Below are 43,843 nucleotides of genomic sequence, written 5' to 3'. Positions count from 1 at the left end.
ATAAATATAAAAAGCCTTTTTTAGTAAAGAAGTTTAATCTTAATTAATTTTTAAATAAAATATAATAAATTAATATGAAAATATTCAGAGCAATTGCTCTGAATATTTTAAATACAAAATTATTTTTTGTTTAATGCAAGTTGGGTTAATGTTTTAACCATAACACCAGTAGGACGTCCGCCTTGTTCGGCAGTACCAGCAACATCTAAGTGAATATATTCAACACCTTCTGTAAATTCTTTTAAGAACATAGCCGCTGAAGAGCTTCCTCCACCTGCTCCACTTAAATCAGTATTTTTAAGGTCTGCAACTGGAGTATTTTTAATTTCCTTAGCAAAGGCTTCGTCAAGAGGCATTCTTCAAACTAGTTCTTTTTGTGTATCAGCCGCCTCTTTTAGTTCATTTCATGCTTTATCACTAGTTGCTCAAACTCCGGTATATGTGCTTCCAAGCGCGACTAGAATAGCACCAGTTAAAGTAGCCACATCCACAATTTGAGTAGCTTTTAAATTTCTAACAGCATAAGTAATACCATCAGCCATTACTAAACGACCTTCAGCATCAGTATTATTAATTTCAACTGTTTTGCCATTCATACTTGTTCAAACTGTATCTGGCAATGATGCATCCCCGTTAACTCTGTTGTCTGTAATACACATAATTGCTGCAACATTTGTTTTTGGTTTTAGTTGAGCAATTGCCTTCATTGCACTAGCAACAAATACTGAACCTGACATATCAAATTTCATACCAATCATTGAACGACCAGGTTTTAATGAATACCCACCAGAGTCAAATGTAATACCCTTTCCTACATAAACTGTTTTGTCGGTTGAATCAGGATTTCCATTATACTCAATAACTACAACACGTGGTTCATACATACTTCCTTTGTTAACTGAAAGTAATAATCCCATTTTTAAATCTTCAATTTGTTGTTTATTTAAAACTCTAATGCTTAAATTATCATACTGTTTAAGATCTTCATAAACAACTTCGGCTAATTTTTCAGAATTTAAAATATTTGGTGGTGTGATTTGTAAATTACGTGCAAAATTTACAGATTCAGATAAAATAACTGCTTTATTTAATGCTTCTTTATATAAAGATTTATCTTCTTTTGAATAAAAACTCATTGGGAATACTTCTGGTTTTTTTCCTGTTTTAGCATCATAAATATCAGCATGCACATAGTTATATGCTTGAACAAATGCTGAAACTACTTCTGACAAGGTAACATTTCCTTTAACAAATGAATCTAGGCAAATTTGGTAGGCTCTTGCTTGGGTTGTAAAAAATCCTTTTGCAAAGCTTTGAACTGAATTATAGGTGTAATCTTTTAATTCTCCTAAATATGCAAAAGATTCATTATTTGAAAAGTAGTCAGTAACTACATTTGCTTTTTTAATTAAATTTTTGGGTAATTCATTATCTTTAAAAATAGCTTTTAATAATAAATCACCATTTTTTGTATTATCAATTTTCTTAATAAACATAATTCCTTTCTAACATAATTTATACTCATTATATTTTACATTAATCCTAATCTGTTAAAATATAAATATGAAAAAAAATAAGTTTATTATATTACCAATTTTATTAAGTTCAATTGTGTCAGGTAGTTTAGGTTTTATTGCTTGCACACAAGCACCAAACCCCCAACCTGAACCTACTCCTAAACCTGATTATCAATTGACTTCATTTAACAATACGAATAAAACCCAAACATCTTTAGAATTTTCAATTCAAATTTCTAATCTAATCCAAAATGATCAACTAAAAATTACACTTAATAATAATGACTATGATTTTTTAGTTTCCAATTTAACTAAATTATCAGGAGAAAACCAATTCCAAATCACAATTAATAATTTAAGCACTGATACAGAATATAATGTTAAAGAAATAAAAGTTAATAACAATAAAGTTTTGGTTATAAACCAAAACTTTAGAACACTTAAAGCAGAAAATAGCAATATTATAAAAACCCCAGAAAATCCAATTCCTCCAATAATTACAGATCCTAATAAAGATAAAGATAATTCAAAACCTCAAGATCCAAGTGATTCAGATAAGAAGAATGATGATAAAGTAAATCAACCACAAGATCCTAAAGCTACTGATGGCAATACAAAAACAAATGATCCAAAAGAATCTTCATCACTATCAACAATAATTGATAGAATAACTAAAACATCTGCATCTGTAATAGTTACTTTTGATCAAGTTCAACCAACTAGTATATATAAATTAGTAGTTACCGATTCAAGCAATCAAGAAAAACAATATTCATCTTTAAGTATTGATGGTAACTTAATTACTTTTAAACTTGATAATTTAACACCAGGTTTAAATTATCAAGTTAAAAAAATGACAGTAAATTTACCAACAGCTTCTGAATATAATATTAACCAAAGTTTTAAAACAAAAAATGAAGAATCATTTGAAGTTAAAAATATTGAATTAAAAGAAGTATTAGATTCAGAGGCGAAAATACGGGTCAATTTTACAACAAGCATTTTAGAAGATGAAAATAATCAAAACTATGATTTGACATTTATTAATTTATATGGTGATATTGAAAAAACAAATCTATCTTCCACAAATAAACTAATTACTGATGAATCAGGAAATTACATTGAATTTTTATTATCTAATATACAATTTAGTTCATTTTATCAACTAAAAAACTTATATATTAATAATAAAAATTATGAACTAAATAATTCACAAAAAGCAGGAGATAAATGAAAAAATGAAAGTGCTTTAACCTTTGAAACATCACCATATAGCAAACCAATTACTTATGAATCAATTGGTCTAACTTTTACTAGTGAACAAACAGCAAGTGGAACTTCTGATAAGGCATATCTTTCTTTAGAAGGCCTTAATAATCAATTTGAAATAAATGAAGAATATGTTGTTCAATTTTCATTTAAAGATAAAGAATCACAAAAAGAATTTAGTGCTAATTTAAATATTAGTAAACAAAAATATAATGATTTTAAAAATTTTGAATTTACATTATTTGAAGTTTCCGATTGGAATGATTTGGAAGGCTTTACCTTCTTGCCCAAAAATAAAAATGTTGAACTTATTGGTATTGGAATAGACACAAAAAAATATTATGAAGAAAATACAGATGATTCTAACTCAAAACTTAGAATTCAAATTAAACCCGCAAATGGTAAGACATATGAATTTAGTACTAATTCAAGTTATGATAATTACGATCAAAGCGAACTTACATATGATAAAAATACAAAATTATTAAAAGTAACCTCAAATATTACAATGGTTCAAAGTAACACCCAACCTACTAATGTCCAATTTGTTTTATCATCAGATTACGGTGCATCATGAACCTTACCAGCAACTAAAGAAAATGATAAATGAAGTGCTAAAATAGATAATTTAGATTTTAACGGTAAAATTTTCTTATCAAAAGTTAAAGCTGATAATAAAGACATTAGGCCAAAAAGTTCAACTGATGCTAATAAAGAAGTTACTAATAATCAAGATATAACTCAACAAAACCTTGCTATTTTTTCGATTTCGACAACAAATAATAATAAATCAACAGTTACTATTAACTTCTCACAAAATTTACCTAAACATTATTTAAGTAATGTTAAACCAATCTTTGTGTATTATGAAGAAGGCAATGAAAATAATGTATTTGAAGCACATATTCAAAATGCTTCAAATAACCAAAATTCATTGAGCTTTGAAACTTATTTAAAACCAAACGTTAATTACAAGGTTAAATATTTATTTTATAATAATCAATATTTAAAAACTGAAACAACATTTAAACGTGAAAAATATACTTCAACAAGTCAGTTAGATATTCAAAATCAATGAACTAATATAAAAACAACCCTGGAATTAAATCAAAAATGATGAGCATCAGCAGCTAAGAGAAAAATTGTTGATAAAGCTACATTATTGTCATTAGTGAAAGATATTAATATTAGTTATGATGATGAAGTTGATTTTATCATTGACAATAGCTATAATTCATATGATGATGCAAAAGGAAACTTACAACTTAAAATTAAGATAAGTTATAAAGATTATCAAAGTGATTTTAAAACATTTACAGTAAGCAACTTATTTACAAAAAACGATTTTAACCCTAATAATTCTGCAATTAATTTAAATAACTTAATCTGAATTTCTGAACAAGGCTTATCAAAATCAACTAGTGATTTTGATAAAACATTTGGTGCCGAATACGATGATAAAAACGATTTATCATATTCATTTGGTAATAAAACTAAGTGAATTGACCTGCAAGATCCTAAATTAAATGAATTTGTTGTAATAAGTGAAAGATTTAAAAACTATGATGATAGTAAATTCATGCTTTACTTTACAAAATTTACAGATGTTAAAGATGTTTATCAACCTCACAAAACTTCGCCTTATGCAATGTATGGAATGTTAAACTATCGTATTAATGCTTGATTTGATAGTTATAATAAGAATAATAAAAATGCAAAGCCAGAAATTAAATATGCATTATTTACAGAGCCAGCATTAATTACCGGATATAATAACTATAGTCAAAAAGAAGTTACTGATTATCTTACATATCTTGAAGCCCATTTAATTAAATACTCAAAAAACAATTGAGATGAATTTAATAAAACATATGGCTTTAATGATTCTTCTAAAGGCTTATCACCAGAGGAATTAAAAGAGAGAATTACATCAGGCGGATGAAACGAACTTTTAAAATATACAAACCTAGAAAGATTACTAACAAGATTGACATATTTTGTTAAAAATGCATATAATCCAGTTATTACCAATGAATTACATGCATTTAATATTATTAATGTTGAAACCGTTAAACTAGGTGATAATAATTATTTAAGAATTAACTTTAATATTAAAGCAATATTATCAAATAACAAAAACTTCGACAATGTTTTAAATGCTAAAGCATTAACGCTTGATTTTTTAATTAAAAAATAAACTAAACCTTGCTTATCTAGCAAGGTTTTTCTTTATTTATTGTAAAATAATTACAATAAATAAATGTGAGGTTTTATGCATAAAAAGAAACAGTTAGTTTTAGTGATCCCTTTAGTAACATTGCTACCAGTTATAGTAATGAGTTGTAGTAGTGCTCAAAGACTTGGAAAAGAAGATAAAGAAAAAGATCCTAATTATCAAAAGATAATTAGTTTTTTCAATAATCAAAATAGAAAACAGTTAAATATATTACAAAATAATATTACACAAACAAAAGAACCTATTTCAGCTTATAAAGCTGATATTCTAATAAATTTTGCAACTGAGTATCTCAATATCTTAGATACTAAACTTGAGACTCTTTATTCAGATATTGGTATTAACAATGAAAACTTTAATTCAATTAAAACAAAACTCCAAAAATATGACAAGATTATTAATACAACCTCATTAAACTTAAATAATTTAACTCATGAATTACTAGAAGAAATTAAACAAACTCATTCTGATATTCAAGCATACAATGAATTAGTGATTGAGAAAAACAAAGAATTAGATAAGTTCGTAAACGAAGCAAAGAAACTTAATCTTAATAATAAAGTTGTTAAAGACTTTTTAAATTCTGCAATTTATAAATTATTTAATTTAAATAAAGAAGTTAAGAATCCTTTGGAGTTGATTAAACAAATTGATAATAATATTACAAAACTAAATAAGTTGTTTACATTTGCATTTAGTTTAAATAACAAACCTTTAATTGCACAATTAAATAAAGTTAAAATATTTCTTGAGGAAAACCTGTCAATAAATAACATATCTTCCTATAATAATGAATTCGAAAATAACTTTACTTCATTAACTAATTACATTATTGAAAATAATCTAATAGCGCATGATGTAAGGAATGCTAAAAATGGGTTATTTAAAACTGTTGAATCTTCAAATATTTCACCACTGGATAAACAGTCATTAATATCTGAGATCCAAAATATTTATAACTTAGAGGGTATTTATCAATTAAAAACAAAACTAAATCACCTTGAAACAAGCCAAGTTGTTAAACTAAGAAATTCTTTAATTCAAACAATAGAAGAAGCACAGTTAACACAAAATAACAAAGATAATTTAAAAGATTTACTTAATACTTATAGTTTTAAATCATTAAATACCTTTAACGAAGAATTTACTAAATTCCTGCAAATCTTTGAACAAGTTAATAATAAACTAACGAGCATTGAAACATATATTAAAAATGAATGCCAAGGTTCACAAAAACTAGTTTTAGATTATTACAAAGAAAAATCCAAATATAATAAATTATTTACAGGTGGCTTATTAGATAAAATCTCGCTAGTTTCAATGCAATCAAATATCGAATCTTTTGAAACTTTATTACAAACTTATCAAACTCTTAATACTAATCTAAAACAAAACAAGGAGCAAGATTCCAAAACACTACTAGACTACTTCAAAGATGATGCAGGTGAGAGACTAAAATTTGAATATGATGAATTAGGTAAAAAATATGACCTCGAAAAATATTCATATTCAGCATCATATACTTTTGAAAATACAAAGTTATTCTTTGATGTGCATGATAATGAATATATTGATTATCAAATTACAAACCTAGAATTAGACCCAAGAAATTGAAATACTTTAAATATGCAAGTTAAAGTAATATTAAAACCTAATCCAGGCATAAACTACACTTATAATTTCTCCAAAACATTCGCTAGAGATGTTACTCAATACATTGACAAAATTAACCTTTGACACATTGATGAGAATTTTAATGTAAATTATGAGAGTTTAAATGAATTAAAAGAAAGTGATTTTTTGAATTTAAGTTTTGAAGATAAACTTTCATACTTTAAACCTAAATCAAGAAAAATTTCCAAATTCTTTACTTATCAATTTCTTAATGATTTTGAATATAGAAATGGACAATTATATGTAACGTTAAGAATTTTATTTAATAACCAAATAATAAGAGAAATAAAACGGCCAACACTGCATAAAGTAGACTTTTGAAATAATCAAGGATCATACCAAAATTATCTTGATGAAATACATAAAGCAAAGATCTTTAAAATCCTTGAAGGAACTTCAGCAACATTTTTCAATTCTTTAAAATTTAAACCAAATACCAAAACAACTCATGAAATATACCTTGCTTCTGATGCAATTAGAGCATTCAATGATTCATATATTTTGCCTAAATTTGGTAAATATGAATTATTTATTAAAGATGTTATTAATATTGATGATTGAAATGGAACAGCACAATTAATTCTATGATACAAAAAAGATGGAGTTGAAGTGCCAAGCGAAAATAATCAAGATATTTATAAAAATTCTATTAAAATTAACAATTTCAAATTACTTAACTTCTTTGACTTAAAGCCTAAAGGCGAAATCTTTACTGCAGAAGACTTTAAAGATGCAACAGCCCCAGATCAAAATATTATTAATTTAATTAACTCTGTTAATGAATCAAACTTTACTCCAAGGCTTACTTCATCAACTAAAGTAGAACCTGATTTTAGACTTATCAATGTTCAAGATTTAATTGACCAAAAAGCATTTATTAACATGGAATATTTAATGTTAATAAATAACACAGGTTCTAATAATAAAGGTGTAAATCACGATGATAAAGCATATGTTCCATTAGATAACAAATATTATGATAAAGATATAGAGGTTAATGCAACAAATATAAGCACATTACGAGGAGATTATTTCCCAGTTTGATATGATGTAAAGCGTGTTGGTAAGCGTGGTATGTCATTTAAACTTGGATGAATTAAGAAAACTGATCAATCAATTAGATATACTAATGAAAAAGAATATACCTTAATTAATTTAGTTAACGATTACCAACAACACCACTACCCAGAGATCATGGTTAATAATATAAAACTAAGTGATTTAAATATTAATTATGAAACCTTAAAAACTAAAACAGCAGATGAATGAGCAAGAGATTTAAATGGCCTTGAACAAGTAATCAAATTGAAAGTTAATGAAAATAATGAAATTCAATACAAAAACTTCTCTTTACCAGCTTCAATATTTAAAATAAATTCTATAAAACGTATTTCTGGTGACCAAGCATACATCAGCTTTAAGGTCCAAGATAAAAGCAATAAATGAATTCAAGGTAATACGTGATACAAAATAAAAGGATTTGCATTAAGTCAAACAAATAATTTATACGAAAGTTTTACATGAAGAAATTCAAATTTAAGAACAATTCAAGATTCTCTAAATTCAATTACTCGTGATCGTGTAATTGAACCAATGTGAGATGATTTATTATGAGATATCAATACTCGTACTAATATTGCATCATGAACTTTTAAACGAAAATATCTTGAACAAACATTATTAAAACCAAATGCTAGAAATAGAAATATTAAATTTAATATACATGCTAATTCTTTAATTAATGATGATCAAAGAAATCAGCGGATTCGTAATACAGAAAATGCCATTGCCATTAACATTAATTTAGATGAATTAATTGCTTCTAAAACTATTAAATATATTAAAGAAGCTAAAACCAATACAGAAGATACCTTTAAATATATATTAAGTCTAACCTGAAATGAAACTACGGGTATTGAGTTTAAAATATATATGGAAGATAATTCGTATAAAATCATTATTGATGAACCTGAATCTCAAATTAGCTTCCAAGAAACTTTTGAAAAACATCGGGCATTTTTAATATTACCTGCTGCTGTAAGCGCAACAATACAATATACAAATGATGAAGAATTAGAAGATTTTAAAGTTAACCAAAACCGTTTTGATTATAATCATATGGAATATAATCAATTCAACCAACCTATTACAATTTTCTCAGATTGAGAATATTTAGCTAACCGTGATGTCTATCAACCAAACCAAAATGTATCCTTCAAATTACATGAAGGATACAAAATGGATGCTGAATACATGCGATTAGAGGAATGGCGTAATTGAGATGTTGTGGATAATGCATACTTGAGGTCAGTAAAAGTTAATGTATTTAATAGAACAGGGGGGGGTCTCCTTATTAGCTAAGGCCAATAAGGATCCTGATGACTTTACTTTTTTATTTGCCACAAATTCACATGTTGAAAATATAATCCCTGAGGCTGCTGCTGCAAAGTCATGAAGTGATATTATCGATCAAAACTTCCTAAAGGAAACAAAAAACCGTCATTATCATTTTAGTTATTTACTAAATGGTAATGACTTAGAACGTAGCCGAAATATTTGAACAACTCATGGGTTTACATATAATAATCCATCTATAATATGAGTAACTGACGAACAAGTATCAAAAGATGGTAAAACCATTAGGCAACCACATGATATTATTGTTTATTCAATAGATGTATTAGAAAAAATAAAAATTGCTAGAAGTAAAGGGTTAATGGACCAGGTATTACGATTTGAAAGACTTATAAAACAAGCTAATTTAGAAATTGATATTCCTTCTAAATTTAGAATTCCTTCAGTACCTATGCTTTGAGATGCTGCGAATATTGGTTTCCCTTTTAATAAATTTTCTGCTTCCATTACGCGAAGACCAAAGTGAATTAAAGACAACCAATTTGCAGTTGGATGAAGAAATTATTATTCACATATTTATAGAGGTCAAGGTTCTTCAGGATCAGCTTTATACATTTCTAAAAATGGCAGTTTTAATTATTTTGGTCTTTTAACTGCTGGAAGTAGTGAATATTATGGTGATTCAACTTTTTCTATAGCTTATAGTTATGATTTAAGAGATTACAATTTTTTTGGTGTTAATTATGACCGTGAGCATCCTCTTTCATTACAAAATTATCGATCATTAGCCTCACAACTCTTCAAGGCTTATTTATATAATCCTAACACTTATGATATGCCATGGTTTTTAAAAGAATTAAAAGAAGAAAATTAAAATATAATTTACAGTAAAAAGCACCACAAAATATTTTGTGGTGCTTTGAATTAATTTTCCCAGTTTATGTTTTTAGGATGAATTGGGTTTGGGTTATTTCTTTCGTTTTGAATTTTTCCATCCTTGACTGTAATAATTTTAGAAGCTATTTTATCAATTTTTGGGTTATGGGTAACCATAACAATGGTGGTCCCATATTTTTTGTTAATATCATATAAATAACTTAAAACTAATTGAGTAGTTTTTTCGTCAAGGGCACCTGTTGGCTCGTCAGCAAAGATAATAGGAGAATTTTTTGCAATTGCTCTCAAAATAGAAATTCTTTGCTGCTGTCCACCTGACATTTGTGCTGGATATTTATATTTAACATCATCCATATCAAACTCAGTTAATAAGGCATGTAAATCAAGTTTTTTTTCTTTATTTTTTTGTAAATATCCACCAGTTTCAACATTATCATAACCAGATAAATTTTGTAGTAAATTGTAGTTTTGGAAGATAAAACTAACATTTTCGCGTCTAAATAAAGTTAATTTAAGGTCACTTAAATAAGGTAAGTTTGTATCACAAACGATTACGTTCCCTTTTGATGGTCTATCTAAAGCTGAAATTAAGTTTAGCAAAGTACTTTTACCACTACCTGATTTACCATAAATCATAACAAAGTCACCCTTATTAATTGTTAGAGAAATATTCTTTAAAACCCTGGTAACAATATTTCCTGATAAATAATATTTACTTACATCTTTAACCTCAATTATTGCATTCTGACTGTTTTTTAGGTCTTTGTTTTCGTCGGTTAACCGCTTATTTTTCGCAGCTTTAAACAATTTTTTAGCTATATAACGATCAACTATAACTCTTTTGCTACCTTGATCTACGTCTAAAATATCAAAGATATTTTTATATGTTATCTTTACATCACTGTTTTTACTTAAAATAGCAATTTGTTCATCATTTGTTTGATCGTTATTAATTTGTGGTTCTTTTTTCTTAAAAAATGCCATTTTACTTCTCCTTTAATAGATCTATAGCTTTAATTTTGTTTAAATTAATTCATGCTGCAGCTGAAGTTAACCCAAATACCCCAGAAACAACTGTAATTGTTAGAAGCAGATTGAATCAAGATATAGTTAACGGGATTGATAAGGATACACTAGTTGCTAAAAAGATTCCAAAGATTGAAATAATACCATAAGCAATTGGAAAGGCCAAAATTAATGAAATAATTATAAATGGTACATATATACCAAAGAACATTTTAATTTTTTCTTTATTAGAATACCCTAAGATACTTCAAATTGCTATATTTCGTTCATTTTCATTAATTAAAATTGTTGAAACAATTATTAAAATAATGATTGATAATATAAAGCTAAATGCTGAAATAATCGTTAGAATAATCTGAACTGTTTTTCCGATTGATAAAGCAAAACTAATCTCAATTGTTTTAGATTCAACAGTGTATGAGCTTGGTATTGCTAATTGTTCATTGAATAATTTAGCAAATTCTTTAATATGTAAATCTGGTGCTTCTTTTGCTTCATTATAAACAGTTATAAAGTTATCTCTTTCTGGGTTGTAATTAGGATTTAAAAATTTAACTATTTCATCATTACTTGCCCCAAGTTGTTTCATAACTCCTTCAACAGGTAAGTTAGGATTAACGGTAAAGTTTCCAAATATAGCATCAAAGAAATCTTTTTTCTCTCTAAGACCAGTATTATCAATATTAAAACTTTCAATAGCACCGAAAAACCCAGAAGGTGAGTATAGTCCAGTTGATAACATTAATTGAATTGGTAGTTGATCTTTAGATAAAATACCATTAAATTTATAATGATGTTCATTAAGCCCTTCAGGCAGTGAATCCTCTGTTTTAGATAATTTATCTTTATATAAAGCATCAAAACCTATAATTTGATCAGCAGCAGCTTTTGGAATTATAAATTCATTATTAATAAAAGTTGGATTAATTCCATAAACATAAAACTTATAAGTCTTATTTAGATCTTTCTCAGTATTTAAATATGAATCTCTTCCCAATTTTTCTTCAATATTTTTAGTTAATCGATTAACCTTATTTTTAATAGTTAATTCTAATATATCACCCTTACTTAAATTATATTTACTTTTAACCACATTATTAATAATTAAAGGTATTGCTTTTGAGCTATCTGATCCTTCAGATTTATATTGATTATCAATTGCGCTAAGCAAATTTTCTCCACTTTCAGAATATATGTTTATTTGATTTGAATTACTTTGGTAACCATAAATCTTTATATCATTTTCTTTATAGTTTGATTCTAAGTATGTGTATGTTTCATTTGTTGTGTTATTGAAGACTATTCCGTTAAATAACACAAAGTAATCTCTTACTTCAGTATTTATATCCATTCATTTATATCCATTAACTAGAAATTGACGGTATTGATCTCTATATGCAGTAGTTGTAATATTTTTATGTTCTCATTGTTTTTCAACATCGTTATAAACAACATAATAAAACTTACCATCAATAATATTGTCTTTATTAGGTATATATTGAAAGAATTCCCTTACTCCATTTTCTAAGGTTTTATTAATATCAATAGTATTTGTAGTTACTTGTTTGCCGTTTTTATCAGTTTCCATTACAAATGCAACACCTTCTTGGTGTTTCATTAAATTAAATCCAACATTATCTCTCAATTGTAAAATACGTGATTTTTGACTATCGGGTAAGGAATTATAAATAACTTGGAATGGATCAATTGAAACACTTGACTCAATTTTTATATTAACAGAAAATTGAGTGATTACATGAGGATGGAAGTCACTAGGATTTCCATTTTTTGCTTTTCCAGTGTCTGGATCATTTAAATTTACCGCACTAGACGCACCAGGTTTAAAATAATCAGGTTGATATTGATTTAGTTCTCTTATATCACCTACAGGAACATATAATGTATTTTCTAAATCCTTTGCTAAAGCAGGGTTATATAACCCTCCTTGGGTTGTAGGGGTAACTAAATCAAGTTTGTAATTATATTTTCGGTTACTATAAGTTTTCTCAACTGCTATTTCAAAAGTACCAAATGTTGAAATACCAATTATTGTGGTAATACTAGATAAAACAACTGTAATACCAAATGAAAAGAGTTTTCAAAAACTATTATAAATTAAAGAAATACCAAATTTTGTTGTTACTTTCTTATTTCTAGTTTTATGCAATAGTTTATTGTAAAACTCACTAATACTTAAGCTTGTAATTCCTGACATTAAATCAATAGCTTTATATCTTAAAGAACGAAGTGCAACTAAAACAATTAATAAACTCATTCCAAAAAGTGGTAAAGCTAAACTTGTGATTAATGATACAGGTTCAAAGGTCAGTGTTTCAATTGGTATAACTCAATAATTGCTTAAAATTTGCAATCCATATCCTGTTAATAAAAATCCGGTAATATATCCAAGTAACCCACCTGTAAATATTGTAAAGATTGCAAAAATACATAATGAAAGCGAGATTTGCAGTGGTGTATATCCTTGTGCAATTAAAATACCAATAACTTTATTTTTATTAGAAATATACCTTTTAATAATAAATGTGGTTGATATTGAAACTAGAGTAATTAATATAATTAAGATAAAGTTTGAAGTAGTCGAAACTGAGTTGATTAATTTTTCTATAGTTCCAATTCTTAAACTACGTTCTGGATTAATTGGATCTAGTTCATTATATAAAAAAGTTCTTTGTAAACTAGCAACATCATTTATTTGGTCTTGAACATATTTTTCAATTTCTAATTTTAATTCATTTAATGATGATGAATTAAGGGTCAGTTTTTGTTTTAACGTTAAATATTCTTTAACAACCGTTCCACGGTATGACTGTCTAATACGATCAAACCCACTATTATTTACATATACGACAGCTTGATCTTTTGTGTTAACTTGTAGATTATTTTCATCTAAAACAGGATAAAAATAATCAAATGTGATATCTTCTCCAATAATAATGAATTTAGTTCCATTAATATTAATTAAATATCTTTCATCTAGAGTTTTTAATAAAGCTTCTGCTTCTATAGCATCGTCAGGAATTTTTCCGCTATAAATCTCTTTGTTATTTTGATTTAAAAAAGCATAATTAACTTTTGCAATGTACGATTCAGGCCTATTAAAAGTTAGTACATTGTTCACTGGTGTTAATCCAGTAATTGAATTAATGGACGCAAACAAAATACTACTTAAATCCATTCCAAAGAATGAATATTTTTCTGGATCCTCTGCAACTAAATCAGATAACTTAGTGAAAATATTATTGTCAATTGCTATTTTTAAAGTATAGTCACTTTCTAAATATGGTGAAATACGTCCCGATGAATCAAATTTACTTAAAAACGATATAAAATTATCACGATTTTTAACTAAGTTTTCAAAGTTAACTAATTTATTATAAATAAACGATGCAATATTTGAATCAACAGTTGCATCTTCAGTTGAAGCAACTGAATTAGTAAATGTTCAAACTAGTAATTGCGGAAACATTCTTCTTAAAATATTGTTTAATAATACATCTGAGATACCTAAAGCATCTAATGAAAATCTTTTATAATCAGTAATTAATGTTTTAGTTAATGTTTTTAAGTTATTTTTAAATGCTGGGTTATTTAAAAATGTATTTATAAAAATACTAATATATGATGATAAAGGATTAGAATGTTCGAAAACTCCTCCAGTTTGTATTACAAAATCTTTATTAGTTGCTGCTATATATGAAAAGTTTTGTGTTATTAAATAACTGTTTTGTTCAATAAATTTTTCAAAATCAGGATAATCATTTACTAATTTTCGTAAATATGTATTCGCATATCCTGAATTTTCTTTTCTAAAGAAATATTCGTTCATTGCAGTGGTGTTTGCTAATGATCTGGTAACACCAAAACCAGTTTCTTGATATCCTGCAATATTTAATACACCTGATTGGAATAAATCAAATGAATTAAATGAATCAATTATTTCTTGTTTATTTCCAATTTCTAATAATGCATTTGCAAAAGATAAATTACGGGCATGATCTTCAGTATTATTGAAAATTTCTAACCATAGTCTAATTAAAGGCAATACATCTGTAAGATAGTTAAATTCACTATATTTAGCAGGTGTTAGCTGTGATAATATTCTAGTAATGATAATATTAAAGAAACTTGAACTACTTTTAGGTTGTAAATTGATAAACCATGATGTTAAATTTCCAAATGATTCACGCACTTTGCTATCACTTGGTTCATTAATTATTTCCATTGAATCAAGGATTATTTTTCATTCTTTTACTTTTTGTAAAACTTGTTCTTTTTGATTATTTAAATCATTAAGTTTATTTAATTCAAAAAATTCTTTTAAAACATTTTTATGTACATTTTGTAAAAGTTCTTTTGTTAATAAATCTTTATTCGCAGTTATTTGATCTACAAGGCGTTTGACCAATTGCAAAGTGGTCAAACTAGCATTTAGTTGATTCTTTGAATTTGTATTTGAAGAAAGTCTTGAACTTGTTGTATCAATGGGTGTTAATAACCCAATTAAATCAAAGAAATCCAATTTATCAGGATCTTGGTCAGGTATTGATAAATATTGACCATCAGAAATTTTTATATTTGTTCCTTTTGATGATAAATTAAGCATCTTAATAATTTCATCCTTGACTCGTCGATCTGATCCAGGGATACTGAACATACTTTTAATTATTGCATAAGTTATTTTTTTAGAATCTAAATTAGTTATCAAAATATTTTTCTTTGATTCAACATCAGTACCCAAAAGTTTATTAAATAAAACTTGTGTAACTGTTGTAGCCTCTAATTCTATTTCCTCTTTTAAAGTATTTAAAAAGATTTTATGATCAAAGTTATTTATTAAAAACTTAATGCCGTAAATTAGGTTTTGATATTTTTTATTGGTGTCATTTTCTTTAGCATTAATTTGTGGCAATAATTCTTTAACTCCAAAAGGAAAAATACCTAAAATACCTTGTAATGGATTACTTGGATTATCTCAGTCTGTTAAATAATTTATATCCAGGTTATCAAGTAACCTAATAAGAGCATCTTTTAAAATTGGATATTCAATTCCATTTAAAACGGCTAAAAGAATATCATAAATACTTAAACCACGTTTATAAATTTGACCATTTAATTTATGTTCTTTATTATAATCAGTATTAAAGAAATGATTTGTATATCCGAAAATCTTTTTAAAGTTTATTGCAGAAAATATATCTCTTAAAATAATTAAGAATTCATCTAAGTTCTTAGATGTTTTCATCATCGAACTTAAAGTGTCATAATTAACAATCTTATCACCAGATAATAAAGCAATAAACGAAAATAAGTTATCAATATTTCTTGCTAAATAATTGTTCTTTTCTTCTTGTGTATTAAAATTAGACAATAAACCTAATACTTTATTAAAAACATTATTAATTATTATCTTTATATAATCACCTTGCGGGTGGTTAGAAACTTGATATAATCCATCTAAAATAATCTTAGGTAAAACGCTATAGTTTATTGATCCTGAAGAAAAAATTTGTGCAAAGTTATTTTTATCAAATGATTTCTTTAATGAGCTCATTAAAACCAATAACTGTTCTTCGTTGATAAACCCTTTTTTATATAAATCGGTATTAATTATGCTTTTTCATAGTTTATTAATACCATAATCTAAGGAATTTTCATTTAAAGCCTGGTTAACTACTTCAACATCAGGTCCTCTAAATTCAAAAGGAACAAATACTGTATGATTAAAGTCAGGAACCTCCATAACAAAAGTATTTTTAGGTAAATATGATTTTAATGTTAATTTATTAGAACTAAGTCAATTATACATTCGCCCATTTGGTACTATTCCATTTCGATCGATATTTAATTCAACATTTTTTCATAAAACTATTTGGTTTTGTTCATTATAAAAAGGTTTTAAAATTACAAATTTACTATCGTTTGATAGCAACATAACACCAAGATCAGCAAAAACATTGTATTCGTTATCTGGTAATGTTTTATTATTTTTATAATTTGTTAACTTATAGATTTTTGTCCTTGGTATATCTGTTACCTGACCTGATTGTGAATCAGTAAATTGAACTCTATTATATTCATAATCTAATTTAATATATTCTTCTGAAGGTATAATATTTGATAAGGCTTGGGTTAATATAGCACTAGAAACATATGGGTTAAGTTCTTTAGCCACAAAATAATTGGTTAAATCACTTGATTCTTTATTTAAAGTTGGGTATAAATCTTCATTAATCAATTTATTAATATTGTTTTGTATTCCGTAAATTGTTTTATTTTGATCACCTACATTAACAAAGTGATAAACTTTTTTACCCTCTCCATCATTAAATGAATCAACAGTTATAGATTGCCTAATACCAATATTTTCTTTTGATACTTTTCTTTCTAAATATCTGTAAATATTTTGTTTTGTGATTTCAAGCGCACCAGACCTGATTTTAAGCAAAGTATCACTAGCTATATTACGGTTAGTTAAATTTAAATAATTTTTATTATCTATCAAGGTATATCCTTCTATTTGTGCTATACCTTGATATCCATCATATGCAAATTTACTATAATCAATGCCTCTTGGTTGAATTTGATTTTCACCTAATTTTAACAAAGTATTTTGAACTTCTTCATAAGATAGTAAATTTTTCTCTTCGTTTTTAGTTTCTATTTCTCCAAGAATAGAAAGGTTATTTTGATTTATATACGGAATATATTCGTTAACTATGGTTTTTTCTCAAAATGAGAATTTTGCATAGTCTTGAGGTATATTTCCAAATTGCGTAATCAAATTATCCATGAAGCTTTTATATGTTCCGCTTCATTTGTTTTTGGTTTCCCCAACATAAGTTGTTTCATATAACTTACGTTTAAAATAAGTTATTTTATTTCTTTGGTAAGCCCAGTTAAGTGGAATATTATATAACTTATCATTTTCAAAAGTTATTTTCCAATTATATTCAACTTCGATATCTTTATTATTAAATAAATTGTCATATGCAAAACTTCTTAATAATTCTTTTGAATATAAATCAGTAAAATCATCACCATCAGTGTAATTAATTAAGACTGGTTTAATTTCTTTATTAATTACATAAACATAATTGTTATTATTATTTAATGGAGTTAATCCTAATAATTTAGCTAATTGATCGCCTGAGATTTTAACAACACCTTTGTTAGCTTCCCAATCTCTACCTTGTAATATGTCAAAAGTCATTAAGTTGTTTTCAGGATTTATATATAAAGTACTTAATTGTGAAACATAAATATCATTCTTTTCACTATTATAAATATATGCAATATCCTTAAATTTATATACTTTATCAAATCTAAAACGATTTTCTTTAGCAACAGATGTTTTAGCTATTTCTTGTTTATAATTATCTCCTTCTTTTACGTATGTTTGAAAAGTAATTGGTCTTTTTAACTTAAAATATTTTTGATTTTGCGAATAATCAAGTGCAAATAATTCACCTTGTTGATTATCACCATTTGAACTATTATAAAAATCAAGAAAATCTGAACGACTAATATATCTGTTTTGATATTCCGGTTGGTCAATAAAATAACTTAAGGGCAAGTATTGTTCCGTTATTTTATTGAAGTTTAAAATATTACTTGTTTCTAAGTAATTTTTAGTTAAATATTTAATTGGTTTATTGTAATCAGGAGAATCGTCTTCCCTGCTTAAACCATTAATAAAATATCCATTATTATAAGTATTACCATTAATAGGTAAATTTAAATCTACTGTTATATCATGGGCTTTAGATTGATTTTGATATTTTTCATATTGGATCTGCATAGTTTTTGTACTACCATGCAGAAATGTGAAAATTCCAGATGTAAGGAATATTAAAAGAGCAAGTCCTCCAACTATTATTTTATTTTTAAATAATGATCTTCATACTTCTTTAAATAAATTTCACATATCTTGCCTCCTTTATAAATTGAATATAAAAATTTTATTTATATTATATAAAATAATTAAAATAAAATAATATTTATAATTTTTGATAATGAAATTATTTTTTGGAAAAGTCACTTGCGAGATATTAACAAAATAATTGCGTTTTAATTTTAACATAAATTTTACATAAAAAATGTATGCGAAAACAGAAAACACGGCAGTGTTTTCTCGTTGGTTTTGCTTACTTTTGCCAAAAGTAAGGCCCCTTTGATTGCAATCAAAGGCGGGGGATTAAAAAAATTTTAGGTTATCTTATATTGCCGGACAACTTGCCGATAGTTATTTATTTTATCCATCATATAATCAATTTCTTGCTGAGAGTATTTATCTAGACTTTTTCCTTTGGGAATGTAATACCTAATTAAGCGGTGCATATTTTCTATTGAACCTTTTTGTCATGAACTATATGGTTGGCATTTAAATAATCTTTCAGTTGGAATTACCTGGTGTAATAAGACATTTTCACTACCATTATCAACAGTTAAAGTTTTAATGTCTAAGTTATGTTTCTTGATTAGTTTGATAAGAGTTTGTTTGATAGCTTTGGAGTTGCGTTTTGAGAGCATAGCATAAGACATTCTGGTTTGCCGTTCAATTATGGTCACAATACAATAGGTATCATTGATTTTACCAATAACGGTGTCTAATTCAAAATGGCCGTGTTCAGAGCGATCATTAATATAAGATGGACGTTTCGAAATTTCTGTTGCATATTTTAATGTTTTAGGTTTGGTTTGCTTTTGCTTCCTTATGCCATATTTTCCTTCAGATTTTTTAACAATATGGTCAAAATCAAGGAAATAAGGGTATTTTTTAATTATTTTATAAATTGTACTAGGCGAAGGAGCAAATTCATCAGGGGATAATTTTTTAAAAGAATTCACAAGATAGGTAACTGATTTCTTAACTTCTTTTTGCTGCAAATTCTTTTTGTTTCTATTTTTATTGTATGTATTAAGCTCACTATACCAATACTTTCTGTAGGCCTTTCATTTCTCTTTAATTGCATCACTTACAAAAAAGAGTCGCGAAAATGAATAACCTAATAAATGTTCGTATAGCTTGGTAAAATTAAGGGTTTTAACCCGCATTACTCTTTTTGAACACTTAGCACAAACATAGCGATTTTGTTTATCTAAACTAAGTGGTCTGCGATTTGTAATAATTTGGATTTTACTTTTTATACTTCGAATGTCTCTATCAAAAATCTTGGCTACTTCTTGGATTGAGAAGCCTTCAGAAAGTTCTTGTAAAATATTATAAAGTTGCTCTAGATCGATTTGGTTTGTTCGTAATTTTCGATGCGACTCAAGAGCTCCTTGCATTTTCAAAATAGTATTATGATTCTCTTCGATTTTAAAGTGTTGATATTTATTTTCTTTTCGATATTTGTCAAAAACACAAATATATTTTTCTAAATTTTTCATATAATTTTAAGGTCTCCTTTATTTTTTGAAAAATTATCAATACAACTATTTTATTACAAGGCAGACAAAAACAATGTCACATGCAAAAAACTTGCATGTGACATTTCCAATTAATATTGATAATGAAATCTTTTTTAGTTTTTAATAACTAAATAAAACATCTTGCAAAGTTGTGGGTTCACTTGCGTAATTAATAGTTATTGAGTACTCTTTATACCGCTAAAAATAGTAATAAAGAAAAACAAAAAAACTAACACAAATGTTAGTTTTTTGTTTATAAAAGATTTTACCAAGTATTTTATTATTCTTGTGTGTTAGTTTCTTCAAGCGATTCTGCTTCAATTTCTTCTTTTGGTTTGTCTTCAGTTAGAGAAATTAAAGAATCTAAATCAATTGGTTTATTTTCTTTTTTAACTTCTTCTTGTTTAGGTGGAAGTTTTAAGTTTTTAGCAATGTATTCAATTTCCTCAGAAATAATTGTTTCTTTTTCTAAAAGTAATGTCTTAATTAATTCAAGTAATTCTTTATTTTCGTTAATTACTTTAAGGGCAATTTCTTTAGCTTCTAAAATAATTTTACGAACTTCTAATTCAATTTCATGACTAATTTGGTTAGAAATTGATGAACTAGTAGCTAAAGTTTTACCTAAAAATGGAGACCCAGATTCTTCTTGATATTTAATAGGACCTAAGTCACTCATACCAAATTCAGTAACCATTCTGCGTGCAATAGAGGTAGCTTTATTTATGTCATCAGATGCTCCAGTAGAAACATTATCGGCACCATAAATAATTTCTTCAGCAGCCCTACCACCCATAAAACTAGCAATAGATGCTAACAATTCTTTCTTAGAATAGTTGTACTTTTCTTCTTCAGGCATCATTAAGTTGTATCCACCAGCTTGACCACGAGGGATAATAGTAATTTTTTGAACCTTGTTTCCGCCTGGAATTCTAATTCCAACTACTGCATGACCTGCTTCATGATAAGCAACCATTGTTAATTCACGTTTTGTAATAGTTCTTGATTTTTTAGCTGGACCTGACATTACGCGGTCAATTGCTTCATCAATAATTTCTAATGTTATAACATCAGATCTTTCACGAACACCTAATAAAACAGATTCATTAATAACGTTTTCTAATTGAGCGCCTGAGAAACCAGGTGTTCTTTTTGCAACATTAGAGAATTGAACATCGCTTGAAAATCTTTTTCCTTTTGCATGTAATTTTAAGATTTCTTCTCTTTCTTTAACATCTGGTAATCCAACCGTAATAACACGATCAAAACGACCTGGTCTTGTTAAAGCAGGGTCTAAGACATCAGTACGGTTAGTTGCAGCAACGAACAAAAGACCTGAATTTTCTTTAATACCATCCATTTCAACTAATAGTTGGTTTAATGTTTGCTCTCTTTCATCGTGCCCGCCTCCAATACCGCTACCTCTTGTTCTACCAATTGCATCAAGCTCATCAATAAATACAATTGCTGGTGCATTCTTTCTAGCTTCAGAAATTACACTTCTAACTCTTCTTGCACCCATACCAACAAACAACTCAACAAAGTTAGATGCTGATACAAAGTAAAATGGTACATTAGCTTCACCCGCAGTAGCTTTAGCTAATAAAGTTTTACCAGTTCCAGGAGGACCACCAAGCAAAATACCTCTTGGCATCCTTGCTCCTGCTTCTTCATATCTTTTTGGATTTTTAAGATAATCAACAATTTCTTTAATTTCTTCAATTGATTCCTTATTACCAGCAACATCTTTAAATTTCTTATCGGATTTAATGATTTGTGCCGGTGATTTTTCGCCAAACATTCCGCCTTGTCCATTCATCATTTTGCTTTGTCCTCTGTAAACAAAGTAAATAACAAATAAAAATAATGCTGTAGGAATTAATGATATAAGTATTGATGTAAAAATACTTTGTTCTGGAGTTTTAACTGACCAAACTTGCCCAAGTTGTGTTGAATTATTTGCATTATTAGTGAATAAAACTGCTTTTCTCATTACATCTTGGTAATTATTTATTAAAGTATAAACTTCATTTATTTTCCCATATGTAACAGCACTTTCAGTTTTATCACCATTAGTTAAAACAGTGTTAATTGTGTTTTTAAATGGATCATAGACAATTGATACAAAATAGTTCTTGTCTTCAGTGTCGCTAGCAGCTGCTTCTAATCTAAGAATTAATTGACTTATACTTAATTCATTTCCAGTTGTTCTTCTAGTTAATACATAATAAAGAACAATACCTAAAACTAATAAAATTAATATAGTTATTCAGATTATTATTTTTTTATTTTTCATACCTTCCTTTCTGTAACAAATATATTAAGTATATTATAAAATAAATTTAAAAGTTATTGTTTTATTTTTAATAAATTCCCTTTTTGTTTTTTGAGATAAAAATTATCATTCAATTTATATGAATTTGTTCTTTTTTTACTTAAAATAAAACTAACAATGTTTTCTATTTTATCATTAGATAATTTTATATTTTCATAATTACTATTTATAAACTTATAAACCAAGTCTTTTTTGTTTTTTAAATGTAAAAATATATCTTGGGAGAATTTTTTATTTTCTCAACATTTATATTCGTTTAATATTTTTTTGTTTTTAAAACTCAAAAATAAGTTTTTCATTAATATTTGTGATAAAAAACTTATTTTTTTTAACTTACTTTTTTTGTTATTTTCAATTCTTATTTTATTCCTGGTGTATTTTGGAACATCATTTGTATAATCTTTTTGAAATGGTATCTTATTTTTAATTACTTTTTTAAGAATAGTGTTTTTAAAATATTTAAAGAGCAAGGGCCTAAAGATATTCATACCTTTATAATGGTTAATCTTACGAATTCCATAATATTCAACATCACGGTTTGAAGAAAGTTGAAAAATTGCAGTTTCTAAAAAATCGTCAAGATTGTGGCCAGTTAATAAAATATTACAATTCTTTTCTTTATATATTTTTTCAAAAAATGCATATCTTTGGTCCCGTGCCCAAGTTTGAAAATTTCCTTTTTTATAATCGAGTTTATTTAGCGATAAACCAAAAAAAGGAATATCATATTTTTGACAAAAAATATTAACAATATTATAATCAACATTGCTATCGTGACGTTGATTATAATTAACACAAGCTACTAGTATGTTTTTATAATTTTTATATTTATTTAATAAAAACATACTATCAGGTCCTCCGCTTACAGCAATAAGAATTTTGTTATTTTTTAGGTTTAGTTTTGTTTTTAGCATTAAATTTATTCATTACAGTATAAATATCATTGAAACCAAATAATATAGCAGCATCTGCACTTTTTTCTAAAACCATATTTAATTCCTTTATTTCAGGCTCGGTAAATTTTCCTAAAACAAAATTTTTTAGTTCACCTTCAAAAGGAGAACTTATTCCAATTTTAATACGTTTGAAATCTTCTTTATTGAGATTTTGAATGATATTTTTAACACCGTTATGACTTCCTCCGCTTCCTCCAACTTTTATAGTTGCTTTACCAATTTCAATATCTTTTTCATCATGAATTACCATAATATCATCAGAATTTATTTTATAGAAATTTGCCAGGTCTCGAACAAATTCTCCTGATAAATTCATGTAAGTTAAAGGCCTTGCGATAATTAAATCCTCAACTTTTTTATATTCACCTTTAAATCTATTTATATCTAAGGTAATCCCTAATTTTTCACATATTCGATCAATTGCTAAAAATCCAGCATTATGTCTTGTGTATTTATATTCAATTCCAGGGTTTCCTAATCCAACTATTAATTTCATCTTACTCCTTTAACATCCAACTTAAGTTTGTAATAATATTTCTTGGTTTTAAAAATTCTTTTAAAAAAATTGTTGAATAAATTTTATTTGTGTGTGCAAAGATAACTAATTCTTTTATAGCCCTAGAAGTAGCCGTATAGACAAGTTTTTTATATAGCATTTTTTGGTGAGCTGGGTGCACAACAAAAATACAGCAATTAATTTCACTTCCTTGAAATTTGTGTGCGGTAACCGCATAAGCTAATTTAACTTCATTTTTAAATTCATCTTTAGAATAAATAATTATTTTTTCATCATATCTAACATGAATCTCTTCTTTGTTGTTTGCGGAATTTTTTATAAATTTTTCAATATATCCAATATCGCCATTTGAAATACCTTCATCATATCTATTGACTAATTGAATTACTTTATCATTTAATTTAAATTTATATTCTAATTCATTTATTTTATACTTATATATTACTTCTGAATCTCTATTATACACATTTTGAATTTGCTCGTTAATTTTATCAATACCAAAAAAGCCTTTATACATTGGACAAATGATAATCACATTATTTAAATCATATTTATTTACTTTTTCTACAAATAAGTCAGCTAAATCATTTAGGTAATCGTTATATATATTTAATGAAACACTATTTTTAGTTAATTTAGTTCCTTGATAATTACAAAAATCTGTATATATAATTTCTTTTGTTTTTTGATTTAATTCAGTAATTTTTGCACTCAAATTATTTTTTAAGTAATCTTTAAAACTAGTATCAGAATTTAACTTTTCAAAATCGCCAAGAGAATTAATAAAGTTTGTATAATCAATGATTTCTTGACTTTCAGCCCTAAAATTCTCTTCTAAATAAGTTGCTGAAATTTTCTGCGAATCAATTAAATCATGTAGCAAGTTACCTGGACCAATTGCAGGCAATTGGTTAACATCTCCAAGTAAGATTAGTTTTTGCAAGTTTTGACATACTGATAAAAGTAAATAAAAAATATTTAAGTTAACCATACTAAATTCATCAATTATTAAACATTTTATATCGTTAAAATCTTCAATACTTTTTGTAACTTTTTCATCATCAGTTGGAATACTTAAAAAACTATGTATTGTTTTTGTAACAAACCCATGTTTTTTCGATAAATTAGCACAAACTCTCCCGGTGGGTCCAAGTATCATAAAATCTTTTCCAAGTTTAAATTTAGATTTTTTTAAAGTATCATGCAAATGTTTAATGATATTGCTTTTCCCGGTACCTGGGGCACCCGTTATGATATTAATATTATTATTTAAAGATTCGTAATAGGCTTCTTTTTGTTTGTCGGATAAATAATTTAAATCTTTTTTTGGCAAAATTTTTAATTTGAGTGGTTTTACATCTTTTATTTTATTAATCCAGAAGGTTACCATATTCTCTTTATCATAAGTAGTTTTTCGGCAAATCAAATTATCAACAGATAAAATTACCCCTTTATTAATCATATCCTTTAAAAATTCTTCAATAACTATATGATCATATAAATTAGAAGTTTTTTGTAATAACTCAATAACTTCCTTTGAAAAAAGAAAGGTTGAATTATTTTCTTCTAAAAAGGCCATTGAGTAGTTTAAATATGCTTCTAATCTTTCGTATGAATTAGTTCGATATCCTAATGCTAAAGCAAAAGTATCTACATCCTGTAAATTTAATTTATTAATTAAAAACAAATTATAAGGATTATTGACTTTGTAATGAGTTAATAAATCTTTAACATTAGAATTTAAATACTTAATTTTTTCATATAAATTTTGAATTTTATTTAATTCAAAAAAGAACAACTCTTCATCAACGACATTATTTACATCAATTAATTGATTTATTTTATCTTTATGTTCTTCATAAATGTTTTTTATCATTTCTTTTTGTTTAGTTGACAAAAAACTAGCAAAATCTTCATTGGTTAAATCACCATTCTTTACGTTTGTATAAAAATCTATAAAACCAATATGTGTTTTAATTTTGTCTATTGCAACAAACCCCACTTTTGGGGTTAGTTTTAAGTATCTGTATAACTCTGTTTCACGATCAACTGTTTTAGGTCTAGTATAAAAATTAACCAAAACATAATTATTATTTTGGCTTTTAATCGATTTTGTAACAATAAAATCGTAACTTTCAAAAAGTTTTGGTATATTTTTCGAAGCATAAACGACTATTTTTTCTTTTTTATCTGTTTCACACATTAATAGGGCTCATAATTGGGCAGGACTACTTTTTAATACTTTAATAGGTGTAGCAACATAGTGTTCTTCATTGGTCTTTAGTTGGTAATTACTCATATATTTAATAAATTATAAAATAATTTTTAATAATTAGAAATTCACAAATATTTCACAGAGTTATCAACATTTTAATAACTTGTTAGTAAAGGTGTGAATTAAAATTACTTATTAACAAGTTATTTTTAAATATTTTATTTATAAAATAAAAAATATTATAAAATTTAAAAATATGATAGGAGTCAATGAAACAAACTTAGATGTTGATAAAAATATTAGGACGAAACAATTAAGAAAATTTTTGTCAAGCGAAGTAAAAGACAATATGATTTATAAAACTTTTTTTAATGATGTAGAAATTTTAGATATACAATCGCAAGAACTTTTACTAAGTTTCAAAAATTACAATAAAAATTCAGAGCAAATTTATTTGAATATTTATAAAGAAAGTCTTGATAGGTCAGTAGAGCAAGTATTTGGCAAATTTATAAAATATAAAATTGTTACAGAAAAAGACCATAAAAAAACTGAACAAGCATTAGAACAAATAATTGAGCAACCAAAGCAAACTAAAAACTATTTTCAAAATGATTATTCAGATAAATCAACGTTCGAAAATTATTTAAAGGGCGGATTTAATAAAGAAGCTGTTGATATTGGAACAAGCATATCAAAACTTAGTGTAGATTTTAATATCTTTTTTTTATCTGGGCCTTCAGGTGGTGGAAAAACCCATTTATTACAAGCTATCGGCAAAAAAATAGAAGAAAGTGGTAAAAAATCAATATATATAACTCCTTTAATTTTCAATAAAAAAATACTTACGGCTATCCAGGATAATAAAACGAATAATATAACTAAATTAATTAACTATATAACTAATGCTGATATTGTTCTTTTTGATGATTTTCATATCTTTGGAGAAGGTCAAAAAAAACAAACCAAGAATTTTATTTACCAAATAATCGAAGCCCGTATGCAAAAAGATGTTCCTACAATTATTTCATCAGAAAAAGAATTAAAAGAATTGAAGCTTCAGTTTGAAGATCGTTTGTATACTAGACTTGAATCAGGTTTTATAAGCAAAATCAGCAAGCCCGCCGAAAATGAAATTGATAATATATTAAATTTTTTATTAGAAAGAAACAACATTGATCCAAAAATAATTGACAAAGAGTCTAAATTATTTGTTGTTAAAGAATTCGGAGGTTCAATAAGATCTTTGTTGGGCGCTATAACAAAGATAAAATATTATAATGATGATCTTATAAAAAGTGATTATGTATTTAGCGTTATTAGAAAAATCTTTAAAGAGAGGTTTAAGGAAATAGCGGAACTAACACCCGAAGTGATTATCAAGAAAGTTTCAGCATACTATAAGATCAGTGTTAAAGAAATTATGGGGAAAACTAGAAAGAAAGAGATTGTTATTGCCAGGCATATTGCTATTATTTTAATGGATGATATGTTGAATATGTCTTCAACTGAAATTGGACGCTACTTAAATAAAGATCATACTACAATTTTGAATGCTTTGAAAAAAAAGAAAAATGAAGAAATATATTCTTCCATTAAACTTGTATTAAACCAAATAAAAAACGAGATATACACAACTAAATAAAAGTTATTCACAATTTTAATTTTGCAAAAAAGTGTTTTTTTTACAAAATAAATATGTATTTTTGATATTTTTTTGTATTTAACCCAAAAAGCACAAAATATAATAATATTAATATTGGAGGTTAAAATGAAATTCACAATTTCAAAAAAATTAATAGAAGATACAATAGATTTTTTATCAGCGTACGTAGAACCTTTAGATACATTTTTGCCATTTAGAGGTATTTTAATTGAACTTTATTTTGACAAATTAATTTTTACAGCCGGGAATACAAATATAGCTGCTCAAAAAACAATTAAAATAGACGAAAAAAATTTAAAAGTAGAAACAACCGGAAAACTATTGATAAATGCAACTATTTTAAAAAACTTAATAAAAAAATTCGAAAAAAATATTACATTCTTTAAATCAGAAAATAATTTAGAGGTTTTTGAAAATAATACGCACTATACTTTGGTATTCTTGAATGAAAAACTATACCCTGATTTTGATTTTTCATTAGTTGAATCTACTTACAAAATAAACTCAAATGATTTATTAACAACAATAAACAATGTTTATATATCATCTAATTTAAACCAAGAAAAAGGAAATAACATAACATCAAACCCTACCACAAAAGTTATAAACATTCAATCGGAAAATACAAAACTAAGAATTACTGCTTCAGATAGTTTCAGGTTGTCGACCCATTTATTAGAAATTAACAAAGAATCAAATTTAAACATAAATGTTGATTCCAAAAACTTCAAAAAGTTATACCACAAAGAAATGCCTACAAATATAACTTTATTTATAAATAAAAATAAAATTGGAATTATTTATAATAATACTAAAATTTTCACACACCTTGTGAATTTAAAATACCATGATATTGAAAAATTAATAAGATTTTCCAATACAAAAAATATAAAAATCAAAAAAGAAGAATTATTAAAAATAATAAACAAAACTGTGTTTTATAATGCTGAAAAAACAAAAAGACTTGAATTTTCTGTTTCCACTGAAAAAATAAAAACTAGCTTTGAAGTTGCTGAAATAGGAATTTCACAACATTCAACAACTAATTTTGAATATAATGGAAGATCATTTGACATAGATATTGACTGACATTATATAAAGGATGCTCTTGGAGCATTTAACGAGGAATATATATATTTATGTGTAACAAATGACGAAAAAAGAGTATATATAGTTGGTGATAAAAACAACGGAAACATACAATTAATCACCCCTATTAGGAGGTATTAATGAAAATCCCTATTACAAAAGAATTTATAAAAATCGGGCAATTACTAAAATATACAAAACTAATAGACACAGGAGGCCAAGCTAAATTCTTTTTGGAAGATAATGAAGTAACAATAAACGGAGAAAAGGTTATTTCAAAAAACACAAAAGCAAGGGCCGGCGATATAATATGAATAAATAATACAAAAATACTCGAAGTAGAGTAAAAAAGGCAAATAATTTTTTTGCTTTTTTTTATTAAAATTTTAAATAAATCTTAGCATTTATGTGTATAATATGTAAACAAACTGTAAAGCAGTTTTACTTGACAAGGAGGATTATCACTAATGGTAAAAATTAGATTAAAAAGAATGGGAAGTAAATTCAGACCAGTTTACAAAATCGTAGCAGCTGATGCAAGAGCTCCCAGAGACGGTAAAATTATCGAAGCACTTGGGCATTACAATCCAAAAACAAAAGAACTTGTTCTAAACAATGAATTAGTTACAAAATGACTTTCTTTAGGTGCAAAACCAACTGATACAGTTGCTAGTTTACTAAAAAAACAAAAATAATATTTTGCTATGAAAATTAATTTCTTAACAATATTCCCAAATTACATAAAACCACTTAGCGAAGAAAGCGTTATAAATAAAGCTATACAAAAAAACTTAATCCAAATCGAAACTATAGATTTTAGAAACTTTTCTAAAAATAAACATAGAAAAGTTGATGATGAAATTTACGGCGGGGGGCACGGCCTTTTACTGCAAATAGAACCAATTGATTTAGCACTAGATAGTTTAAAAAACCGCGGTGGTTACAAAGTTTTAGTAACTCCACAAGGAAAGGTTTTTAATCAACAAATTGCAAATGATTTATCTCTAAAAGAAGAAATAACGTTTATTTGCGGTCGTTACGAGGGTTTTGATGAAAGAATTACAGATTTAGTTGATATAGAATTATCTATTGGTGATTATGTATTAACTGGTGGTGAATTACCTGCTATGGTAATGGCTGATTCAATCTTAAGGCTTTTGCCAGGTGTTATTAAAGAAGAATCCTATATAAATGATTCATTTCAAAACGAAGGATTATTAGATTATCCACAATACACAAGGCCAAGAGACTATAAAGGAATGAAAGTTCCAGAAGTATTATTCAGTGGGAATCACAAAGAAATTAATTTATGAAAAAAAGAAGCACAAATATTAAAAACAAAGAAGAATCGACCAGATATTATCGAAAGGATTAATAATGAGAAATAATTTCTTAGAACTAGTAGAAAAGTCACAATTACGTACTGATCTACCTGTATTCAAAACAGGAGATAACGTTAAAGTTCATGTTCGTATTCGCGAAGGAGAAAAAGAACGTATTCAAATTTTTGAAGGTTTAGTAATTTCTAAAAAAGAATCAGGAACTAGAGAAAGTTTTACCGTAAGAAAAATTTCTTACGGTGTTGGTATTGAAAGAACATTTCCTACTAATTCACCTTTAATAGCTCATATTGAAGTTGTTCGTTCAAACAAAGTTCGCAGAAAAAGATTGTACTATATGAGAGACCGTAAAGGTAAGAGTGCTCGTTTAAAAGAAATAAAAAGATAATTTTCCACGAAATAAACAGTTTAAAGAAAAAATATTTGCTAATTTAAGCAAATATTTTTTATTTTATTAAATCTAAGAACTCATTTTCATTAATTATTTTTATATTTAATTCTTTTGTTTTTTTAAATTTAGAACTATTTATATCTAAATCATTTGTTATAAGATACGAAAGGTCTTTAGAAATTGAATTTGAATATTTTCCTCCATTATCTATAATTAATTTTTCATAGTAACTTCTGGGGTTTGATAATTTTCCTGTTATAGCAAAAGATAAGTCTGATAATTTCTTTGTTTGTTTATCGTCTGCTTTATTATAAGTAAAAATTTTATCAAGGTTTAGCAGTAATTCTTTGTGATCTGTGCGATATTTTTCTATTTCTTCTAAAATTGATTGCCCAATTGTGTCAATTAATTGAAATTCATTTAAATCTATATCTATTAATTCTTGAAAATTATTTATTTTAGAACTTAAAAGTTGAGCCACTCGTAAACCAACATGTTTAATTCCTAAACCATATAAAACTTTATAAAATGGTGTTTTTTGTTTGCTTTCATTAATAGCATTTATTATTTTGTCTATTTTGGTTTCTTTAAACCCTTCATAGGTCAAAATTACACTTCTGTAATTATATAAATTAAATAAATCAATAAAACTATTTAGAATACCTTTTTCAAAGAAAATATCAATTATTTTATCACCGAGAGTTTGAATATCTAAAGCATGTTTGCTAACAAAATGAATTAATTGTTTTTTTTGCTTTTCTTTGCACAAATAGTTTAAACAAAACTGATCAACCAAATTATTTAAATTAATTAATTGTGAATTACAAGAAGGACAATTATTTATACCTTTATAGTAATCTTTGACATTTTTTGCTTTTACACCAATAATCTTAGGTATTATTTCGCCTGATTTTATTATACTTACTTCATCACCTATATTTATATTCATATTTTTAATAAAATCTAAATTATGTAATGTAGCTCTTTTTACTATTGTTTTTAATAAATTAATTGGTTCTATATCCGCAACATAGCTTATTTTTCCAGTGCGTCCAACTGCAGGAATTATATTTTTTATAATTGAATGCTTCACTTCTGTTTCAAATTTGTATGCTATTGCATGTTTTGGGAATTTAGAGGTTTGGCCATAACTATCTCAAAGATCAATTTGATTAACTTTTAAAACAAAACCATCGCATTCAAATTCTAAATTATCTTTTAAGTTTTGGAATTCTAATATAGAATCCCAAGCTTCGTCAAAATTACCTGCTTCTTTAACATATTGATTAGTTTTAAAACCTAGATTTTTTAACTTTTTTATTACTTGTGTTTGTAACTTTAAATTTAATTTATCACAATCAACCACATCATAAATAATTGATGCAAGATTCCTTTCTTTGATGTTACTATTGTTAATTTGTTGAATTGAACCAGAAGCAGCATTACGGGGGTTAGCAAATAATTTTTCATTATTTTTTAATCTTAGGTTGTTTAATCTTTCAAATTCACTTTTTGGTAGGTAGATCTCGCCCCTTACTTCTAAATCATCAGCAAAATTAATTTTTTTAGGAATGTCACTAATTTCTTTAACGTTATTTGTGACATCACTACCGACTAGACCAGTTCCTCGAGTAACTGCTTTAACTAGGTTACCACCTTTATAATGCAAAGCAATTGAAATACCATCAACTTTTGGCTCTAAACTATATGAAATATTTTGATTTTTGTTTTTAGTTGTATTTTCTATAAATTTTAAAATATCTTCTTTTGAGTGAGCTTTATTTAAAGATAACATTGGTTTATTATGTACAAACTCATTAAATTTATTTAATGAGTTTCCGCCCACTTTTTGTGTTGGAGAGTCAGGTTGGATATATTGGGGATATTGCTTTTCAAGAGTTTGTAATTTGATTAACTCTAAATCATATTTAGCATCAGAAATTCTTGGATCTGATAAGTTATAATATTCGTTATTTCATTTGTTAATATTTTTAGTTAATTCTATAATTTTTTTTAAAATATCATTTTTTGAATTCATAAAACTATTTTACCATACATATAAGTTTCATAAAAAATAGACACATTTATTTATTGAAAATGTGTCTATTTTTTAGTTTTAAGTATTTTTAAATAAGCAGTTTGTGCTATCATTGCACCATTATCTGTTGCATATTTTAAATTTGGCATAATTGTATTAGGATGTAATTTGCTAAATTGTGACCTTAAATATTTGTTAGCACTAACTCCCCCGCCTAACATTAAAGTTTTTATTGGGTATTTTTGTAGTGCTTTAACTGTTTTTTGTATTAAATACTCAATTGCTGTTTGTTGAAAACTTGCTGCTATTTTTTCTTTATTTATAATTTCGTTGCGCATTTGACATTGATTAATAAAATTAAGCACTTGTGTTTTTAATCCACTAAATGAAAAATCAAATTCATCTTGTGTTTTTGGTTTTGAAAAACTAATATATTCACCATTATAAGATTGGTGTATTTTGTCAATGATTGGGCCGCCAGGAAATCCTAAATTTAATTTATTTGCAACTTTATCAAAAGCTTCCCCGACAGCATCATCTAAGGTTTCCCCAATGATATTAATATCATCAATATCATTGGCATATAATATTTGAGTATGCCCACCAGAAACTAATAAACAAAGAGCAGGAAACGTAACTTTATGGTCAATTGTTGCTGAAAGAAAATGGCCATCTAAATGGTTTATTGGTATGATTCGTTTGTTTAAGCTTATTGATAATGCACTTGCAAATAAATATCCAACTTGTAAAGAACCAATTAAGCCGGGTTCTTTGGTATATGCAATATAGTCTACAGTATTTAAATCATATTTATTTTGAATAAGTTTTTGGATAATTGAAATATTTTTAATATGTTCTCGAGAAGCTAATTCAGGAATAGTTCCTCCAAATTCTTTAAATATATTAATTTGTGAGATAGTCCACATATCTAATATTTTTCCGTCTTCTAATATTGCTAAAGATGTATCATCGTGAGATGTTTCAATACCTAATATTCTCATTATTTTTTATTACCTATTTGTGGTTTTTTTATGTAATATGGATTTATATTTAATAAATCCGACTCTTCTTGAAAAATTGTCATAGAATTAGAAAACTCATTAATGAATTTATTATAATCAACTTTATTAATGAGTTGATTATCTTTTGGTATAATCTCAATATTATCTATATAATTTTCTTTACTAAAATTTGCTTTATTTAAATAAAATACTTTGTCACCTTGCGCATCTAAAAACATTTCATTTAAATTTGGATTAATAAAATTTAGAATTTTAAAGGTAGATGTAGTAAAGATTTTTTGGCCATGAATTAATGCGACTGTTCTTAAAAAAATCAAGGAAATACGAATTCCAGTAAAAAAACCAGGACCTAAATTTAAATAAAAACTCTTTATATCATAAGTATTTAGTGAGTTTCTTTTTAAAATAAGTTCAAAATTTTCAACTAATAAATTAACTTTTTTAGGGACATCTTTAATATAAATGTGATCAATTATTTTTATATTATTGTTAAATAAAATTATTAAAAAATCACTTGTTGCAGTATCTAAATATAAATTCATTATTTAGCCTCAATTTGATATGTGTGAGATCCGCCATGGTTGAATATTGCATTAACCATAACATATTCTTTAAATTTTAAATCATGTAAATTTGATCATTCTATTGCAACGATATTATTTTCAAAATAATCCTCGAATTCTTCAATATCACCTTTAAAGTTGTATAAATCAATATGAATTAAGCCGGTGTACATTTTCATATAATTAAACGAAGGTGAATTAATTTTTTCTTTTATACCTAGATGTTTTGCTAAATATTTTACGAATGTAGTTTTACCCGACCCTAAGTCACCATTTAACAATAAATATTTTTTTTGTTGAATTATAGGTAGTCAAAAAGAAACAACTTTATCAAGTTGTGTCTCATCAGTTAAATTATAAATTTTCATTATTAAAGTATTTTTCTAGTGTTGTTTTGATTTTGGTGCCTTTAATAACCACAATTGCTTCAGGACCTGTATGAATTGAGATAACGTTTGGAATCGGAATTATATTAGTTTTTATATTGTATTTTTCATCCAAATAATTTAGTAAATAATTTGCTTCTTCTGTTTTTTCTCCTAATAAAATCACCTCGTCATCATTGTTGAATGTTTCCATTTTTTCATCTATGGCATTTTGTAATGATCTTAAGAAGAGGCGTCCTTTGCCTTGTTTTTTTAATATACCATCACTAAATCTAATTAGTGGCACAATTTTAAGTAATTTTGCCAAAGTTGCCACTGGTTTTGATAGCCTACCACCTTTTACTAAATAATCATTATACTTAGGGACAAGTGTAATATCTAATTCATAATCATTCCATATGCTAGCATTTTTTATAGAATTATCAAGGCCTAATTTATCAAGATAACTTAAAAACTTATTAATTCTAAATAAAATTGTTTGTGCAACGTCTACTGATTTAACTATGTGCACGTTTGGATATTTTTCTGAAACAATTTTAAGAAAACTATATTGACTTGATAAATTCTCTGAGATTGGAAAAACAACCACATGTTTATATTCATTTACTAAAGACTTAATTAAGTTTTCAGAATATCCTATTGGCGTAGCAGATGTTTTTACTCCTTTAGTTTTTAAGTTGAATTTATCAAAAAATGTTTTAGTATTTAAATCAATACCATCATTATAAACAACATCATTCATTTCGATCTGAAGTGGCAAAAAATAGAATCCAAGTTTTTCTGCTTGATGTTTATCTAGGCCACAAGCTGAATCGACAACTATTGCTATATCTTTCATAAAATCTATTATATAAAATTTGTTATAATTTTAAACATGATTATTATTAATAATATAAACAAACATTTTGAAAATAACTCAATAATTTTTATTGATTCTAGATTGGTTTATACAAAAAGAATTATTGTTGATGATTTAGTTTTCAATATAGATAAAAACAACAATGTTAAAAGCATAAATGTGTTAAATAATTTAAAATATAACATTAAAAATGATAAATTTTATACTACTAAATTAAGCGAGTTAGTGGCGATTAATAAGATAGCATTAGAAAATAATTTAATTATTAATGACAAACCTCAATTTGTTTATGTTAAAGTTATTAAACGTGTAGTTCACCCTAAATCTGAAAAACTTTTTGTGTTGACTGTAAGTGATTCTAAAAAGGAGTTTCAAATTGTTACAAATACCCTTGACTCCCTTGAAGGTTGTGTTTTGGTTTGTGCTTTGCCAGGTTCTACCACATATCCAGGGTTAAACGTTTCACCTGGAAAGGTAATGGATGTTGAAAGTAATGGTATGCTAGCAGGGTACCAAACTTTATCAATTAATAAGCAAGGATTGATTTTTGGAGATATTGAAGATATTGGGAAGGAATTTATTATAAAACATGATAATTAATGAATTAAAAAATAGAGGAATTCTAAAAGATGTAACTAATTTGGATAAATTTAAAAATATCGAAAAAGATGCTTATGTGTATGCTGGGTTTGATCCAACTGCACAAAGCCTTCATTTAGGAAATTATATTCAAATCGCAACAATGTTACGTTTAAAACAAGCTGGTATTAATGTTTTAGCTGTTGTAGGTGGAGCAACCGGAATGATTGGTGACCCCACCTTTCGTTCGAAAGAAAGGGTTTTATTAGACCAAGATAGTATTAATCAAAATAAATCATTTATTGTAAAACAATTGCAAAAATTCGGTTTAGAAGTTTTTGATAATTTAGAATTATATAAAAACATGAATGTTTTTGATTTTTTAAGAGATGTAGGTTCATCAATTAATATCACTTATATGCTAGCTAAAGATTCGATCGCAACAAGGTTAGAAAATGGATTAAGTTTTACTGAATTTAGTTATACATTAATACAAGGATGGGATTTTTATAAACTTTATGTCGATAAAAATGTTCATGGTCAATTTGGTGGATCTGATCAATGGGGAAATATCACTACAGGGCTTGAGATTATATCTCGTAAAGAAGGTATTGACCATAAGGCTTTTGCTTTTACATGTAATTTGCTTACAGATGCAAGTGGTAATAAATTTGGTAAATCCACAGGTGGTGGTAGCTTATGGCTAGATCCTGAAATGACCAAACCATATGATATGTACCAATTTTTATTAAACCAGCCAGACTCAGAAATTGAAAAGTTATTAAAATGATTAACCTTCATACCATTAAATAAAATTGAAGATATTTTACAACAACACACAGAAAATCCAAAGTTACGAATAGCTCAAAAAACTCTGGCATTTGAAGTTATTAAAGATGTTCACAATATTGAAGACGCAACAAAATGTAAAACACTTTCTGAAATTTTATTTAATAAAGACTTAGATTTAAATAGCATAACAACACATCAAATATCTTTATTAAAAAAAGATTTAAATTGTTTATCTATTAAAGAAAATACTAATTTAGTAGAAGAATTAATAAAATTTAATGTTCTTAAATCAAAAAGAGAAGCAAGGGAGTTTATTACTAATAACTCTCTTAAAGTAAATTTAATTCCTATTTCTGAAGAGTTTTTAATGTATAGCAATTTTTGAGATAATAAGTATTCATTACTACATGTTGGAAAAAAGAAAATTTATTTATTAGAAATTTTTAAATAAAAATAAATATATAAAAAGTTAACATAAAACTATGTTAACTTTTTTTGTTCATATGTTTTTTATAAAACAATTTCTGATGCATTTGGCTTACCCGCATAAATTTTATATGTTTCTAAAGCAACTTCGTATCCAAATAATTTAATTAGTGCAATGAATGCTAATCGAGCTGATGCATATGGTGAATTTCCAGTTGTAAATTTATGTTCATTATAATTTGTCAAGGAATCAATTCAATTTTGTTTTCTTAATTCTTTGCTTCAATCTGAAGGATATGAAGCAAAGGCATTATTTTTAATTATATTTGCTTCTTTTAAGACGTTTGGAGCATCACAAATAGCTATAATAGGTTTTCCTAATTCGTGGTGTTTACGAATTAAATTTAGCGATACAACATTTTTTCTTAAAGTTTGTGCACCAGGCCCTCCAGGAACAAATATAACATCATAATCTTCTATATTAATATTGTTACAAATGTTATTTATATGTGCAAGATTATCTTTTCCATGTGCTTCCTTAAGATTTGGATTATAAAAGTCAATTTGAGTGAATTTTTGTGATGTTTTAAAGATAGTTAAAGGGGTAACTAATTCTACATCTTTAAATTTATCTTCGATGATTACTAATAATTTCATTATTTTTTTCTCCTTACTATACCACGATAAACTAAATAAATTACTAAAACAAATGGTAATAAAATAGTTAAAACAAAAATTATAACGTATGATTTAATTCAAATTTTATTTTCTTGGATTTTTTGTTCATATACTACATTTTGTAATTGCACTGCTGCTTCATTTGAATTAAAGTTATTTATTATATCATCAGCTCTTTTTTTGTCATAAAACAAACTAAAAATATAAAATGCAAGAGCACTAATCATAATTGACAAATTTATTATTAACAGTAAATTTGTATTTTTAAATCATTGATTAAATACTTGTTTAAAATTAAGGATAAAGTGTATATTAAAGCTAGTATTTTCTTGTGGCGAAAATGGGCTACCGATTTCAATAATTTGATCTTTTAATGAAAAAATTAAGATATTAAACAATCCAAAATATGTGAAAAAGAAGATTATTAACCAAGTTATACGAAGCCTTTTTAAAATTAGTGAACGGTATAATTCTGCAAAAACAGGACTTGAAGAAATATCATTGCTTGAAAAATTGTCTTTGTACTTCTTGTTGATTTTTTTTCATTGCAAGATTTTAATTGTATTTTTGGTTATATAGAATAACGAAATAAATCCAGGAATCGAAATAAGGATGTAAAGACCAATTCCGAGCGATTCTGTGTTTAAATGTGTTAGGGCATTATAACCAATTCCAATTAAACAAACTGTTAAAACAGATAATCAAAATAATAGTGATACAATCCTTGTTTTTGTCTCGTTTTTTATTATTTTAAAGGTTGTTGGATTGAAGTCTTTCTTTATATGAGGATTTTTAATCGTTTGTTCATTGTTTATGGGTAAATCTTGTTGTTTTGGTTTAAACATATGTATTTAAATATTAATCTTGATCTTCATCTTTATTACTTGATGAATTTTGTGGTTTTTTGCTTTTAGCTTTATCTTTTAAAAACTTAATAAAGATATCTAACGATTTACCAACATCAGCTTTTTTTCTTAAACTTTCGCTTTCTATTATTTCATCTAGTTTTTCAACTAAATTCTTTTGAGTTTTATCTTCTAAATTAGCAGCAACATTTTTAATAATGTAAATTTTATCATCAAGTTTAGAATCTAGTGTTTTAGCTTCGTTGTATAATTTATCTATATTTTTAGTTAAATAATCAGTTAAGATTTCCCTTTTTTTCTCGTCTGAATTAGCTGTAAGATAATCAGGTCTTTCTGCAGACATTCTAGAAATTGCTTTATCAATAATGTCTTCTAAATTCTTTTCAATTTTTAATTCTTTTGATTTTTCCTGCAAGACAGGAATCACAATATCGAAGATACGATCATTATTAATAACTTTTGAAATTTCACTAAGTGCTTTATCAACCCTTTCCTTTTCTTCTTTGCTTAGTGTTGAATAGTTTTTACTTCAAAGTGTTGAGTCTGATAAGCCTTCAACTACTTTTTGAAAATCATCTACTTTTGAGAATAATGAAGCAAATGATTCTCCTTTCCCTCCAGTCATTATTTTTACTCCAATATTTGATACTGTGTTTGTTGAACTGTCTTCATTTTTTGAAGAAACAAGCATAACATTAGCCATTAATAAACCAGCTGGTATTGTTGAAATGGCATTAGTTATACCAAAAGAAACTCTCTTTAATCATTTATGTTTTGCTGTTTTTCTTTTGCGTCTAAATTTAGGGATGAAGTGTAAAATATTGTTAACTACAAAAAATAAACTTCTTGCAGAGAGATAGATAATGATTGATAGTAAAGAAACTAGCAATGGAATCACTCCTTTTAATGATCTTATATCACTATCCTGCGAATTATTAATATAACTTGATAAAGCTCCGTATATAATAATTGATGTTACAATTGTTATTACAATTGCGGAAATTTTAAATATAGTTCACTTAAAACCATATAAAAAGCCAAATCCAAAACTTATTAACAATGCTGCTATAAATATAAGTAAAACATATGTTGTTGAGTTTTGGTTATTAAATAACTCTGATAATTTTATTAATAAATTTTTTAATGTTTCTGACATTTTTTCCTTTCTTTACAAATATTTTGCCTTTGTTTGTTTTTTTCATGGATTTTTTTGATTTATTCTGTCGATAAATAATTTACCATTTAAATGATCTAATTCGTGTTGAAATACTATTGCTAAATAATCAGTAACTTCATATCTCATATGTTTATTTTCTAAATAACTAAAAGCATCAACAATAATTCTTTTGCTGCGGTGTACATAACCTTCTTGATTTGGGTGTTCTTCAGGAACACTCAAACAACCTTCGCCATCACTTAAAGCAACCAAAGATTTGCTTTGAAATATAATTTTTGGATTAAAAAGTACATCTTTGAATATAATATTGTTTTGTGAATCAGTTAAATAAATATAAAAGACATTTTTTAAAATTCCATATTGTACGGCTGCAACACCAACACCAGGGCGAAATTCAGATTCGCCACTTTGTGACGTATCGATATGATAAATCATTTGTTTAGCAAGCTCAATATTTTCATTAGATAATGGTAATGTTACATCTAATGATCGCTTACGCAGAACATTTTCAGGCAATTCTACAATTTTTATATTATATTTTTCTTTATTTTGCATCTTAAAATAAATTATATAATATTTTAGGTTAAAATTTTAAAGGAGTTTAAAAATGCAAATATTTCTAACCATGTTACTTAATTTAACATTCTTCTTATTTGGGTATTTATTGGGTTCTTTAAATACTTCAATTTTATTTGGGAAACTCACTAAAAAGCCAGATTTAAGATTGTATTATTCAAAAAATGCTGGTGCTACAAATTCTCTTAGAGTTTATGGCAAAAAATCAGCTATTATTATTTTGTTAATAGATATCTTTAAAACATTCATTGTTGTCTTATTATGTCGTTTAGTTAGCCAATTAGTAAATGATGCAATAACTGAAGAATTTATACGTAAAACTAAAGACGTAAGTTTATTATATTCAAAACTATATTTAATTCCTCTTTTAGGCGGAATTGGTGTTTTACTTGGTAATGTATATCCGGTATTTTATAAATTTAAAGGTGGCAAAGGTGTTGCTGGCTCAGTTGGTTTATTAATTTCAATTAACATTGTTTTATTACCAATTGCAGCAATTTTCTTCTTTGGCCTTATGTTTTGAAAAAGATATGTTTCATTAGCTAGTGTGTTAACATCTTTAGTTATGATTGTTTTTATAGCAATTCCTTGAGTTAATTCAGGGCCATTATCATGAGTTTCTGGCGTTGAGTATAACACAAATATCATTACTATATGTTTTTATATCTTTAATGCTGGAATTGTTATTTTTGCTCATAAAGCAAATATTCAAAGACTGCTTAAACAGCAAGAAAGAAAATTTGGGCAAAATTAAAATAATTTATATTTTTTTATAAAATATTATAGATTAAATATAAAATTTAATTATCTTTAGGAAGATTATGAAACAATACAAACGGATTTTAATTAAACTTTCTGGTGAAGGTTTTGCAAATAAAGAAAAACATTTAGCTATTGATAACGAATTAGTTAAGAAAATAGCTTTACAATTAAAAGAAATAGTAAATAAAGGCATCCAGGTATCAATTGTAATTGGTGGTGGCAATTTTTGAAGAGGAGCTTCTGCGGAAAAAAACGGGATCCCGCGTAATAGAGCAGACTATATTGGAATGTTAGCAACTATTATGAATGGTTTAGCTCTTCGTAGTGGCTTTGAACTTGTGGGTTTGAAATCAAGAGTTCAAAGCTCATTAAGTTTAGATCCTAAGATAGCCGAAAACTATGTAAATGAAAAAACAATTAAATATTTAAAAGATGGGGAAGTTGTAATTTTTGTTGGGGGAACCGGTAGACCATTTTTTACAACCGATACAGCTTCAACTCTTTATGCGGCTGAAATAGGTGCCGAAGTTATTTTAATGGGGAAAAATGGAACTGATGGAGTTTATGATAGTGATCCTAAAAAAAACCCAAGTGCAAAACGTTATGACAAAATAACTTATGACCAAATTTTGGAAAATAAATTACAAGTTATGGACCTAACAGCCACTAGTATGGCACGCGATAACAATATTGACTTAATAATTTTTAACTTATTAGAAGATAACTCAATTTTAAGAGTACTTGATTCATCTATTAAACATACAGAGGTAACAAAATAATGGAACTTGATTTATATATATTAGACTTTGAAGATACTGCAGAAAAACCAATTAGTCATTTAAGATTTGAAATGTCTAAGATTTCAACAGGGCGAGCAAATCCACAAATAATTAAGGGTATAAAGATTAATTATTATGATACTTTAACACCACTTGAGGAATTATCTCACATTAGTGTTCCTGAACCACAACAACTGCTAATTAAACCTTACGACCAAACAACTACTAAAGATATTTATAAAGCCTTAGAAAAAGCTAATTTAGGGGTTATGCCTATTGATGAAGGGCACCAAGTACGTTTAAATTTTCCAACTTTAACAACAGAACGTAGGAAAGAACTAATTAAAAGCCTTGGCAAAATTTCTGAAGCAGCTAAAGTTGGAGTTCGTAATGCTCGCCAAAATATAAATAAAAATATTAAATCAGACGGAGAGTTATCCGAAGATCAACAAAAGCAATACTTAGATAAAATTCAAAAATTAGTTGATGAGTATATCGAAAAAATCAATTTGTTAACAAAAGAAAAAGAATCAGAATTAATGAATAAGTAACATATAAAATTATTAGATAAGTAAAGCAACATTCGGCTAATTTATCCGAACGTTGCTTTGTTTTTTTGGCAAAAATTATTGTTAATTTATTCCGTTATAAATCTCTTTCTTTTTACGATAATTTATAATATTATAAACTGATAAGATGGGAACAATCAAATCAATTATATACATAATTTTTATATGTTTAGTTGATGTTTTTAATAACATGATATTTGCAATATAACGAGGTGCAAAATAGCCTATATAAATAAAACATCCAAGAAATAACCAAAAACCTAATATTGTATTGATGTCTAAACCACCAATAAAATTAATTCTTTTAATTGCTAAAGTGAGTGCAGAAGCAAAAGAGAGTATGGCGGAAGTATGCCAAATAAACTTAATTATTGTTTCTTTATTTAATGTATTATATAGATATCCTATATTTTGTTTTTCTTTAACTTTTTGTTTTTTTATATCTTTTTCTAAATCCAAAATGTTATATCAACCCTTAAAATAAATAAAAACAACAAAAAATATAAAGCCACCCTTCTTCCATTGTTTGCCTTCCTTTTGTAGTATTTCATTATATATTTCAGCAGAATATAAAGAAATAAAAGATGTAGGATATGCTATTATACTAAACCCAATTAGTGGACTTAAAATAACTACCAACACAATGTACACAATATAATTTGTAAAGTCTTTAAATGCATTATTAATTATTTGTGAAATACTAGGAAATAAATAATAAAGTGTAACTATCATTCCTATTAAAACACCAATGCTAAATAAATCCCTAAACAAGTTAACAATCTTCCACTTGATAATTAATTGTCTAGTTGTGAAGCTGTGTTGTTTATGATAAGACTTTGCAATTATTTTAATTACT

General features: G+C 26.3%; 32 protein-coding genes. 14 read left to right on the top strand and 18 right to left on the bottom strand.

Annotated features, from left to right (window positions below; all coding sequences use genetic code 4):
- Window positions 1–119: 119 nt before the first annotated feature.
- Entirely contained in the window at window positions 120–1,496 is a 1,377-nt protein-coding gene (locus AC0B4N_RS04295; RefSeq protein WP_465102597.1) for a M17 family metallopeptidase, read from the bottom strand.
- 67 nt (window positions 1,497–1,563) lie between these two features.
- Between AC0B4N_RS04295 and AC0B4N_RS04290 the strand changes: the two genes are divergently transcribed.
- The 3 genes from AC0B4N_RS04290 (at window position 1,564) to AC0B4N_RS04280 (ending at window position 9,925) form a co-directional block, all read left to right on the top strand.
- Window positions 1,564–4,983, top strand: coding sequence for a hypothetical protein (locus tag AC0B4N_RS04290; RefSeq protein WP_465102596.1), 3,420 nt, complete (start codon window positions 1,564–1,566; stop codon window positions 4,981–4,983).
- 75 nt (window positions 4,984–5,058) lie between these two features.
- A complete protein-coding gene (locus tag AC0B4N_RS04285; RefSeq protein ID WP_465102595.1) occupies window positions 5,059–9,057 on the top strand; it encodes an MGA_1079 family surface serine endopeptidase in 3,999 nt (1,332 codons plus the stop codon).
- On the top strand, window positions 9,017–9,925 hold the full coding sequence (locus AC0B4N_RS04280; RefSeq protein ID WP_465102594.1) for a hypothetical protein: 909 nt from the start codon (window positions 9,017–9,019) through the stop codon (window positions 9,923–9,925). Before AC0B4N_RS04285 ends, AC0B4N_RS04280 begins: the two co-directional genes overlap by 41 nt.
- 50 nt (window positions 9,926–9,975) lie before the next feature.
- On the opposite strand, the gene AC0B4N_RS04275 is transcribed toward AC0B4N_RS04280, so the two are convergent.
- The 7 genes from AC0B4N_RS04275 to AC0B4N_RS04245 form a co-directional block, all read right to left on the bottom strand.
- The gene (locus AC0B4N_RS04275; RefSeq protein ID WP_465102593.1) at window positions 9,976–10,932 is read right to left on the bottom strand and encodes an ABC transporter ATP-binding protein; all 957 of its coding nucleotides are present in this window, start codon (window positions 10,930–10,932) and stop codon (window positions 9,976–9,978) included.
- A 1-nt stretch (window position 10,933) separates the two neighbouring features.
- Window positions 10,934–18,919: an FtsX-like permease family protein gene (locus AC0B4N_RS04270; protein WP_465102592.1), complete on the bottom strand. Its 7,986-nt coding sequence runs from the start codon at window positions 18,917–18,919 to the stop codon at window positions 10,934–10,936.
- A 281-nt stretch (window positions 18,920–19,200) separates the two neighbouring features.
- On the bottom strand, window positions 19,201–20,385 hold the full coding sequence (locus tag AC0B4N_RS04265) for an IS30 family transposase (RefSeq protein ID WP_465102103.1): 1,185 nt from the start codon (window positions 20,383–20,385) through the stop codon (window positions 19,201–19,203).
- 301 nt (window positions 20,386–20,686) lie between these two features.
- Window positions 20,687–22,702, bottom strand: a complete 2,016-nt coding sequence (gene ftsH / locus AC0B4N_RS04260) for an ATP-dependent zinc metalloprotease FtsH (RefSeq protein WP_465102591.1) — start codon at window positions 22,700–22,702, stop codon at window positions 20,687–20,689.
- Window positions 22,703–22,755: 53 nt separating this feature from the next.
- Window positions 22,756–23,655, bottom strand: coding sequence for a tRNA lysidine(34) synthetase TilS (gene tilS, locus AC0B4N_RS04255; protein WP_465102590.1), 900 nt, complete (start codon window positions 23,653–23,655; stop codon window positions 22,756–22,758).
- Window positions 23,624–24,193 carry an aminoacyl-tRNA hydrolase gene (pth, locus tag AC0B4N_RS04250; protein ID WP_465102589.1) on the bottom strand — a complete coding sequence of 190 codons (570 nt, stop codon included), beginning with the start codon at window positions 24,191–24,193 and terminating at the stop codon, window positions 23,624–23,626. The genes tilS and pth overlap by 32 nt, the downstream gene beginning before the upstream one ends.
- Window position 24,194: 1 nt before the next feature.
- Window positions 24,195–26,513, bottom strand: a complete 2,319-nt coding sequence (locus tag AC0B4N_RS04245) for an AAA family ATPase (protein WP_465102588.1) — start codon at window positions 26,511–26,513, stop codon at window positions 24,195–24,197.
- Window positions 26,514–26,685: 172 nt separating this feature from the next.
- Between AC0B4N_RS04245 and AC0B4N_RS04240 the strand changes: the two genes are divergently transcribed.
- The 6 genes from AC0B4N_RS04240 to rplS all read left to right on the top strand — a co-directional run bounded on the left by AC0B4N_RS04240 (window position 26,686) and on the right by rplS (window position 30,912).
- Window positions 26,686–28,074, top strand: coding sequence for a DnaA ATPase domain-containing protein (locus AC0B4N_RS04240; RefSeq protein ID WP_465102587.1), 1,389 nt, complete (start codon window positions 26,686–26,688; stop codon window positions 28,072–28,074).
- 126 nt (window positions 28,075–28,200) lie between these two features.
- On the top strand, window positions 28,201–29,325 hold the full coding sequence (locus tag AC0B4N_RS04235; RefSeq protein ID WP_465102586.1) for a DNA polymerase III subunit beta: 1,125 nt from the start codon (window positions 28,201–28,203) through the stop codon (window positions 29,323–29,325).
- Window positions 29,325–29,531 (top strand): RNA-binding S4 domain-containing protein, encoded by a 207-nt coding sequence (locus AC0B4N_RS04230; protein ID WP_465101092.1) that lies wholly within the window; start codon window positions 29,325–29,327, stop codon window positions 29,529–29,531. The genes AC0B4N_RS04235 and AC0B4N_RS04230 overlap by 1 nt, the downstream gene beginning before the upstream one ends.
- Before the next feature lie 120 nt (window positions 29,532–29,651).
- Entirely contained in the window at window positions 29,652–29,879 is a 228-nt protein-coding gene (rpsP, locus tag AC0B4N_RS04225) for a 30S ribosomal protein S16 (RefSeq protein WP_465102585.1), read from the top strand.
- Between the two features lie 9 nt (window positions 29,880–29,888).
- A complete protein-coding gene (gene trmD / locus AC0B4N_RS04220) occupies window positions 29,889–30,572 on the top strand; it encodes a tRNA (guanosine(37)-N1)-methyltransferase TrmD (RefSeq protein ID WP_465102584.1) in 684 nt (227 codons plus the stop codon).
- Window positions 30,562–30,912 (top strand): 50S ribosomal protein L19, encoded by a 351-nt coding sequence (gene rplS / locus AC0B4N_RS04215; RefSeq protein WP_465102583.1) that lies wholly within the window; start codon window positions 30,562–30,564, stop codon window positions 30,910–30,912. The genes trmD and rplS overlap by 11 nt, the downstream gene beginning before the upstream one ends.
- Before the next feature lie 58 nt (window positions 30,913–30,970).
- Here rplS and ligA read toward each other — a convergent pair whose 3' ends face one another.
- The 5 genes from ligA to AC0B4N_RS04190 all read right to left on the bottom strand — a co-directional run bounded on the left by ligA (window position 30,971) and on the right by AC0B4N_RS04190 (window position 35,762).
- On the bottom strand, window positions 30,971–32,953 hold the full coding sequence (ligA, locus tag AC0B4N_RS04210) for an NAD-dependent DNA ligase LigA (protein WP_465102582.1): 1,983 nt from the start codon (window positions 32,951–32,953) through the stop codon (window positions 30,971–30,973).
- A 65-nt stretch (window positions 32,954–33,018) separates the two neighbouring features.
- Window positions 33,019–33,954 (bottom strand): tRNA (adenosine(37)-N6)-threonylcarbamoyltransferase complex transferase subunit TsaD, encoded by a 936-nt coding sequence (gene tsaD, locus AC0B4N_RS04205; protein WP_465102581.1) that lies wholly within the window; start codon window positions 33,952–33,954, stop codon window positions 33,019–33,021.
- Window positions 33,954–34,517, bottom strand: coding sequence for a tRNA (adenosine(37)-N6)-threonylcarbamoyltransferase complex dimerization subunit type 1 TsaB (locus AC0B4N_RS04200; RefSeq protein ID WP_465102580.1), 564 nt, complete (start codon window positions 34,515–34,517; stop codon window positions 33,954–33,956). The genes tsaD and AC0B4N_RS04200 overlap by 1 nt, the downstream gene beginning before the upstream one ends.
- Window positions 34,517–34,906: a tRNA (adenosine(37)-N6)-threonylcarbamoyltransferase complex ATPase subunit type 1 TsaE gene (gene tsaE, locus AC0B4N_RS04195; RefSeq protein ID WP_465102579.1), complete on the bottom strand. Its 390-nt coding sequence runs from the start codon at window positions 34,904–34,906 to the stop codon at window positions 34,517–34,519. Before tsaE ends, AC0B4N_RS04200 begins: the two co-directional genes overlap by 1 nt.
- Window positions 34,893–35,762 carry a DegV family protein gene (locus tag AC0B4N_RS04190; protein ID WP_465102578.1) on the bottom strand — a complete coding sequence of 290 codons (870 nt, stop codon included), beginning with the start codon at window positions 35,760–35,762 and terminating at the stop codon, window positions 34,893–34,895. The genes tsaE and AC0B4N_RS04190 overlap by 14 nt, the downstream gene beginning before the upstream one ends.
- 36 nt (window positions 35,763–35,798) lie before the next feature.
- Between AC0B4N_RS04190 and tapR the strand changes: the two genes are divergently transcribed.
- Together tapR and tyrS are read left to right on the top strand one after the other, a co-directional pair.
- The gene (tapR, locus tag AC0B4N_RS04185) at window positions 35,799–36,383 is read left to right on the top strand and encodes a TyrS-associated PheT N-terminal domain-related protein TapR (RefSeq protein WP_465102577.1); all 585 of its coding nucleotides are present in this window, start codon (window positions 35,799–35,801) and stop codon (window positions 36,381–36,383) included.
- Window positions 36,373–37,605, top strand: a complete 1,233-nt coding sequence (tyrS, locus tag AC0B4N_RS04180; protein WP_465102576.1) for a tyrosine--tRNA ligase — start codon at window positions 36,373–36,375, stop codon at window positions 37,603–37,605. The genes tapR and tyrS overlap by 11 nt, the downstream gene beginning before the upstream one ends.
- 59 nt (window positions 37,606–37,664) lie before the next feature.
- On the opposite strand, the gene AC0B4N_RS04175 is transcribed toward tyrS, so the two are convergent.
- From AC0B4N_RS04175 to def, 4 genes are read right to left on the bottom strand one after another with little or no spacing between them, the layout of a single operon-like run.
- Window positions 37,665–38,237, bottom strand: coding sequence for a DJ-1/PfpI family protein (locus AC0B4N_RS04175; protein WP_465102575.1), 573 nt, complete (start codon window positions 38,235–38,237; stop codon window positions 37,665–37,667).
- Window positions 38,237–39,103 carry an MSC_0882 family membrane protein gene (locus AC0B4N_RS04170; protein ID WP_465102574.1) on the bottom strand — a complete coding sequence of 289 codons (867 nt, stop codon included), beginning with the start codon at window positions 39,101–39,103 and terminating at the stop codon, window positions 38,237–38,239. The genes AC0B4N_RS04175 and AC0B4N_RS04170 overlap by 1 nt, the downstream gene beginning before the upstream one ends.
- 13 nt (window positions 39,104–39,116) lie before the next feature.
- Window positions 39,117–40,280 carry a hypothetical protein gene (locus AC0B4N_RS04165; protein WP_465102573.1) on the bottom strand — a complete coding sequence of 388 codons (1,164 nt, stop codon included), beginning with the start codon at window positions 40,278–40,280 and terminating at the stop codon, window positions 39,117–39,119.
- A gap of 12 nt (window positions 40,281–40,292) precedes the next feature.
- Window positions 40,293–40,856: a peptide deformylase gene (gene def / locus AC0B4N_RS04160; RefSeq protein WP_465102572.1), complete on the bottom strand. Its 564-nt coding sequence runs from the start codon at window positions 40,854–40,856 to the stop codon at window positions 40,293–40,295.
- A gap of 52 nt (window positions 40,857–40,908) precedes the next feature.
- On the opposite strand from def, the gene plsY reads away from it, so the two are divergent.
- The 3 genes from plsY (at window position 40,909) to frr (ending at window position 42,969) form a co-directional block, all read left to right on the top strand.
- Window positions 40,909–41,631 carry a glycerol-3-phosphate 1-O-acyltransferase PlsY gene (gene plsY, locus AC0B4N_RS04155; protein ID WP_465102571.1) on the top strand — a complete coding sequence of 241 codons (723 nt, stop codon included), beginning with the start codon at window positions 40,909–40,911 and terminating at the stop codon, window positions 41,629–41,631.
- A 67-nt stretch (window positions 41,632–41,698) separates the two neighbouring features.
- Complete coding sequence (gene pyrH / locus AC0B4N_RS04150) at window positions 41,699–42,418, top strand: UMP kinase (protein WP_465101108.1); 720 nt, start codon at window positions 41,699–41,701, stop codon at window positions 42,416–42,418.
- The gene (gene frr / locus AC0B4N_RS04145; protein WP_465102570.1) at window positions 42,418–42,969 is read left to right on the top strand and encodes a ribosome recycling factor; all 552 of its coding nucleotides are present in this window, start codon (window positions 42,418–42,420) and stop codon (window positions 42,967–42,969) included. Before pyrH ends, frr begins: the two co-directional genes overlap by 1 nt.
- An 81-nt stretch (window positions 42,970–43,050) precedes the next feature.
- Here the strand turns inward: frr and AC0B4N_RS04140 are convergent.
- On the bottom strand, window positions 43,051–43,843 hold a 793-nt coding region (locus AC0B4N_RS04140), incomplete at its 5' end, for a hypothetical protein (protein WP_465102569.1).

This window comes from Mycoplasma sp. 13536 (assembly GCF_055523495.1).
Note: the sequence above shows the minus strand (reverse complement) of the source record. Positions and strands in the feature narration are given on the sequence as shown.